Here is a 57671-nt window from a genome sequence, read left to right on the forward strand (position 1 = left end):
CATGCGAACTTTGTCGACAACGTGGCCTTCGACGTCTTTGGTGCAGCCTTTGTTGCCGAAGATGGCGATGAAACCGGTATCTGGTGGCGGAACGTGGCGATCAAGACCGAAGGTATCGGATATGGTCACGCCCAAACGAAGTCGGGCGAAGACGTCAACCGCGACGATGTCGGCCGCACCGGCGATGGGTTCTTCTTCAGTGGCCGAATGGTCGAAGCCAGCGAGAATATCGCTGCGAACACGACCCATGGGTTTGTCTGGATGACCCGAACGGCGACGAAGAATCCGGTTGCCGATCACACGGATCAGCCCGGCGCCTTCTATGGCTCCGAGACCGCACGAAGCAACGACCAGGTGCCGATCCAAGGTTTCAGCGACAATGAGGCCTTCGGTACGCAAGTCGGGCTCATCGTTGTCAAGCGTCAGATCCAGCAGAATCACGATGTGCGCACCGTGATGGACGGCTTCGTGAACTGGGAAACGACCGAAGGTGTGCAGTTGACCTATACATCCCACTACACGCTGAAGAATTTCGACCTGATCGGCACAGACAGCGATCAGTTGATTTCCAAGGCGGGAACCGGGTTCGAATTTGGTCCGCACGTGTTTGACCTCGTGCTCAACGGCCTCAGGGTGACGAACTTCGAAACGGGCCTTGATCTGGATCAGCGCGTCAAGAACGCATGGACCGGTGACGATATCGATCACGTTCTGATCGACGTCGATGCCAGCGGCAATGACACCGAAATCGAAGGTTTCAACAAGAACTGGCATACGATCCTGTCGTCTGACGATCTGGTTGAGGGCCGGCTGCAGTTCCAGATGACCGGCGACACCACGATCAGCCTCAACGAAGGTGTAACTTTCGATGGCACCAAGACGGACTCGATTGGCAGCCGGGATCGGCAGTTCGAATCCGATGTTCAGGATATCAGCTTCACCAAGAACATCCTGACGATCCTTCTGGCAGACGGGTATTATGAAACCGAAGATGGTCGGAACATCATGCTGCTCGAAGACCTGATCGCTGATCGCGCAACCGGTGAATTGCTCAAGATCGCGCATGTCATCACCCTCGACATTTCGGATGACCGGTTGCAACGTCTAGGCGTGAGTTCGAACGGGCTGATTGACCTGGACAGTCTCGCACCCGATGCCGAGGACGATCATGTGTCAGTCAACAACGAATCGAGCATCATGATCGACGTGCTGGCCAATGACGCCGACCCCGATGGCGATGTTCTGTCGATCGACGGGTTCACCAATCCGTATAAAGGTGATCTTGTGTTCCAGGACGACGGGACCTTCATCTACACGCCATTTGACGGCTACGAGGGTACCGACACGTTCGATTACTGGACAACGGATGGCAACGGCCACTTCACCCGTGCCACGGTTTCGGTCGACGTGTTCGACATGGTCTGATCTTCCAGGTAGATCTTGAAAGAGAACCAAGCGCCGCCCCGATTGGGGCGGCGTTTTGCATTTTGGGGGCCAAGACTTGGACTGAGCTTCAAAGGACTGCTATCGGACAAGCGCTTATGTATGGGTCAGGCAAATAGTGGCGCAGTTCTAAGGGACTCAAACAGGGCGAGATCAAACAAACCCAGACCAAACCTTGTGAGTTTTCCGGGTGTATTTTGGGTTACGGCAGTCAATCGGGTGCTGAAGCATCTTTCCTAAACAGTTTGAGCGGAGAGCAACGCAATATGTGTGGTAAACCAAGCAGACGACGGAAAGCAGCCTAAACTCAGAGAAGCACAACTACCTCCAATAGAGCTCGTTGGATAAAAGTAAAAATAATACAGAACTAGAACAAATTTTTCACGTTTTTGCCTGAATGTGTAGCTGTACAAACAGCAGGAGATACAACCTTGATTAGGTTTCTTAGTGGCGAGCAGCTTTCATGGTACCCCAATTTGAAGAGAGCCATGCATATTGACAGAGCAACACAGTTCTCAGTGCGTCTTCGCTGGGACGTAACTGTTGATCGAAACGGCGAAGAACACGATGAATATGACTCTCTGGATCCACTCTATGTAATAATAGAAAACTACGAAGGAAAACACGAAGGGTCTTTGAGGTTGCTTCCGACAACGGGAAGAACCATGGTGAACGAGCACTTTCTTGAACTGACAAATGGAGTCAAAATCAGTAGTCCTCACATCTGGGAATGCACAAGATTTTGTATTTCACCAACCGCGGATCGACGAACAGCAGCACGGTTGCTAGCGTCTGGAGCTTTTCTGATGAAGGAATGCTGTATCGATCATTTTGTTGGTGTTTTTGACGACAAGATGGAGCGGGTTTATCGCGCACTTGGAAGCTCGCCCACTGTATTGGGGAGGCGTCAAACAAAAAATGGAAAAATCGGAGTCGGGTTATGGGAATTTAACGAGCCCGAGTATCAGAAAATGCTACAAAGCGCAAAAGTGAGTGAGCCCGAACTGGCCTTTAGTTTCGAGAACAACGGTCTCGTGACGCATAACGTCGCTTTACCAGATACACAACCTCCTGCCGTTGCCAGACTTTAACAAGTAGCGATCGCCTTGACCTCGCTTCTTGATGTAGAAGGTTCCGGAATAGAATCCGTCGGGGATTCTTTCTGCATGTAGTTAATCGCTCAAAGTCAAGGCGGCGTTCAAGAGTTCGCGCTGTTAAGCTATGACTTGGCTGAGTCCGTACCTGCGGCAAACCTACGCCGTTGGCATCCCGGCTTCCTGTTCATTGATCAATCCGATGATCTGCGCTTCCGTGAAACGGCTCTTTCGCATCTGTTTGCTCCTTCATCAGGTTGAGCAAACTCTACATCAGAACGGGGGAAGTTTAGGGGGCAGGTCAAAGCCTTTGAACTCCCTTCGACTAATTGGCAATTTGATTGGTGCCAGGCCAGCGCGGCTGACATGGGGTCGGCTGGGGTTGCAAATAGCGCGCCATGCCCCAATCATACGAAGAGCATGGCGCAGATCGGGCGCAAATGCTCGTTCCGGCATTCCTCGCGAATGCGCCAACTGACTCTCGACGAATGCACTCTTCATTCACTTTTCCAGCGCTAAACAATCTGATCCGACGCTTTTGTGGCGACACCATCTCAAAATGTCATAAAAAACGAAATCGGATACGTTATCGCCAACAACACTTTCTAACTCTGTTGCGAAAACCCTGGGCCTTCGCACCCTCGGTACTTACTTTGACAATCAAATCCGGCCTCATCGTGCCCTCAACATGCTCCCGCCGGTTCCTGAAACCTTATTAGAGAAACCCCAAATTAGTGGTATTGAAACTGGGGGCTAGACAATGTCAAAAAAACCACTTTACACGAAATTCTCCTTACTCTGAAATTCATCAATTGTCTTATACGGCAACTCTAAAGCGTCCAGCGCATCCTTTTCCTTCTCGTATAGCTCAACGCTAATCCCATCATCGAGCTCTGCAAGTTGCTGATACATATGCCCTAAGCCGAATATGAAATCATTTGGACAATAAACCACTGTTCTAGTATTCACATTAGCCTGAGGGGATTGAGAATTAACACTTCTTAGCAGAAACCTCATTTCGTGAAAATCCAGATCGAAATCTAACATACCAGATGTGTCGATCAATTCAGGCCGACCAGGGCGGTAGTGACCACACCCAATGTATGCATGAAAGACCTCAAGGTACTCCGGTACAGTAATCTGGCCGAGCCATTTAGCGTAAAGCAAATCTCGTTCGAGGCATATCTTGAAGGAAATTGGCATGAAAATCTCAGTTTTGGCAGGCAGACACAAATTCTTTCTGGATGTGCTACCAAACTATACCCGACGAGCGATTTAATCAGCAAGAAGAATACTTTGCGAGGTTTTTCCGTTTTCGGATGGCTTACGGCAATTCGGTTCGGTCTGTAGCACGTATCGATGTCAGTCACAGTATAATCTATGTTGCGCTTTGTGCATACATTGAGAGGCATTCGTTTTCCGTCGTCATAGATTTTGGGCCGAGAACTCATTGGATTGAAAGAGGCTCTGGCTGATCTGGCTTGATTGGCCTTGCAAAGCGTTTTCGGTTATCGCCCTCTGGCACCGGAAACCATCATCCCGACGGAACACAGGCCGATCATGCACTAACAATCACATTGGCCCCCTCAGATGGGGCCACTCTGTTTTGTATTGTTCTTGCCTCTGGAAAAGGAACTGGACCTGTCACGCTTTTGTGCCGCCCCAAGTGCTCGTTTAAGCCACTTTCCGTTCAAAGGCGACCGGGCTTTTCCAGCCCAGTGCTGAGCGCCGTCGGCACGGATTGTAGAAGCCGTAGATGCATTGACCGAACTCCAAACATCTCTATCAGGACATCTTACTGATCCAGGTAGATTTGGGATACCCTTTGCGACTTCCTTACAGAAGGAAACTCATTGCCCAAGTCTTTCGCCAAAGCCAATCTCGCTTTTGCTATGAGGTTTTCTGCCTCCGCAAGTTCGTAATTGTCTGCGAATTCTTCGAGGTCATTCAACAACACAAGCGCGTCTTTGTAACTCGTCATACTCTAGCATCCCTTGGAGTTTTGGTCTGTGACGTCCACCACAGACACAGCTTTAGGGACAATTGTTAACAAAACCTGAACGCGCACTTTAACAACATTGAAAAGGGTGAGCCTGTCAGAGTATTCGTTGCGCGCGTTTGCGCGTGGCGCGCTTGATGTCCTTGACGATCTTCTCGCCAGGGCTCTTCGTTGTCTTTCTCATCGTCCACTCCTGAGTGGCTACGATGAGCAACAAACCCTCTCTTAGCAAATCGCCCTATTTGGACCCATAAGCGCTGACGTCAGACAGTTCTTACCAGCAGTTGTAGAGTATCCAAAATTCACTCCTAATTTTCCTAATTCTCTAATGAGCGACGGAATTACATTCTTAATGAAGTGCTAATGATTTCTTAACACGACCCCCAAACCGGATTAACTAGGCGTTATCCCGCCTAAACCAAGCAAGCCGTTGGCTGCCTTGTCGGACTTTTGAGTTGCTGGCTAAAGTCCCATGAAACGGAATTGTCAGCCTCTGGAAAAACCAGGATGTTTCAGTCCTCTTAGTGAACTATTAACCTTAAGTGACCTATTGCTAGCCCTTTAGGCAAGTCTGGCGAGGCGTCATGGAAAAATATGAACTTCTTATTAGAACAATGCATGCAGCAGGGACTGCTCGTGACAAAGGATTGGAGAACATCGCAGAAGCACTTGATATTTGGGTCAAAAGGATATCGGCAATGATCGACGAAGAGATACGATCAAACCACAAAACTTCCCGCGACGGTGTGGCAAGAAGGCTTCCCCGTCGTCTAAGTAAAAGAAAGTGCTAGTTTGCACGTCTTCTGCGGTTCCGAGAACTCTACTTCCAAGTTTGATTTTTGCCTCGTTTTCGCCCACATGCAGGTCAAGTTTTCTCATCGCACCAAATGCACTTAGAAAGCAGCTCACTGGGCCATGGTTCCTGACCGGAACCATTGGGCGCAGGCACAGGGGGTGAATAAAACTGATTGGGACGCCCTTACCTCAGCATGCAGCTTTCTGCTCCTAACGCTAGCTCACTGCTAATTTGACCGCTCGCACCGGAACGTCAGCCTTAGCGCAAACGACCTTTTCATCTGTTGAGGTTTCAAGCCAGACCATCACGTAAAAACGAGAGAGGATCAAACGAAAAACCATCTAAACGGGACGCCTGCTTCACCGAAAATCCGCCGCAGATGACATGAACCAGATAAGCCAGACCCTCTCTTAACTCACGCCGCCATCTTACCCAAAACCACCGGCGACGGACTAGCTCTAGAACTGCCTACTCAAATTCTTGCAGAGTTTCGGGACAATCAAGTGAAACTTCGTTCCAGCATTCAAGCTCTACAGGTCTGAAAGCCGAATTGCTGCTGCGCTGGTTCAAATGTAAAATTCGGGCATTCTTAGATTTGGACCTAATCGAAAACCATCGTTTGAATAGTTGCCACTTAGTAAAGCCGTAATACCTCCCCGGCTACTCGAGAGGTCTCGCATCCTTAATGTAACCATGGCAAAATATATGACGCGGGGTCACTGCAATTCCCCTATAGATTGTGCTCAAGATCAGCTAGTTGGTACGGGAGATTTCGTGGGGAGCAATTCTGATGACCGATCACAAATGGATGATTGATGTACTGGAAGACCTGGAGACGTATGCTGCAAACAATGAGTTAGATTCATTAAAGTGCTTGTTAGGCGAGGCGCGTTTAAAAGCCGAAATCGAATTCAGAGTGTTCAACAGCACGAAAAGACAAGTGCGAAGCTCTTCAACTGCTGCAAAGCTAAATTGAGGCTCAGATCGTGAATTGAAAGCGTATCAGGAACGCCTATCGAGCGGATCTATCTGTGCCAGGACCTCGCGGCCCAATAGGGTGACTATTACTTTTGGACCGCCTTTCATCCCTTCAATTAGTCGAAGCGACAACAAAGAGCGGAAAGCGTCGGTGAACTCTTCAGGAGCGATCACGTTCTCACGTCCTAAGAACGTAAGAAGGTACACTTCGTCACCTGTCAGGCCTTTTGCAATGATATCTGCTGCTCTCTGAGTACTCACGTGCAAATTCTTCGTCGAGAACCTGTTGGCGTAAATACGTGTGATTACCTAGGCTCGGTACGCAAGTGCGCCTAGCGCTCTTAAGCGCGGTTCCTTACATCAGATGACCGCCTTGAGTCGGAGGTCGACAAGATCAGTTGTCAAAACAAGCTAGCTATTAACAGCGCAAAACTTCGAAGCAGCATAGCGACGGACATTATTACAGCACTCAAAACCGCTAACCTCGGCTAGCTTTTCAAGAGTGGAAGGTTTGCGATAGTCGTTTGTAGGAAACAAAGTTAACCCTCGTTAGCGATTTCAAGGAAGTTCCGGCCGGCTTAACAAAATTTGAGCGGGATAACGCCGAGTTTATCTATCGTGGTTCTAGGTCAACGGTTCATTAGCATTCTATTAATAATGTTGACTCATTAAAGTTAAAGAAATTGCAAAAGCAGGAGTAAAACATGGACACGAATGAGCTGCTCGTACGAACCATGAATGCCGCCAAAGAGGCCCGCGAAAGAGGTTTTGACAATACTGCCAGTGCTCTTGATGAAATAGTGGAAAGCTTGCTGGAATTATTGAATTCAAGAACCCAATCAGTGGGTGAAAAGCGAGCAAACATCGGTCTGGGCTTCCTCCATCTTCACTAAGAGCGGTTTTGGATGTTCTCTATCGCGAAGCGGAAATTTATCTCCTGTTAATCATAATCCCCAAGGTTGTGTTGTGCGGTGGGAATCACTCATGAACACGCCTTAGGGATGCAAAAGAATGACGAACTACAAAGATGCACTTGTTCTGATGAACGACCTCGAAGAATTCGCCGAAACTCACAGATTCCCCGAAGCCGAAAACCTGATTGCAAAGGCCAGGATGGCTTTGGAGAAAGACATAGGCGGCATGTTCCCTCCTGTTCGAAAATCACCTAGGACATCGCGGATTTATTTAATCCAGTAAAGCAAAGAAAGCATTCCAGCCGAAACCTGTTACTCCTTCGACATCTTCCGAGCCATTACTTCCGCCGCTTCGCGCAGTGGATCATCTGCCAGATGGGCATATCGTTGCGTGGTTGATGGGTTTGTATGTCCGAGCAGTCGACCGACAATGGGAAGACTCAATCCGCTTGAGACCAAATGAGACGCATGAGTGTGGCGGTTGTCATGAATACGGTAGTCCGCAAGCTCTGCTGTTTTTGTAACCGAGCGCCAAAACGCCTTCAGGTCTCTGTAGGGCTGATCTGGAGAACGTCCAGGAAATAGAAATCTGCTGTACGAGAACGACTCTGCGTGCATCCTTGTGAGCAACTCAATTGAAGCACGTGACAATGGCAGATGTTCGGTGCGCTTCTGCTTTGTGTGATGCGACGGTTTTATCCAGACTCCACGATCGAGAGCAAAATCTTCCCAAGTGGAAGATAGAACTTCTCCGATCCGCGCCCCTGTCAGCAACTGCAATCGAATCGCATTTGCAGCAATCTGGTTTGGGTGATCTGACAAGGCCTTCATCAGCCTGTTCAGTTCGTCATCGGACAGCCAACGTTGACGCTTTTCTTCTGCAAATTTCTCCACTCCCCGGGCCGGGTTGTCTTTGCGCATACCCCATCGAATCGAGAGCTCAAATGTTTTGGACAGTAAAGCCAGCGTTCGGTTAGCCTGGTATGGAGTTTGAGCCATTCTGTTGTGCAATCGCTGAACATCTTTGTAGGTAACCTCGAAAACACGGAGGTGCCCCAAATGCGGAATGACATAACGATCCAACATTGAGCGATCGTTTCGAACGCTCGCAGGACGCTTCTTAGGAACGGCATGTTCTGCCAAGTACTGCTCCGCTAGGTCCGCTACAGACGGAGACTGGCGAAGGAACTGAGCATCCGCAACCGGGTCACCGCCTCGCACAACATCAGCAAGCATTCCGCGCGCAATTTCCCGAGCATCGTTGAGCGACATGGTTGGTCCATATTGACCAATCGTCTTGCGCTTAGATCGTCCAGTCTGTCGATTGCGGTACTGCACGACGAAGCTTTTCACTCCGGTTGATTTAACCCGCAACCCAAATCTCGGCAAACCCCGATCCCAATAGATCACATCTCGGTTTCCGGGCTGAGTTCGATCTATTCTGGTTTTCGTGAGCTGCGTTTTGGGCATGATCAAATTATGCATCTATCGACTAGGTAAGCAATAAGTAAGCAAATTTTGGAGAGCTTACACGAAATTTATCGAAGCAAAAGAAGCATCAAACAATTAAATTATATATTATATAAGAAGAAAATAGAGGTACGCTGCAGTACAAAGAAGTAACACTGTAAGACTTCTAATCAGCAGGCTGAGGGTTCGAGTCCTTCCGGGATCGCCAACAAATACAACGCTTTGCCTAGTCGGAATGCGCGTCAATATCCTTGGCTTGTTGATAGTTTCCGGATCGCAAGCGGAAGGTGTCTTCGATGATCGAGGCGAGAGCGGCAACGCTGACGAGGAAGCCCGAGATCGGCACGATCGCGATAGCGTATTTCTTGGGCATGTAGTTCGGCTTGAAGACAAGACCGCCATCCTCCCACGCGAAGTACCACATCTCCCAGTATTTGCCGCCCATGGTGGCCACTGCCTCCAGGCCATAGACAATCATCACGATGCCGAGGCCGAAAATGACCAGCGACCAGAATTGCTGGATCGCAAAAGCAGCCTTCAGTGGCAGCCAGGAATAGATCAGGTCAAGCGCGATGTGATCGCGGTCGCGCACCGTCAGGGCAAGGGCGAAGAAGACCAGCCAGATATTGCTCAGCACGGTCAGGAGGTCGCCCCAAACCGGCGGATTCTCAAAGACGTAACGCATCACAACCGAATAGACCGTGAAGGCCACCATCAGCAGGAGCAGCACGGCGCAGAACGCAGTCAGGGTGCGCTTGACCATGCGGTCGATGAAGATGACAGCGCCGCGCATCAGTTCGAAAACCCGAAGGCGCGCGGCAGGAACATGGTGATGTCCGGCACCACGATCAGAACGAAAAGCAGGGCAAAGAGGGCCAGCAGATAGGGCAGCATGGCAAGGGCGACCTTTTCAAGCCGCACCTCGGCAATCGCCCCGGCGGTAAAGAAGGCGACGCCCACCGGCGGGGTGACCGACCCGATCAGGAAGCCCACGACCACGACAAGGGCTGCCTGCACATCCGGGTATCCGGCCTTGACCATCACGTCCACGAGGACCGGCCCGACAACGATGATGTTTGCAGCGGAGTCCATCACCATGCCGAGCAGGCAGATGAAAAGGACAAGCACGAGGGCGAAAACAAGCGGGCTGTAGGTATAGCTGAGCAACCAGGTCTCGAGTTGGCTGATCGCCCCGAGCGAGGTCAAAAGCCAGCTAAACGGCCCCGACGCCGCGATGATGATGAACACCATGGCCGAGTTGCGGAAGGCCCGCACAAAGGCGCTTTTGCAGTTGGTCCAGGTGATCGTGCGGTAGATGAAAAGCCCCACGAAAAGCGCGATGGTGGCAGTGAGCGCGCCCGCCTCGACAACGCCCGCGATGCCAAAGACCACGGAACCGACCAGCACGATGGGAATGAGGAGCGCGAAGGAGGATTTATAGCCGACAATGGCGATGGCCTTGAGGCTGAACGGTTCCTCGCTGCGTTCGAAATTGTTCCGCCGCGCGATGATATAGTTGATGATCATGAGCAGCACGCCGATCATGATCCCCGGCACGATGCCACCGGCGAAGAGCGCCCCGACCGAAATGCCCCCGGCATTAGCCAGCACGATCATCATGATCGAGGGTGGTATGATGCCGCCGATAGTCGAGCTTACGGCAGTGATCGCCGCCGCGAAGGCCGCGGGGTATCCTGACCGTTTCATCGCCGGAACCAGAAGCGAGCCAACCGTTGCCGTATCGGCCACGACCGAGCCGTTCATGCCCGCGAAGAACATGCTGACCAGGACATTGGCCTGCGCCATGGAACCCCGCATCCGCCCGATCAGGCGCTGGCTCAACTCGACGAGGCGGTCGGTGATGGTGGCACTGGTCATCAATTCGCCGGTGAGCATGAAGAAGGGGATCGCCGTCAGGGGAACCGAGTCGATCGCGCTGAACATCTGGCTCGGGATCAGGATCATCGGCGCGGCATCGGTTATCAGGATATAGGCCACCGGGATCAGGATCATGGTGAACCCGACCGGTGCGCCCAGCATGATCAGCACCACCAGAATGACCAGAAGCAAAACGCTTTCCATAAGGGGTTCGTCCTATTCGTCTTTCAGGCGGGCCGCTTCGTTTCCGATATGGCAGGTGGCGCAGCAGGACCCCGCGCCACCTCTGTTAAATTCAAGAATATCGCCAGGCTTCAGAGCGCGCCAGCTTCCTCAAGCTGCGCGATGAAACCGGTCATGCCCTGTTCCTCAAGCACGCGGCGGGCGGTGTCGGGATCATAGGTGCCTTTGGCGTTCAACCAGGCATCAATTGCCCCTGCGCGCCACTGCACCAGCTCTTCCTCGGTCGGCACATACCATTCCTCGATCTCGGCCTTGATCGCGGTTTCGCCGGCCTCGACCCAGGCGCGGTCAAGTTCCTGAACCTTTTGGCCGAATGCCTGCGCGGCGGTGTGCAGCCATTCCTTCTCCTGATCGGTCAGGGCGTCATATTGGCGCTTGTCCATCGAAAGCTGATTGCCGGACCACGATCCGCCGATTTCGGTGAAGTACTTCGCCACCTCGTGCAGCTTGGCGACATGCTGCCAGGGCGTGGCCACGTACTGGCCCGACACGACACCTGTTTGCAGCCCCTGGTAAAGCTGCGACCAGTCATAGGGCACTGGGACCGCGCCCCAGTTCTTGACCAGCGTGTATTCAATCGGGCTCTTGGTCACGCGCCATTTGATGCCCTCCATGTCCGACGGCACATGCACGGGGCCATGGGCGTTGCCCAGTTGACGGAAACCGCCGCTGGAATAGACGGTCAGGCAGACATGTCCGGCCTCTTCCGCGGCAATGTCACACTGTTTCTTGGCCAGCCATTCCGACGAGATGCGGTCCGCATCCTCGATACTCTTGAAGATGTAAGGCAGGTCGAAAATGGCGAGGGACGTGCCGAAATTGCCGAAATTTGCGGTCGAACTGGTCCAGAGCGCGATCAGGCCCTGATTGGCCTGCTCGCCACAAGATTGCTCGCTGCAGAGCGACTTGCGGTAATGCGGCTCGATCGTGAGTTGACCGCCCGACACTTCCTCAAGGGTCGGGATCAGGGCCTGGTCAATGGCATCGCCGATCGGCATGCCCAGAAAGCCTACCGTCCCGAGTTTGAGCACCTTTTCGGCCGCGGCGGGGTGCGCGAAAAGCGCCGTCGCCGATGCGATACAAAGAGCCGTGCATATGGATTTCATCCTCATTGATCTCATCTCCCGTTTATTATGTTTTGCTTGGCATCATCTTTCACCGCGCCCTGTGCCGATGAAAGTGACAGATGACTCGAAAGAAGGGGACAGATAGGGTTGCATCTGACACCCCGTACCGGAACGCGGTAGGCTGGCAAGGAGATGAGCCGTGCCCCGAGGAGGCTTCTGTTGAGTTCGACCACGCCGCGATTCCTGGCACTGCCCGAAAGCTCCAACCTCAGCTTGCGCGATCAGATCTGTGAAGTGGTGAGCGCCGCGATCATGTCCCAATCGCTCGCCTATGACCGGCCGCTGCCATCGTGCCGGGACTTGGCAGAACAGTTCGGCGTGTCGCGCAACACGGTCTTTGCGGCCTATAACCGGCTGATAGATCTTGATTTTCTGGTCTCACGCGACCGGTCCGGCTATTTCGTCAACCCGCAGATGGCGCAGGTGCAGAAACCGCCGAAGGACAAAGATCTGGCAGCCCGAGACGCGATCCCCTGCCCCGTCAGTTTTCCGCAAAATGACCTGATGCCCGTGGTCAATCCGCTGGACTGGAACGCCTATCCCTATCCCTTCATCTATAATCAGATCGACCCTGACCTCTTTCCCGTCGACGGTTGGCGCGAATGCACCCGGCAGGCGCTCGGACGCAAGAAAATGCCCGCCTGGGCTAGCGACTCCGTCGAGAGCGATAGCCCGCACCTCGTGCAGCAACTGCGCCAACGGCTGCTGAACACCCGCGGCATTTATGCCGAAGACGACGAAATCCTGATAACGTTGGGGTCGCAAAACGCGCTCTTTATCCTTGGTACGATCTTTGCCCCGTCCCGAAGGCCCATCGCGCTTGAAGACCCCGGTTTTTTCGGCGCCCGCAACGCCTTTCGCATGGCCGGGTCCGAGCTGGTCGGTGTACCGATTGACGACAATGGCATCATCCCCTCGGCGATCCCGACCGCGTGCCAGCTGGTTTTCACAACGCCCAGCCATCAATTTCCGACCATGGTGACCATGAGCCCGCAACGCCGGGAGGAGTTGCTCGAGACCGCTGTGAAAAACGATTTCCTGATCATCGAGGACGATTACGAGGCCGAGATGAACTACGTCGCCAAATCGTCGCCGTCGATGATGTCGATGGATCGGACCGGTCGTGTGATCTATGTCGGCAGCCTGTCAAAGACCGTATCGCCAGGTATTCGCCTGGGCTTCATCGTCGCGCATCGCGACATCATCCGCGAGGCGCGCATCGCCAGGGGTGTGATGATGCGCCACCCGCCGACCATCGTACAGGAAATCGTCGCACTTTTCTTTCAACTCGGACATTACGACGCGCATCTGCGCAACATCGAGCGGCGGTATCAGAAACGCTGGCATGCCATGGACGAGGCGCTGTCGAAACATCTGGGAATGCTGCAACGCACCCGGTCGGTGGGGGGCACGTCATTCTGGCTGACCGGTCCGGAGGGTTTCGATGCATCGGACCTGAAGGAGAAGTTGAGGCCCAAGGGGGTGCTGATTGATCGGGGGCAGGATTATTACCTGAACTATAATGACAAACGCAGTTTCCGGCTCGGCTTCGCCTATGTCCCCGTCTCCAAACTTGAAAAAGGGGTCAAGGTGATCGCCGAAGAAGTTCGTTCATTGCTGTAGGTTGCAACTTCGCGGACGAACCGGACATCCAATAACGAGCCGCGCGATGGCCAGACCGCGGGGTGGCGATCAACCGTTTTCAGATGCACTTTATCTTTGCCAAGTCCGAAAGACCCCAATTCGGTGCGCAACCCCTCCAAATCGCCAGCCCGTGCGGACGGTCTGGCGATCGCGCGGCGGCCTCCGGCCTTGATTCCGTGCGGGGTTTGAATTCGAACGTCCGCTTTGGGCTCAAAGCGGTCATCTGACGCAAATAGTTGGTCAATTTCGCACTAAATGGCGGCTAAGCGGACAAAGCAGTCTTTCGGCCATCAATGAAACAGAGGGCATCGCCCGACTGCGGGTGGGCGCACCCAGGTGGTTCATCGCACTTTATGGTGACGTATACCTCCCACAATCGTTCGGATTGAAACGGCGACGAAGCGCCCGCCCATGGGGCGGTCGGGCGCTGCCCGGCGGTGCTGCGCACCTCGATTCCGAGCTGGAGCAATGTCCGCTTTGAGCTCGAAGCGAACTTAGACCGTTCTGCGAACAAATTTGAACCTATAGTGGACATAGCCGTCACTCTTAAATTGAAAATATGCCGAGCATTGACGACGCGCGCGGTGGCGATCCGACGTTTGTAGCCGGCTCTTTATCCCTGCCGCACCGAAAACCATCAAAGTATTGCAAAGACCTAACCCAATCGCCGCCGCGTGGAGGCGCGTCGTCGATGCGCGGCGGGCTTCGCCCTTGATTCCGCGCCTGGTTCAAACTCGAACGTCCGCATTGGGGCTGATTCAGGCATCCATAGGCCAGTTCAATTTCCATCTGTCCTTTCGAAATGCCACGCCTGTCTCTCGTGATCCCGTCTTAATTGCAGTTATCTGAACGCCGAGACAACCCGCACCGCGACGTCCAGCATCAAACTCAGGGAACCGGCCATTTGAAGGACCGTATCGACACCAACCCGAATGTGACGCCGTTCAGTGTCCACATCACCGATGACGAGCTGGACCGGATCCTGAGCCGGGTCGCCGACTATCCCTGGCACGAGATGCCCGATGATGGTGGTTGGGACTACGGGACCAACATGGCCTATATGAAAGAACTTTGCGCCTACTGGGTCGATGGCTTTGACTGGCGCGCGCAGGAAGCCCGGATAAATGCGTTCTCGCATTTCAAGGCGCCTGTGCAGGGCATTGACATGCACTTCATCCATGAAGAAGGCAGCGGCCCAAACCCGATGCCGCTGATGATCAGCCACGGTTGGCCCGGGTCGGTTGCCGAGTTTTTTGACCTCATCGAACCCCTGGCCCATCCCGAACGCTTTGGCGGCGACGCAAATGACGCCTTCACGGTCATCGCCCCCTCCCTGCCCGGTTTCGGATTTTCCGGGCGGCCGCCGCGCCCCTATGGGCCGCGAAAAATGGCGTCGGTCATTAACTCCCTGATGACCGACGCCCTGGGCTTTAACGGCTACCTGGCGCAGGGCGGGGATTGGGGCGGCGCGATCTGCTCATGGCTGGGTTTCGATCACGCCCCTCACTGCGCGGCCATCCACATCAATGTGCTGACCATGCGCCACCCGGACGGCCCGCAGACACCCGATGAGGTGGCCTGGGCGGCCCAATTCGACCGCGATCAGATCATGCAGAACGGCTATCGCACGCAGCAGGCAACCCGCCCCCAGACCTTGAGCTATGCGATGATGGACAGCCCCGTCGGCATCGCCGCCTGGCTGATCGAGAAGTTCCATGATTGGTCGGATGTCCCGGTGGGCGGCATCGAAGAGGCGCATTCCAAGGATGATCTTCTGACCAACATCATGATCTACATTACCACGCGGACCTTCAACACCGCCTCGTGGATCTACTATGGCCGCCGCGAGGAAGGCGGGCGCATCCTGTCGCCCGAGGGCCGCCGCGTCGAAGTGCCGACCGGTTGCGCGGTCTTTCCGGCAGAAATGCTGAACTGGCCGCCGCGGAGTTACGCGGAGCGGATCTACAACGTCCAGCAGTGGACGGAGATGCCGCGGGGCGGCCATTTCGCGGCGATGGAAGAACCCGAGATGCTGCTTGACGACATCCGCCGCTTTGCCCGAATGCTGCGGTCCTGATCTCCGAAAACGAATGGCCGGATGGCTTCACCGGCGACCAACTCCGGCGCTGGCATGCCTATGCCGGCATCGGTTCCGCGCCGAAGTTTTGCGCATGGGCCGAGACGAGACAGTCCAGAAAGGTCTTCAGGCGCCGGCCGGAAGAGGCGCTTTTACGCACGATCGCCGACATGGTGGGCGCGTAATTGGCGACGTCATTCGTCAACTCCCGGATCAATCCCTTTTCGACGAAGGGCCATGCCGTATGTGTCGGCAGGAACCCCAGGTAGCGGCCTGAAAGAATGAGCAGGGTCAGTGCCTCTTCGTTTTGCACGAAGGCACTTTTGCGCAGGCGCAGCTTCTGGTGGACCGCCATGTTCGGGGAATTGAAACTCAACCCGACGTAGTTGAACTGCCGAAGCTCACGCAGATCATGGGGGTCGGCTGCGTTTTCGAAAAGCTCATGCTCTCGACCGCAATAAAGCCGCATGTCCTCCTTGTAGAGATCGCTGTAGGACAACATCGGCGACTTGCGGTGCAGCGGCACGATCCCGAGGTTGAATTTGCCGTTGATAACCCCCTCTTCGATGACGTTGGGCGGCTCCATCGAAATATCCAGCGTGACACCCGGTGCGGTATCATGAAAAAGGCGAACGGCTTCGAAAACACGGGCCTCGGGGTTGGTCGATGAATGGTCCAGGCAGGCGATCCTGAGCTTCCCGGTCAGGTCGGAATGCGCCTCGTCCAGCTTCTCCTGGAACTGATCCAGTGAAAAGAAAAGCTCGTCCGCTGCATTGAGGACATGTTCGCCATCCGATGTCAGCGAAAACCCGGCGGGACCGCGGTGACAGAGCTTCAGTCCGATTCGCGTTTCAAGGTCGGAGATATGCTTGCTGATCGTCGAGCGACCGATGTTCAATTCGAATTCAGCGGCCGTAAATCCACCACAGGCCACCACCGTCTTGAAGATATCCAGCAGCCTTATATCAACGTCGGACACGCGGTTTATCGCGGTTTTCTTCGCCATCAAATGTTTCCAATTTGTCAAACCTTACGTCGATAACTTTGTATTACCTGCACGTATTTTGCAATCTATAACCCGCCCATTGGCACATGGGGCTATGACATAGAAAACTTTGCCCTATGCTTGACCGACATGTCTGACAACGGGAGAAAACCTCATGACATATTTGAAGTCGTTCACAACCCTTGCGGCAGCTGCGTCACTCGCAGCGCTGTCATTTGCCGCTCCGGCAATGGCGAAAAATTTCAAGATCGCGGTCGGCGACAGTGGTGGATCGAGCCAGGAAGCGACCGGTCTGGGCTTCGTCAAAGCCCTTGAAGAGTTGTCGGGCGGCAAGCACACCGCGACGCTCTTTTTGAACGGCCAGTTGGGCTCGGAGCAGGATACCGTCAACGACGCGGCCATCGGCACGCTGGACATGTCGCTGCTGGCGATCAACAACATCACACCATTCTCGCCGACGGTTGGCGTTTTCACCCTGCCTTACGTGATCCTGAGCCTTGAAGACGCGGAAACGCTGACCCAGGGCCCCATCGGTCAGGAGCTGACCGAGAACACCATCAACGACGCGGGCGTTCGCATCATCGCCTGGACCTATACCGGTTTCCGCCGTCTGACCAACTCCAAGAAGCCCGTCACGTCGGTTGCCGATCTTGAAGGTCTCGTGATCCGCGTTCCCAAGAACGAGATCATGATCGACACCTACAAGGCCTGGGGCATCAGCCCGACACCGATGGCCTGGTCCGAGACCTTTGCCGGTCTGCAAACCAAGGTTGTGGACGGTCAGGACAACCCCTACACCACGATCAACGCGATGAAGTTCTACGAGGTGCAGAAATACGTCACCAACATCCGTTACATCTTCTCGATTGAGCCGCTGATCATCTCGGAGCAGGTGTTCCAGGAGCTGTCGGAAGAGGATCAGAACATCGTGCTTGAAGCCGGTAAGGCCGCAACCCAGGCATCGGCCCAGTTCCTGCGCGACAAGGAAGCCGAGATCAAGCAGATCCTGCTCGACAAAGGCATGGAGATCATGGACCCCGAGAACAACGAACAGGAGTTCATCGACCTGGCAACCGCAGCCGTCTGGCCGAAATTCTATGACAGCATTGGCGGCGTTGAAAAGCTGAACGAAGTGCTGGCGGCCATCGGTCGCGACCCAGTCTCGGAATAATCAAAAATAACGAAAGGCGCCCCCCGGGGCGCCTTTTGCAAAAATAGGCTTCTGCATAAGACAGAGAGGGGCAAATGACAAAATTCTGGGGAATACTCAACAACATAGAAAGCTACATATGCCGCACGTTACTTGCGGTATTTGTGTGCCTGCTTTTCCTGCAGGTGGTCGTGCGGACACTCTTCAACTTCTCGTTTTCCTGGGTCGAAGAGGCGTCTGTCTACATGTTCGTCTGGTTCGTGTTCTTCGGGGCGAGCTATGCCGCCAAGATGGGTGCGCATAACCGGGTGACGTTCCAGTTCAAGTTCCTGCCGCCCCGGGCGATCAAGTTCATCGAGGCGTTTGCCGATCTCTTCTGGGTGTTCTTCAACGTCTACTTCGTCTACCTGGCGATCGACTTCATCTTCAACAAGATGAACCGGTTCCAGTCTTCGCAGACAATGGGCTTCCACCTGAGCTGGGTCTATATCGTCCTGCCGATTGCCTTCACGCTGATGACCATTCGCGTGCTTCAGGTGAACTACAGGAAGATCATCCTCGACGAAGACATGCGCGACCCGGACGCGATCGACCTGGATGAAGTCCGGGCCGAGACCGAGGCGGCAGAAGCCATCCACCAGGAAGAAATCAGAGCCGAAATTGAAACGGCCACCAAAGACGAGCAGGGGGACAAGTAATGGAATCCGAAATCATTCTCATCCTGTTCGGCGGCTTCCTTCTGCTGCTGTTCATCGGGGCGCCGATCACGGTGGCCCTGGGCGTCTCGACGCTGATCTCGTTCATCTATCTGGACGAAAACCCGATCAAATTCGTGCAGATCGCCTTCACCTCCGTGGGCTCCTTCCCGCTGATGGCCCTGCCCGCCTTCATCCTTGCGGGGGCCTTGATGGAGGCCTCGGGGCTTTCCCGAAGGCTTATCAACGTCGCCGAAAGTTTTGCCGGTCCGTTTACCGGCGGGATGTCGGCGGCGACGGTCTTTGCCTGTCTGTTCTTTGGCGCGATCTCGGGCTCCGGCCCGGCCACGACGGCTGCCGTCGGCATGCTGATGATCCCGGCGATGATCGACCGCGGCTATAGCCGTAACTTCTCCTCGGCCATCACAGCCTCCTCGGGCGGGCTGGGCATCGTCATTCCGCCCTCGATCCCGCTCATCATCTTCGGCATCGCCGCCCTTGGCATGCCGCCCCCCCCGGAGGCCGTGGAACAGCATGGCGTCTTCCAGACCGTGTCGATCCCGAAACTGTTTATCGCGGGCTTCATGCCGGCCTTCCTGATCGCGGGCAGCCTGCTCATCATGAACTACATCCTGGCCAAGAAAAACGGCTACAAGGGCAGCGCCGAGGGCTGGTCCGCCCGCCATATCTGGTGCGAGATGTATCGCGGTTTCTGGGCGCTGATGGCACCGGTCGTGATCCTGGGTGGCATCTATTCGGGCTTCTTCACGCCGACCGAGGCCGCCATCGTCGCGATCTTCTACACGCTGGTCGTGGGCGCGTTCATCTACCGCGAACTGACATGGGAAAAGCTCTTTACCTCGCTTGAGACCACCACATGGCTCACCGGTCGGGTGCTTCTCATCATGTTCACGGCGACGGTGTTCGGCAGGCTTCTGGTCGAAAACCAGATCCCGGCGATCATCGCGGACGGGATGCTGTCGGTCACCGACAACATCTATGTGATCTGGACGCTGGTCATCTTCTTCCTGCTCTTCGTGGGCATGTTCATGGAGACGCTGGCCACCATCCTGATCCTGGTGCCGGTGATGCTGCCCGTAGCCTATTCCGTGGGGATCGACCCGATCCACTTCGGTGTCGTCATGGTCTGTTGTCTCGGTATCGGGTTCCAGACGCCGCCATTGGGCGAGAACCTCTTTATCGCTTCAGGTATCTCGAACATCTCGATCGAGTCGATATCGCTGGCGGCCCTGCCGTTCGCCTTCATCAACACGATTGCGATCTTCATCATCGCCTTCGTGCCGGAGATATCCCTGTGGCTTCCACGGTTCTTCGGCTACTAGGACGCGAACAGAAAGGATCTGAAATATGTTACCTGTACTCAAAGACATCCTGTTCGCGACCGACCTGTCGGCCAATGCCGACAACGCGCTGCGCCATGCCCTCGGGCTGGCCAAGCAGACGGGGGCCAAGGTGCATGTCCTGCATGTGACCGAACCCCTGTCGCAGGACGCGATCGTCACCCTGCGCATGTTCATGCAGGATGACGCCTCCCGCGAGAAGGCGATCAAGGATCGCCATGCCTCGGTCAAGGAGCTTCTGAAGGCCAATCAACAGGCGTTCGTGAAGACCCTTTCCGGGGACGACAAGGCGGCCTATGAACTCGTGACTTCCGTCGAACTGGTCGATGGGCATGCGGCCGAAACCATCCTCAAACGCGCAAAAGAGCTCGACTGCGGTCTGATCGTCATGGGCACCCATGAACAGGGCACAGGGCACACGTTCATCGGGACCGTGGTGAAACGTGTGCTGCGGCGCTCAAGCATTCCGACGATGGTTGTGCCACATCTGGCATAGATGCCCGTTTCTCCCTGACCTCAAGGGCGGCCTTCGGGCCGCCCTTTTTTATGCCGATTGCCGTGCTTTCCGGCAGAGGGCGATGCCCGGACACGCCGATCATTCACGCCCAGTTGATTTCCGCCCCTAAGCTGACGATCAACTTTTCGGGACCACGGGGCCGTTTTCAGGCCTCTTTTGCCCCCTGATCGTCATCAAAACATCGCAAAACGAGCGGATTGTTTCCTCAACCTGCCGACTTGTGCGGAAAGCCGCTCAATGTTGACAGAGGGACCGTTGCTCCATTAACTTGTGCTTTGTTATTGCTCTACTCTTTTAGCGATCAGAGCGACCAAGCCATTTAGAAACGAACACAAGGCCAAACGAATTTACCAGGCCAGAGGTTAGCTACTGACGACTTAGCGACAACAACGAACGACGTAACGATTATCTTAACAAATGCCCGGAGCAGCCCCGCTCCAATCTTCACGTGGAAAGACAGGTGGACGTAAAATGTACAGTGCAAGAATGGTAAATTCCCTCGCCGAACCCGTCACGAATGTGGCCTCCCTCGCTGGCATCAGCGTCAGTGAAATGCTCCCCGCGCAGGAATGCATCCTGCCCGGTATTGGCGGCGTCCTGACAAACCGAACCGGCGATTTCGACCTCAAGGGGCGTGATGCCTGGATCTTCATCAGCATCAAGAACCGGGGGTTCAACCGCCCGTATATCGACCGTTTCATCGACATGTGTGACAGGCTCGAGTTGAATGGCCATGTCTGCGCGGTGGATGATCCCTATCGCTACAACAGCATGGCAGAACTCAAGCGCGATGACCTTCCCGAGGAAGAAGCCGCCAAGATCGAACGCCTGTCGACCGACATCACCCGCATGGTGCAGAAGGCGATCAACGGCAAACGGACAAGCCGCGTGGACATCGTGAAATGGAGCGATCTCGAAAGCGCCACGCCCGCGATCTACCGCGAGGAACTGACCCGCGCGTTCCATGGCGGCGGGCAGATCCGCGATATCCTTTATGACCACGTAAGCTCGGTCAAACCGATCGAGACCGAGCGCGATTTCGAACGCTTTGCCGAGTTTTTCCTGTGCGAGGTGCCGGTGTTGATCAACGCCTATTACAGCAACGGCCCGACCATCGACATCTATCCGGGGCCGCAACCGAAGTTCTTCTGGCAGATCGAGATGGGGCTTTTCGCCGATGAACTCCCTGAACTGACGGCACTCACGCAGGCGGGGCGTTCGATGCTCTACCTGGACACCCATGACCGGAGCAAAACCAAGAAATGACACTTGTAGCGGAACGGACCGACAACGTGTCCGAGATCTCGGCCGAGGAGGTTCTGGCCAGCCATTTCACGTTGGTGGCCAAACCCGGTGCGATTGATCCGATCCTCCTGGACGGGGCCGACGGCTGGACATCGCCCAACCCGCACCCGGCACTCAGCCTCATGCGCTGGACCACCACGGATCGCGATGCCGCCGCGGCGGCCCTTGATGAGGTGGTGGAGCGGTTCCGCAGCGAAGGCCGCGGGTTTGACTGGATGACCGGCCCGCGCTGCGCCGAGGCTGGCCTCGTTTCGCTGCTCGAAGAACGCGGGTTCATCCCGCCGCCTCTGCAGGTCGCCGCAATGGTCAAGCGGATCGAGCCGGGCCACCCCCCGCAAGACCCCGATGGTGTGGACATTCGCAAGGTCGAAGACCTCACCGATGCACGTATCTGGGGCGTCATGGCGACAGGGTTCGATATCCCCGCCGATGTGGCGGGCATTTTCCATGATGCCTACGCGATGCCATCGGACCTGCAACGGACCGACATCTATGCGGCCACTGTCGATGGCGGCGATGCGCCGGTTGCGGTCGGTTACCTGTCCTATATCGGCGATGGTCCCACGGTGCTGCTGCGCGTGTCTTGCACGTTGGAAGGCAACCGCGGGCGCGGCATCTACACCGGCGTGGTGAACCGGCGCCTGCATGACGCGGCCCGGCAGGGACGCACGCAGTGTTTCGTGCACGCCTACTCCGAAGAATCGCGCCGCTGCCTGGAACATCTGGGCTTCCACAGTGTCGGTACGCTTCAGCTTCATCGGTGGCGGCCATGAGTGTGCACGTCCGGGTCATCACCCCGATCATCTCCACCGGTCTGGTGCAGGCCTCCGATTTCGAGGGCATTCTCGACCCCGACGACACGCTTGATTTCACCGAGCTTGACGAAGGTCCGGCCTCGGTCGAAAGCGGGTATGACGCGGCGCTTGCCGTCCCCGATACGATCGCCAAGATCCGCGCTGCCGAGGCCGAGGGTGTCGATGCCGTCGTGATCGACTGCATGGGCGATCCCGGGCTTGTACCCGGACGCGAATGCGTCAAGATCCCCGTCCTTGGCCCCTGCCAGATGGCGATGAGCATCGCGTCGACCCTTGGCCACCGCTATAGCGTCCTGTCGATCTCGCGGGCGACCCATGCGTCGTTCCTGCGGCGGGCGCGGGAATATGGCGTTGCAGACAAGTATGCGTCGACCCGGTCCATCGATATCCGGGTGGCAAACCTGCGCGCGCAATCCGACCTCAGACGCGAACGCCTTCTTGTCGCAGCCAAGGCCGCCATCGAAGAGGACGGCGCGGATACGCTCATCATCGGCTGTACGCAGATGTTCGGCGCCGCCCGGCAGTTGGAGCAGGACCTGGCGGCCGAAGGGCTCGACATCCCGGTTATCGACCCGGTGCCGCTGACCGTGAAACTGGCGAAAACGTTCGTCGAGATTGGCCTCAGCCATTCCAAATACGCCTTTGCCACCCCTGCCCGGCTTCGCGCCGAAGAACGTCCGGCACCGCCATTGACGGCGGTCGGGTCCAACGGCTGAACACCCGTGTGGCTGGTGGAGCGCACAGATGTATGACGTGCAGGAAAACGTGGCTATGAACCTGCCTGATGCGGAAGTTGTCGAGGCAAGGCCGCGGAAATTCGATTTCGGCGCCATGGTTCTCGACGCGCTGGAAAACGATCCCGATCGCTGTGCTTACCGGTTCGACGGAAGTGAACTGACCCGCGGGCAGTTGCGCGACGCGGCCTTGGCGCTTGCGGAGCAGTTGCGGGATGCAGGCTTGCAACCAGGGGCGCCGGTTGCGGTCGAAATCGAACACTCGCTGGAGCTGGCCATTGCGCTCTGCGGCCTCATGGCCGCCGGTGCCTGTATCGTGCCAATTGACCCCGCTGTCGGGACCGAGCGCCGCGATGCGATCCTCGCCGATATCCGCCCGGCTTTCGTCCTGACGCGGTCCATGTCGCCCGACGACAGCCACGGGATCAACATCGACCGCCCCGCTGGCGCGGGCGACCAAGTTGACTGCGATCCGGACCTCGCCTTCATCGTCTATACCTCCGGGACCAGCGGCGGCCCGAAAGGCGTGATGATCACCCACGAAAACTATGTGCGCCGCATGCAGCATATCGTGCCAAGCGTGACCACCAAGGAAGATGACCTCGACCTCGCCTGGACGCCGTCGAGCTTCATTACCATGGTGGATGAGCTGTTTCTGCCGCTTCTATGCGGCGTGCCGAGCGTGATCGCCAAACCCGAAATCCGCACTGATCCCCGCGCCTTCAAGGCTTTGGTGCAGCGCGAAGGCGTGACGACGTTCCGCATCACGCCGAGCCTCCTGAACGTGGTCTTGCGGTCAGGCGGCGCAGGCGAAGCCCTGGCCAAGATACGCACGTTGATCTGTAGCGGAGAGGCAATGCCCGCCGACCTGCAGCGGTCGGTTCATCGGCAGCTTTCGGCCAATGTCCTTGGGTTTTACGGCGCAACTGAGGCGCCAGCCGCCGCCAAGACGGTTTTTGATCAAGACACAAAGCCGGTCGACACCACGATCTGCAGCCGCCAGCCCTTTGTGTTGCTGCGTGTCGTGGACCCGGACGGCACCGAGGTTGCGGTCGGCGAGACCGGCGAAATATGGGTCGGGGGCTGTGCCGTTGCGCGGGGGTATTATCGCCGGCCCGAATTGACGGCCGAGAAGTTCGTGACGCGCGACGGGGAGAACTGGTATCGGACCGGCGATCTTGCGCGCCGCCTGGAAGACAATCAGGTAGAAATCCTGGGGCGCTCCGATCTCAGCGAAGTCAACATTCACGGGGTCCGCGTGAGCCTGCCCGAAATTGCAGACACCTTGCGCGGCCTCGAAAGTATCAGCGAGGCCTGGGTAAGCGTGGTCGCCCCCGGCACCGGACGCGATCCGGTTCTGGTCGGCCATTGCGTGCCCTCAAGCGGCCTCTCCTTTGATGCGGAGGCCACCCGCGCGGAGATCACTACCAAGCTGCCGACGCTCGCTGTGCCCCGCGCGCTGCTGGCGCATGATGACTTCCCGCTGACCGCCAACGGCAAGCTCGATGTGCAAAAACTCCTGCGACACGCCACGGATCATGTCGAGGCGCAGGCCACCCGGAATGCCGAACCCCAGCAGGTCAAGGGATCGGCCACAGAAATCGCCGTCCTCAACTGTTTCGAGCAGGCTTTGGGCCGGCGGCAATTGTCGATCAACGAGAGCTTTTTTGATGCGGGCGGCACATCGCTCGAGGCCGTGACCCTCGCGGGTTTCCTGTCGGATCATTTCAACACCGATATCGGCTTTGAGGAAATCTGGCTGAACCCGTCGATCCGGGAGCTGTCGGATTTCATCGAAAGCCGCGGTGGACAAAGCCCGGCGCGCACGTTTTTCCATGTTGAGGGGGTGAGCGGGCCAAACCTCATCGCCATCGGTTTCGGCATCGGGCATCTCGCCGGTCTGTGGCCGCGGCACCGGCTCTTCATCAGCCCCGGCATCGCCGGTGATCCGCGTATCTCGCTGCGCAAGCGGCTGGATGATTACGTGGCCGAATATATCGAGGGCCTGCGCCGGATCCAGCCGACCGGGCCTTATCAACTCATCGGTTTTTCGTTTCACGGGCTGCTCGCCTATGAAATCGCCCGCAGGCTACATGCCGACGGCGAGGAGGTCACCGGGATCGCGCTGATTGAACCTGTGACGCCGAAAGCAGGCGGGCGCAGGCGGTCCTATGTCGCGGCGGCAGCCAAGGTCACGTTGCGCAATATCGCCGCCCGCCACCTTGGCGTCACGCGCAACATGCTGCGCCTGGCGCGGGACAGCATTGTCAAGGCCCGGGTACGTCCCCGGTCGGGGCAACGTAATGCCTATGGGCATGTGGTCGTGGCCGCCGAACGGCTTGAGCCGCTCGACCTGCCTGTTGACCTGATCTATTGCGACAGCTTTGAGACCGAGGCGCTGGACGCCTGGAAAGAAGTCGCCGGCGAAAACCTGCGCTTGCGTTGGGTGTCGGCAGAGAACCATCAAAGCCTGATCCAGCCGGACGCCATTGCCCAGTGGAAAGATGTGATCGACACGTGGCGTCATTGAACGGCGCACCGCGCGGTGTGCCCCAGCAAAACCCCGGGGATTTTGTTTGCGGACCGATGCGTCAGATCGAGCGGGTGATGCCGCCGTCCACGCGGATGTTCTGGCCGGTGATATAGGCTGCACCCGGTGAGGCAAGGAAAGCAACGACCGATGCGACCTCTTCGTAGGAGTTCCCATACCGGCCGAGAGGAACCCGTGCCCGGAACTCCTCTTTTTCCGGAAGGCTGTCGATAAAACCCGGCAGCACGTTGTTGATCCGCACGTTATCGGCGGCATAGGCATCCGCGACGAGCTTGGCGTAGGCCGCAAGCCCGGCGCGCATGACACCTGATGTGGGAAAGACCGGATCGGGTTCGAAGGCGGCAAAGGTCGAAATGTTGATGATACTACCCGATTTCTGCGAGACCATGATCGGCGCCACCAGCCGGGTTGGCCGCACCGCGTTCAGAAAATAGATATCCAAGCCTTTGTGCCAGTCTTCATCGGTCAGCTCGAGTACCGGCGCGCGCGGGCCATGACCCGCACTGTTGACCAGCACATCCACCCTGCCCCATTCGTCCATCGCGGCGTCTACGAGCCGCTTGAGATCATCGTTGGACTGGTTCGATCCGGTGACCCCGATACCACCCAGATCCTTTGCAAGCGCCTCGCCCTTGCCCGAAGAGGACAGGATCGCAACCTTGTACCCATCGGCGGCCAGACGACGCGCCGCATCTGCACCCATGCCGCTGCCGCCAGCAGTCACGATTGCAACTTTTTCCTGTGCCATGGTGTATCTCCTTGCAGGTCGAATGACATCTGTATCCAGACTGCCCCAAGGACACGAAGTTGACTAATCAGGAATGCTGCTTCAATCATGTAGAAATTCTACTGTATAAAGGCGGTGAAAATTTGCGCCAGCTCCCCCCACTAAACGCATTGCGAGCCTTTGAAGCGGCGGGACGACACCTGAACTTCCGATTGGCCGCCGAGGAGCTTTCAGTCACCCAAGGTGCAGTAGCCCAGCATGTTCGCGCCCTCGAAGCATTGCTAGGCGTAAAGCTCTTTCATCGCCTGGCGCGTGGCCTATCCCTGACCAATGAGGGGCGAAGTTACCTACCGCCAATCCGCCGGGCTTTTGATATGATGTCCGAGGCCACCGACACCCTAACGCCCGGCGACGCGGTTGCGACGATAAGCACAACGCCCACATTCGCCACCCGCTGGATCGTCCCTCGATTGGGCGATTTCGCCGAAGCTCACCCCGACATCCGCATCCGGCTTGACGCTTCGAATACGCTGGCCAACTTCCAGAACGACGGCATCGACATCGCAATTCGGCAAGGTCGCGCACCTTTCGGTCCTGGCCTTGCGGCCGACCTCCTGTTTTCATCCGAGTTGATCGTGGCTTGTCATCCCGATCTGGCGTCGGGCAAAAATGCGATCAGGCATCCCCGCGATCTGCACCGCCATGTTCTCCTCGAAGACACCCATGGGCAATGGCCGCTTTTTCTTGAGGAGACCACTGGAGGCCGGCAACAACCGTCCGGGAAAGCAATGCGGTTCAGCCTGACATCCATGGCCATAGATGCAGCCATTGCGGGACAAGGTGTGGTCCTCACTAACCGGATTTTTATCGAAGACGACCTGCGGGAAAACCGTCTCTGCCAGCCTTTCGCGCAGACCTTGGAAGACGGCACCGGTTTCTACATCGTTGCACCACGCAACCAGCGCAACCCAAGGCTTGTTGACCGGTTGCGGGGATGGCTGATCGAACAGGCGCAGGGGTAAGGCAGACAGAAGTTATCTTACTGTGTCGGACATTGCCCAAATCACGACATGAGCGACAGGAACCATCTTTTCGGCAGAAAGCGTCCCGCTCTGAAAAACCAGGAAAACATCGTCGGAAACGATGTTTGGAACCGATCTTTGCGCATGGCCGCAATTGTCAGGCTGGCGGCTTTGTCCGGGGTCACGATGAAGGGCATATTGAAGTCGTTCTTCTCGGTCAGCCGGGTCTTGATGAAGCCCGGATTGACCAGTTGCACCTTCACATTGGTCTTGCGCAGGTCCGCGTAGAGATTTTCGCCCGCATGCATCAATGCCGCCTTGCTGGACCCATAGCCCGTGGCCCCCGGCAACCCCGTGAACCCGGCGAGCGAGCCAATCAGAACCAGGTGCCCATAATCGCGGCGGGCGAATTCCGGGGCCAGATGACCCAGGACCCGCATCGCGCCCATGTAATTTGTCTCGCAAATACGCTCGATCGTCTCGGGTTCCCACTCTTGCGCGGCAAGTGGTTCATAGGCGCCGACCGAATAGATCATGCCATCGACCGGTCCCGCCTCGGCCACTGCGCGCGCCACGTCCGTGCGGTCGGTGACATCCATCGGCACAACCTTGGCATCGCGCAACCCCGCCGCGAGATCCGTAAGGCGGCTTTCGGTACGCGCGGACAAGACCAGGCGCGCGTTCAACCCATCCAACTGCTCCGCCAGGGCCCGGCCCAACCCTTCGCTGGCGCCGACGATCCAGTATGTCTTGCCTTCGAACATCTCACGCTCCCTTCGGGCGGATCGAGGCGATGAGTTCGGCCACTTTCACGCCGAATTTGCGCATCTCGGAGCGGTTGAGAATACTGCCGTTCTCCATCAGGTACATCCAATCGACCACATCAAGGACATGCCCGCCGCCCGCATCGCTCAGCTTGATGCGATAGGTCAAACGTACGGTCGCTCCGATCTGGACCCCCTGCCCTTCGCCGATGATATCGCTCGCCGTGGCGGTGAAATGGCCACCCTCACCCATGGTCAAAAACCATTTGCGTTGCTGGGTGGCGCCGGTGGCATAGGTGAAATCTTCGGCCAATGTGCCGCTCTCACCGTCCCACGCGCCACGGAAATCGGCGGTGAAGCGTGACACCACCTGCCCGCGGGGGCCATAGATGATCCCTTCCGAAATCATGTCACCCGACAGGTGCTTTCGAATGTCGAACTGGGGGGCGGTGTCGGCATAAAACGCCGGTTTCTGGTGTCGAAAGGCAAATCCGGGCCGCCAGACAAAGAGAACCAGCAGCGCAAGCAGAATGAGACACAGGGCCGTCATGGTGTCACCTCCTCCCGTGGCAGTTTCAGCACCATGCCAATCGCCAGGAGTTTGAGCAGGCAGGGCAGGATCGCATAGGCGAATGTCAGCGTAGTCAGCGCCTGGGCGGAATTGTCGCCGCCCGGGGTAAATCCGCTCAGTTCAAGGGCTGGCAGAAGCAGCAGGGCGGCCAGTGCCAGCGATGATTTCGCAGCAAAGGACCAGACGCCGAATGCCTGCCCCGCCTGCAGGCCCGCCTGCGCGAGCCGCGTGGCAAAGAGCGCCGGCAGAATGACCATATCCGCGCCAAGGGCGGCTCCCGACGCAAGGCAGATCGCCGCGAACCCCCAGGCCGCACCCGCCGGCAGAAGCGATGCGCCGATGAAAGCGATGATCGCCAGGATCATCGCAGGCGCCAGGACCTGCCGCGCGCCATGGGCTGTCACCAGCCGCGACCAGAACGGCACCGACAGGCCAGCCGCTAGAAAGAACAGGATCAGAAATGGCCCCGACAGGTCAGGGAGCATCAGCGCATCCTCGACAAAGAACAGGAAGAGCGTCGAGGTGATGGCCACCGGCAGGCTGTTGACGAAGGCCAGGAGCAAAAGTTGCATCCCGCCGGAACTCTTGAGAGCGTCGAAAGTCAGGGGCGCCTCGGGGCGGGCGGCCTGCCGCCAGAGACCGCGGGTCTGGAACGCGACGAACACCGCCCCCAGGGCCAGGACATACCCAAAGGCCACGTATCCCGATCCCCCGGTGAGGCTGCCCAGGGCCACCGGCGCAATCGCGGCCAGGATGATGCCGGTTATCATCCCCGCCTCCCGGAAGGTCGCAAGACGGTACATGTCGCGCGATGCTCCGCTTCCGGCGATGGCGGCGCTTTGGCCGTAAAACAGGATGCTGCCCAGGCTGTAGGCGGAAAAGACCAGGACGAGGGAGAGGACAAGCCAGATTTCGGTCGACACCAGTGGTGGAATGGAAAAGAGCATGACAAAGCCCCCCGCCATCCCCAATGCCGAAGCCCAGGCAAATGCCGGTCCGGCCTCTCTCCAGCGGTCAATTGCTCGGCCAATCAGGGGGTCTTGCAGGAAATCCAGCAGGCGGATGCCGATCAGGATCACGCCCACAGTCGACAGGCTCAGGCCCAGTTCGGTCGTCGCAAAACGCGGCAGGTGGATATAGAGCGGCAACCCGGCCGCGGCGAGAAGCATCGCAAAGAGACTGACATTCAGGTACCGCATCATCCGCCCCTGAGTTGGCGCGAAAGTGCCGGAGAGCGGCTGTTGTCCGAAAGCCAGATATTCAGGAACCGCTCGCCCAGGTTCTCGTGGCTGACCCGGCAGGTTCTGGCACCGTTGAAAAAGAGCTGCACCTCGTCGGCGGAGGTGGTCGTCGCAACAAATTGATCCCCCTCGGCGACATCGCGGAAACATGGCACGAGCTTTTGCCCGATCACGCCATGATCGGCACGCGACCCTTCGAGGCGTTCAAGCTCTGACACGGTCGCATCCACGAGGCTCTGACGTGAGATGTTGCGCGCATAGACCAATTCCAGCCCGACCGGATTGGCCCAGGACAGCGCCCCGCCGCCGGGCGTAAAGAGCCGTGCGGTGTAAAGCGGCAAGCCAAGCCACCTGAACGTCGCCTCACCGCGCAGTTGCGCGCCGCCAAAGACCTTGTCAACCACCGCCGCCCCGTCCAGCGCGCGCAGCGGTGTCGCGGCCAGAAGCAAAACAGCGATGAGGGCCAGTTTACGCATGGGCAAGCTCCACCTGGACGACGTTCGATTGTCCGGTGGCGAAGGCCGCCGCGCAGATGCCGAGGTAGTAGCGCCAGGTGCGCAGGAAACCGTCGTCGAACCCCAGGGCATTGATCCGGCTCTGCCGCTCGTCAAGACGTCCGGCCCAGGCCCGACAGGTCCGGGCATAATCCTGTCCAAACGCGAAATTGTCGCGCACTTTCAACCCGGCTTCGCGGGCATGCCAGGTGATGATGGCATCGGACAAAAGCATGCCACCGGGGAAGGTATATTGTCGGATGAAATCCGAGCAGTTGCGGTAGATGTCGAAGTTTGCATCCGGCACGGTGATGGCCTGCACCACCGCGCGCCCGCCCTCGGCCAGCCGCGATTTCAGCGTCGCGAAATAGGTGGGCCAATAGCGTTCGCCAACGGCTTCTATCATTTCGATCGACACGATGCTGTCGTAGGTCCCGGTCGCCCGGCGGTAGTCCTGCAATTGAATGTCCGCGCGCCCGTCGAGCCGTGCATCGGCATAGCCCTTCTGGCTGGGTGAGATGGTCAGACCGGTGACATGACGGCCCTGATCGGCGGCGCGCTCAGCAAACCCGCCCCAACCGCAACCGATCTCAAGAATGCGCTCCCCCTTGTCCAACCGGTTGAGAATACGGTCATATTTCCGATCCTGCGCACGACCCAGATCATCGTCACCCTCGGCATAGAGCGCCGAGGAATACGTCATGCCCGGATCGAGCCAGAGCTGATAGAACTCGTTGCCAACATCGTAATGCGCCCGGATGTTGCGCGATGAGCCCCGCAGCGAATTGGCCCGCATGATCCGGTCGATCATGCGAAACTTCAGGTTGCTCCAGAAATTCGGGAAGGCGTAGGATTGCAGGTGATCCATGTTGCGGATCGCCACGGTCGTGAATGTCTCGATGCAGGGCGTGTCCCAGAGACCCGCCACATAGGTTTCGCCCAGCCCGATATCGCCGCGCGCGGCAACGGTTGAAACCACCGACCAGTCATGAATTTCCATCTCGGCATGGGGTTCGCCCGTGCCGAATTCATGCACCTCACCTTCGGGCGTTCGGATTGTTACGCGGCCTTGGCGGATACCGGCGCAGCTCTCCAGAAAATCGTGTTTCAGGCGTTTGGTGAGTGAGAACATTAACTTACCTCGTGTTCCGGGGGTGTTGGGCGGGAACGGTAATCGGCGCCCTTTAGTTTCAGGCGCAGCGCCTGCCAATGAATAAGCGTGATGGTCCGCAGCGCCCCGGTCGGGCGACGGATCAACGCGCCGAGGATGGAGCGGTTCGACAGCGGTTTACGTTTGCCGGTGAGGGTGGCGATCACCCCGTCGCTGCCGTTTTTGAAACCGATACGGATGGCGATTTTTTCGGGCGTGATATCGAAATTGAACTGATAGTCACCGGCCACATCCTGAAATGGCGAGACATGCATGAGTTTCTTGGCGCTCATGCTGTCGCCACGGGCGATCGGCGCGAACTCCGGCAGGTGACAGAGATAACTGTGACGGTCGCCCCAGGGGTTGTTGACCTCGGCAATCACCGCCCGCAGGTCGGCGCCATCGAAAGCCATCCAGAAACTGACCGGGTTGAAGATATAACCCGCGAAGGAGGGCTGCGTCAGCAACATCACACGGCACCGCGCGGGCAAACCGGCGCGATCAAAGACCTGCCGCGCCCAATCGAGGCCACGGCCCGCGCCGGTCGGGCCGCCATGGTTCCTGTCATGCACCGCCGTTAGGTTGAACCTGTTGCGCGAAAAAAGCATGGGGCCGGCATCTTCCTCGGGGTCGATGAGCACGTAATCGACCCCGTAGGTGAACGCATTGCCGATGCCCCCACGCCGGGCGTGGGTGGTCGATCCGGCGATATGTTCCGGCCAGGACGTCATACGAATTGGCGGTTGAGATGTTTGGCGATGCGCAGCGCGCTGGCAAAGCCGTCTTCGTGGAACCCGTTGCGCAGGTAGGCACCCGCGAACCAGGTGCGGTTCTGCCCCTGGATCAGCTTCAGCCTCTCCTGCGCACGCAGCGCCGCGGTGTCAAATACCGGGTGGCGGAAGGTCTTGGCGTCATACACAAATTCGTCGCGAATGGGCTCCAGCGGGTTGAGCGTGACGAAAAGCGGGTCATCCTCGGGGATGTTCTGCAGCTTGTTCATCCAATAGCTCACACTCACCGGCGAGGTCAGCGGATCACCCGATGCGCGGCACACCCAACTGGCCCAGCAAGCGCGGCGGCGGGGCATCTGCGCCGGATCGTGGTGCAGCACCATCTCGTTGTCCTGATAGGTCATGTCCGACAGGATCGCATCCTCGTGCCGCGTGGGGTCGGACAAAAGGCGCAGCGCCTGATCGGAATGGCAGGCCATGATCACATGGTCGAAATGCTCTGTTGCGTGTTTTTCCGTCTGGATCCGGATGCCGGTGTCGACGCGGTCAACGGATCGGACGGGTGTTCCGGGGCGCAGATCGCATCCCTGCTCCGCAAGGTGCCTGGTCAGACGTGAGACATACTCCACGCTGCCGCCCTTGACGGTCCACCACTGGTGCTGCCCCCAGACACCCAGAAGCGCGTGGTTGCGGAAGAAACGCAGCAACGACTTGGCCGGAAAGTTCTGAATTTGCTCGGGCGGCGTGGACCAGATCGCACCGCAGAACGGCATGAGGTAAAACCGCTGGAACCAATTGCCGAGGTCCAGTTCACGTACAAGCTCGCCAATCGTCGTGCTGTCATCCTGCGCCAGCGCCTCGGCATTGGCGTTAAAGCGCAGAATGTCGCGCACCATCCGCAGGAAGGCAGGGTTTGCGAGATTGAGCGGTTGCGCCAGAAGCGCCTTGAGGCTGGTCAGCGCGTATTCCACGCGGCCCCCGTCAACGCTGACGCCGAAACTCATGTTCGAATGCTCCACTGGCACGTCGAGGTCATGGAACATCCGGGTCAGGTTGGGATAGGTCACATGGTTGAAAACGATGAAGCCCGTATCGACGGGTTGATCCCCGTTTCGACCGGCAATCACGGTTCGGGCATGCCCGCCCAGGCGCGGCTCGGCCTCGAAAAGGGTTACTTTATGGTGCGGCGATAACAGGTAGGCAGCGGCCAGACCGGAAATCCCCCCACCAACTATTGCAATCTTCTGGCCATCGGTCCGCAGGGCATCAAACGACATACTGTTCCTCACGTATTTACAGTCGTTTACGCCCTGCCTCTGAAGCTGGATCAAAAATAATGATCCACTGCCCGACAGGCTGCGTAACCCCCACATGTCGAACGTGATGCAACAGAATATCGTGGAACCCCGGACACCCGCCGGTTATCATGCTCTTGTGGCATCATCCAAAGATGTAGTTGGGCGAAACTTGAGCGAAATACCTTCTCAGACGTTGTCTGATCAGACAGTTTGGATGCTGGCCGTGCGCGATGAGCGCGACAGGCAGGCTTTCGCACAATTGTTTGACTTTTTCGCGCCCCGCCTCAAGGGGTTCATCATGCGCTCCGGGGTGACCTCGGCCGAGGCCGAGGACATCGTGCAGGATGTCATGCTGTCCGTTTGGCGCAAGGCGTCTTCGTTCGATCCGCATCGGGCGCAGGTTTCAAGCTGGGTTTACCAGATTGCCCGAAACCGCCAGGTGGACGTCCTGCGCAAGACGCGCCGGCCCGTCCCCGAGGAATTGAAACAGGAGACGACGACGGATGTTGATTCCGTCCAGATCATCGCCCTGGAGCAGGAAGCCTCCAAACTGCGTGACGCGCTGGCAACGCTCAGCGACGATCAGCGCGAGATGGTCGAAAAAGCATATCTGGGCGAGCTCAGCCACAGCGAAATTCAGGCTGAAACCGGGCTCCCCTTGGGAACAATCAAATCGCGCATCCGTCTTGGGTTAGAGCGGCTGCGTCACGAGCTAAAAGGTACAAGGCAATCATGACGGATATTGTCCATCATATACCCGACCACTTGTTGTTGAGCTACGCATCGGGATCGCTCCCGCAGCCCTTTGCCCTGGTTGTCGCGGCGCATGTGTCGATGTGCGACGAATGCCGCGCGCGGCTGGAGGCGCATGAAAGCGTCGGCGGTATGGTCCTGGAAGATAGCGACCAGATCATCGTTTCCGACGATGCCAAATCGCGTCTGATGGCGCGGCTTGACGATGCGATGGAGACACAGCCGATCTATGATCGCTCGGGCATCTTCCCCGCGCCCGTCATGCAGGCGTTGAACGGGTTGCCGCCCAAGTGGAAATCACTCGGCATGGGCGCGCGGCAATCCATCCTCGACGAAAGCGCCGAAGGCAGTGTCCGGCTTTTGTATATCCCGCCGGGACAGGCCGTGCCGGACCACGGCCATAACGGGCTTGAGTTGACGATGGTCCTGCAGGGAGCGTTCAGCGACGAAACCGGGCGTTATGGTGCCGGGGATGTCGAGGTAGCCGATGCGGATCTGGAACACACGCCGATGGCCGAAGAGGGCGAGCCGTGCATCTGCCTTGCGGCGACGGATGCGTCTTTGCGGTTCAACGCGTGGGTGCCACGCATGTTGCAGCCCTTCTTCCGCATCTGACGCAGAACCGGGTTCGGCGCTCAGCCCCGCGTCGCGTTGAGATACCATTTGATGACCGCCCGGCGCTCGTCCTCTTCCATGAAAGAGACGTTGGCGGGCGGCATAGCGTCGCTCACCCCTGAGTGCAGGTAAATCATCGGGGCGAAACGTGCGACATCCGCCTCTGTCTCCAAAAACACCATCTTGGGCGCCCGGTGGATACCATCGTAAAACGGCTCGCGCGCGTGACACATGGCGCAGCGACCTGGGATGATCCCGGCCACTTCTTCGAACCCATCGGCCTTGGCAAACCGTTCCTCGGCGGGGGTCAGGGCGCGTGCCTCGGACGCCTCGTAACTTTCGTGTTTCAAGGGCGCCGTACTGAGCCACATCACCGCGATGAAAAGCAGAGTGGTCACAAGCCAGGTCCACCATTTCATGCCCCCGCCCGCATGCATCGTGTTGAAGAAATGCCGGATGGTGACCCCCATCAGGAAAATCAGCGCAGCGATGATCCAGTTGTATTCCGTGGCAAAGGCCAGCGGGTAGTGGTTCGAGAGCATCAGGAAGATCACCGGCAGGGTGAGATAGTTGTTATGGGTCGAGCGTAACTTGGCGATCCGCCCGTATTTCGGGTCCGGTGTACGGCCTTCCTGTAAATCCTTCACCACGATGCGCTGGTTCGGCATGATGATGAAGAAAACGTTCGCGGTCATGATCGTGGCGGTGAACGCACCCAGATGCAGCATTGTCGCGCGCCCGGTGAAGATCTGGTTATAGCTCCAGCCCATCGCCACCAACAGTACGAAGAGCAGCACCATCAGCAGTGTCGGCTTTTCTCCGAGGCCCGATTTGCAGAGGACGTCATAGATCAGCCAGCCGATCGACAGGGACGCCGCCGAGATCACGATGCCCTGCCAGAGCGCCAGATCAGCCTTGCCCTTGTCGATCAGGTAAAGTTCTCCCCCCACCCAATAGACGATCATCAAAAGCGCCGCGCCGCTGAGCCAGGTCGCGTAGCTCTCCCATTTGAACCAGATCAGGTGGTCGGGCATGTTTTCCGGCGCCACCAGGTATTTCTGGATGTGGTAGAACCCGCCGCCATGGACCTGCCATTCTTCGCCATAGGCCCCCGCAGGCAGATGCGGCACCTTGCGCAAACCCAGATCAAGCGCCACGAAATAGAAGGACGACCCGATCCAGGCGATCGCGGTGATCACATGCAGCCACCGGACCGCAAATCCCATCCAATCCCACATGATCGCAAAATCGTGCATGTCCGCTCTCCGTCAAAAGCCATTCCCGAGGGGTATCGCATCTTTGCCCATTATTCTGAATTCGGGAAAAAAGCCTAGCTCCTTCAAGTCAAAACTAATAATAATCGGCCATGGCCTATCTCGACAACGTAAAGACATTCGTACGGGTGTATGAACTTGGCAATATGTCAGCGGCCGCACGGGACCAACGGATCTCTGCAGCGGTCGCATCGGCTCGGATCGCCGCGTTGGAAGAGCACCTGAATGTCCGCCTGTTCCAGCGCACCACGCGGATGCTGAACCCCACCGAACAGGGTGTCATGTTCTATCGCGGTGCCTGCAAGATCCTCGAAGCGGTGGACGAAGCCGAGGCCGAGATCACATCGGTCACCCAGACGCCGCGCGGGTCGCTGCATGTGGCGGCACCGCTTGGCATGGGGCAGCGCCTGATCGCGCCGGCGGTGCCGGAATTCAAGGCGCTCTATCCGCTCATCAACATCCGCCTGCGCCTGTCCGATCGCAAGCTGGACCTCGCCGGCGAAGGTCTCGATGCGGCGTTTTTCCTGGGCGTGCCCGAGGATTCGTCGCTTCGCATCCGCAAGATCGCCGATTGCGAACGTGTGCTTTGTGCGGCGCCGGACTACATCGCCCGCAAGGGCACGCCCAACTCCAGCAATGACCTGAAAACCGACCTGCATGATTGCCTGAACCTGCGCTATGCGGGCGCGCCGGAGTTTCAATGGCCGTTGCAGTCACCCGACGGTGTCCGACGCGTGGCCGTGTCGGGGCCGTTCGAGTCCGATCACGGCGATGTCCTCACCCAATGGGCGCTGGAGGGGCACGGGATCGTCCTGAAACCGCTCTTCGAGGTGGCCGAACACCTGAATGCAGGCCGGTTGGTCCGCGTGCTGGAAGAGGAACCGCCGGTGCCGATCCAGATGGCCTGCCTCTATGCCCATCGCCGCCGTCAGGACCCCAAAACGCGGCTGCTGATCGACTTCATGGTAGAGCACATCAAGGCCTCCCTCCCGGCGGCGGGGTGACCGACCCATAAAAGCCCCATGGAAACCTTTGCGGATGTGGCATCAGATTCCACGCGCGGAATCAAGGCGCGCAGCGCCGCCGCGCGATCGCCAGACCGCCCGCAAGGGCTGGCGATTTTGCAGGCATGTCAACCAGTCCCAGCTGGGATGACTGGGCTACCATAAAGTGCACCCCACCAGCGATTCGTCGCCATCCCGCGGTCTGGCGATCGCGCGGCCTCTCATCGATTTGGGACTATCGGAGTCGTCAGTCTAACTGCCGCGATAAGTGCTGTAGCCGAAGGGTGAGAGCAGCAGGGGAACGTGGTAGTGGGCGGCTTCCGACATGCCGAACCGCAGCGGGACAACGTCGAGAAATCGCGGGGTCTCTTCCGCCACGCCGGTCGCGTCGAGGTAATCGCCCGCGTGAAAGACCAGCTCATAGATGCCGGTCTGAAACTCGGCCTCGGGCAGGATCTGCTCATCGGTCCGGCCATCATCGTTCGTCTGCAGGGTCCGCAGATGTTCGCGGCCATCGCCCGTGATCCGGTAGAGTTCGATCACCAGCCCCTCCGCCGGGCAACCCCGCGCGGTGTCCAGAACATGCGTCGTCAGATATCCAGCCATGTCATGCCCTCTTGTTGAAGCGTCCAGGTGGGACCGTTTCTGCCGCGTCCGGCCCGCAAGGAACATCGGTTTCTTTCCAATAACTCTTTCAAGTAATTTTAGAAAGCCAATCGCATTGTTTTGTTCTAGAACCAAATGGAACCGATACGCCGGAGGCCCCGATGAACCGCTACCCCCGTGACATGCGCGGATATGGGCAGAACGCCCCCGACCCTCAATGGCCGGGCGGGGCCAGGATCGCCGTGCAATTCGTGCTGAACTACGAAGAGGGGGGTGAAAACTCCCTGCTCCACGGCGATGCGGCGTCCGAGGCGTTTCTGTCGGACATCCCCGGCGCGGCACCCAGGCCCGGTCGGCGGCACTGGAACATGGAATCCCTTTATGAATACGGCGCGCGTGCCGGGTTCTGGCGGCTGCATCGCCTGTTTACCGGGGCGGGCATTCCGTTGACGATCTACGGCGTAGCCACGGCGCTCGCGCGCAGCCCGGAACAGGTGCAGGCGATGAAGGACGCGGGTTGGGAGATCGCCAGCCACGGGTTGAAATGGATCGAACACAAGGACATGGCGGAGGCCGAAGAACGCGCCGCCATTGCCGAGGCCGTGCGGCTTCATACTGAGGTCGTGGGCGCGCGCCCGCGCGGGTGGTATACCGGTCGGTGCAGCGAAAATACCGTGCGGCTGGTGGCCGAGGAAGGCGGTTTCGACTACGTCTCCGACACCTATGACGACGATCTGCCCAGTTGGATCAAGGTGGGCGAGCGGGATCAGTTGACCATCCCCTACACGCTCGAAGCCAATGACATGCGGTTTGCGGGCAGCCCTGGCTGGGTCACCGGCGAGCATTTCTTTCAATACCTGAAGGATGCTTTCGATACGCTCTATGCCGAGGGCGAAGCAGGGCATGCCAAGATGATGTCAGTCGGGCTGCATTGCCGCCTCATCGGGCGGCCCGGAAAGATCGCTGGGCTCATTCGATTTATCGATTATATTCAAGGCTTTGACGGTGTCTGGTGCCCGCGCCGCATTGATATCGCCGACCATTGGGCCGCGACCCATCCCCCGGCCCGCTCTGCCCGGCCGAGCGGTATGGAGAGGGACGATTTCGTCGCCACCTTCGGCGGTATCTTCGAGCACTCGCCATGGATTGCCGAACGGGCTTTCGACCTCGAACTTGGCCCCGCCCATGATTGCGCCGCCGGTGTGCATAACGCGCTCTGCCGGATGTTCCGCTCCGCCAGCCACGATGAACGCCTGGGCGTCCTGACCGCCCATCCGGACCTCGCTGGCAAGCTTGCCGCGGCGGGGAAACTGACGGCGGAAAGCACGTCGGAACAGGCCGGGGCCGGTCTTGACCTCCTGACCGATGCGGAGCGTGAGACCTTCCAGAAGCTGAACAGCGACTATGTCGCCAAACACGGGTTCCCCTTTATCATCGCCGTGCGCGACCACGACAAAGCCTCGATCCGCGCCGCATTCGAGCGGCGGATTGGCAACGACACAGAGGACGAGTTCGAAGAGGCCTGCAAGCAGGTTGAGCGCATCGCGCAGTTGCGCCTGCAGGACATGCTGCCATGAGCCGGTCATTGACCGCGGCACCCCTGGCTGCCGAAGCATTCGCACCCTATGGCGATGTGATCGAGGCGCGCGGCACCCCCACCAAGATGATCAACCAAGGCATGTGCGGGCGGTATCACGACCTTGCCCAACTGGATTTTACCGATGGCCGCGCCGGGATCAGCCTGTTCGACGCCAAGGCCCGGCACCTGCCCCATGTGGTCGATATGGTCGAACGCCATCCGGCGGGGAGCCAGGCGTTCATGCCCATCTCGCAGGTCAGGTTCCTCGTCATCGTGGCCGATGATGAAGGCGGCATGCCGGTCAACCCCCAAGCCTTCGTGACCGCGCCGGGGCAATCCATCAATCTGCACCGCGGCGTGTGGCACGGTGTGCTGGCCCCGATCGGGAGCCCGGGGCAGTTTGTCGTGGTGGACCGGATCGGCGACGGGCCGAACCTGCAAGAACACTGGTTTGACGAACCTTACATCGTCGAGGCGATCACCATGTAGGCCATCCCTGCAGGCGCGCCGCCGATTTTCAACTATGGTGGAGGAGGAACCTATGGCTGAACACTCAATCGGAACCCCGGCGCAATTGCGCGATCCAGATTACTTTCCGGGGCTGGGCCGGGCCATACCGCTTGGCATCCAACATGTCCTGGCGATGTTCGTCTCGAACGTCACACCGGCGATCATCGTGGCCGGGGCGGCCGGGTTCGGCTTTGGATCGAATTCGCCGGATTTCCCTGAACTGCTCTACCTGATCCAGATGTCGATGCTCTTTGCCGGTGTCGCGACCCTGCTGCAGACGGTTACGATGGGTCCTGTCGGGGCGTCGCTGCCCATCGTGCAGGGCACTTCTTTCGCCTTCATCCCGATCATGGTTCCGCTGGTGGCGGGCAAAGGTGTCGACGCGCTCTCGGCACTTTTCGCCGGGGTGATCATCGGCGGGGTATTTCACGCCGCCCTCGGCCTTGTCATTGGCCGGATCCGGTTCGCCCTGCCACCGCTGGTCACGGGCCTCGTGGTGACGATGATCGGGGTTTACCTCATCAAGGTCGGCATCCAATACGCCGCAGGTGGCGTGCCGGCAAAGCTCTCCGGAGCGGCGGAATACGGCTCCTTGCTGAACTGGTCGGCGGCACTGGTGGTGATCCTGGTCACGCTTGGGCTGAAATTCTATGCAAAGGGCATGTTGTCGGTCTCGGCGGTCCTGCTGGGCCTGATTGCCGGCTATGTCTATGCGCTTCTGGTTGGCATGCTCAGCTTTGATGCGATTGGCGCCTCCTGGGGTAACGCCGCCGCCTTCGCCCTGCCCCAACCCTTCAAATACGGGTTCGAATTCTCGGCCGCCGCGATCATCGGGTTCTGCCTGATGTCTTTCGTCTCTGCCGTTGAAACGGTGGGGGACGTCTCGGGCATCACTAAGGGGGGCGCGGGCCGCGAGGCGACTGACACGGAAATCCAGGGCGCGACCTATGCCGACGGTCTGGGCTCCGCGCTGGCCGGATGTTTCGGCGCGTTTCCCAACACGTCCTTTAGCCAGAACGTCGGCTTGATTGCCATGACAGGCGTGATGAGCCGCCATGTCGTAACCTGCGGGGCGATCTTCCTGATCGTCTGCGGTTTGATCCCGAAAGTTGGTGGCGTCATCCGCACCGTCCCCATCGAGGTTCTGGGCGGTGGCGTGATCGTCATGTTCGGAATGGTCGTGGCCGCCGGCATTTCCATGTTGTCCGATGTGGATTGGAACCGCCGCAACATGGTGATCTTCGCCATCTCGCTCAGCATCGGTCTGGGCCTGCAATTCGAGCCGGACGCGGTGCAGTACCTGCCCGAGACCTCGCGTATCCTGATGACCTCGGGGCTGTTGCCTGCCGCTTTCCTCGCGATCACCCTCAACCTTATTCTGCCCGAAGAGCTTTCGGCAGAAGCCACCGAAGAGGTTTCCGGCGGCATGGCCGGGCACGGCAAGGGGTCGCTACCCAAACCCCACGATGGCTAAACAAAAGAACCGGCGCCTTGCAGTAAGGCGCCGGTCATCACGTCATCATCCATACCATCAAAAAAGGGCGGCTTGCGGGCCGCCCCTCTTCTTGGTCTTCATGCCTCCCGCACCGGGGTGGGTTCTTCCATCGGCAGGTTCTTGTTCTCCAGTTCATCCTTGTGGAAGATCGGGTAGATGAACAGGAAGGCTGCCGCGATGAGGTATCCACCGCTGATTGCGCCGAGCTCCGGCCAATGCAGGCTCGCCCCGTGAATGATCCCAAACATAGCCATCACGGATGCCGCAAGGGCAAACCCACCGGCGTTGCGGAAATCCCCGTCGATGATGCTGGCCACGATCGCGCCCCAGATCAGCCCGGTCAGGATCGCACCCTGCGACAGGGCCAGATGCCCGCTGTAATGCGCACCTTGTTGGAGCATCGCGGCGGTCAGTGCCGGATCACCCAGGGCAGGAATTCCTTCGACACCCGCGGCACCGAGGGCGCCCATCAGAGAGCCCCATTTGACCATCAGGAAGGCCGAGACATGCGGCATCATGGCGATGGTCACCGCCGCCATATGGTCGGTCTTGACCGAATGGGCCGTGTTAGTGATGAGGCTCAGCGCCACGAAGACCAGCACTGGTGCCGCCGCTGCCACCGGGATCAAGTTGTTGAGGAAGGCCAGAAGCCCGAAGAAGGCCGCAAGCGGGATCACGATGCCGACCCCCACGACATAACCCGCATGCGCCCCCATGCGCTTGTAGGCCGGGTGGCCGATATAGGCGGTGGTCGGGAAGGGCGAGCCAAAGATCGCGCCGATCATCGTACCTGCGCCATCGGTTACCTGACACAAGGCGACCGGGTAGTGATCGCCCGCGGCCTCGGCGCTTTCGACATTGTTCATCGTTTCGATGAAGTTGTAGATCTGCACCGGCACCAGCACGAGGAAGAGTTCAGGGTTGGCAAACAGGTGCTGTATCCCCGCGATCAGGTCACCGACATAGGGCAAGGGCGGATAGAAGCCGACACCCTCGAAGCTGACCGAAGCCTGCCCGATCAGCAGGGCAACAATGGTGCCCACCCCAAGCGCCAGAAGGCCCGCCGGGATGTTGTAGGGCAGCCGGAACCGACCCACGAGACCCCAGAGGATGATGATCATCGACGCGAACCCCACGAAGGGGTTTTCGAAAATCGTGGCCAGTGGGACGGTGCCAATGAAGACAAGCGCAATCCCGCAAAGCGTGCCAAGCATGCCCGCCCGGGGCGTGACCCGCTTGAGGAACGGGCCGATAATGGCGCCGAGGCCCGCGACAATGCCGCCCATGAACCCCGCACCAATGCCCACCTGCCAGGCCAGCATCGCGTCCTGCGTCGACCAGTAGATCGGGCCGATAACGCCGAAAAGGTAAACGAACATCACCGGTGTCGAGATCCCGTAAGGCAGGGCCGTGACATCGCGCCCTTCCCGTTCGGCCACGCGCTTGGCAAGCAATGTATAGACGACGACACCGGCCAGGATGGCCACTGCCGCACCTGGCACGATCCGGCCGAAAACGATCTCGGCGGGCATCTGGAAAACGAACTGGCAAATGCCCGACAGGACGATCAGATTGATCAGGTTGTCGGTAAACAATGCCCAGAATGCGCTGAAGTCATTGCGCGCAAAAATTCTGTAGGAATAACTTCCTCCCTGCTGCATGGCAGGCCTCCTCTTTTGTATGTGGCCGGGCCCGGTGATCTCCTCTTCACCGGTCGGGTCCGGCCGGCTCCCTACCTTGCTGTGTGCAAGGTTTCCGCCGCCTCGGGGGCGGTATTCCTCCGTGTCTGCGTCAGTGCGGCCATGATTTCGGCCGCGACAAAGGCCGCGATAATCTCGGGCCGCTTGTCGGCGCTGCCACCGGCCCCGATCGGACAGGTCAACGCATCGGTTTCCTGCCCGCCGCCATGATCGCGGCACCAGCTTTCGAACCTCGCGCGTTTGGTCGCCGACCCGATCATCCCGACATAGGCCGCATCACCGCGCGCCAAGGCCGCGGCGGTCAGCAGGAAATCAAGCGCGTGATCGTGGGTCAGCACGACAAATGCGCTGCCCGCGGGCGCAGATGTGATCTCGGCCTCGGGCAGGGCCGTATGGCGTTTGTCGACGGGTGCCTTGCAGAGCGCCATCTCCTCGGCCCGCGTATCCACGAGCAGTGTGCGCACCGGCATCTGAGCCAGAAGCCCGGCCAGTGCACGTCCGACATGACCTGCACCCATGACATAGACATGGGGCAAGGCGCGGGTTTCGGCCTCGGCCCGGGCCAGAGCACCCTGCCGGTCCGCCGCGCTCATAAGGGCAATCTCGACCTCGACCCGTCCGCCGCAGCATTGGCCGATCTCCGGGCCAAGCGGCACATCCTTGACGGCATGGGCGATCCCCTTCGCCAGCATCATCCGCGCCTCGTCGATCATCATGTATTCCAACTGTCCGCCGCCGATCGTCCCATAGGTTTCGCCAGGCGCCACGAACATCTCGGTCCCGGCCTCACGGGGGGATGAGCCGCGCGCCTTGGTCAGCCTGACCGATGCCACCTCCGAATGACGGTCGACGAATGCCACAAGGGTCATGCCGCCCTCCCCGCTTTCAACCGCTCCACCGCCATCAAGACCCGTTCGGGCGTGGCCGGTGCATCCAGTCGCGGACATTCGCGGTAATCGGCAACGCTGGCGACGGCCATCGACAGTGCCTCGAACACCGAAATACCGAGCATGAACGGCGGCTCCCCCACGGCCTTGGAGCGTTTGATCGTCATCTCGCGGTTTTCCGACCAGTCGGCCAGATTGACGTTGAATTCGCGGGGCCGGTCCGAGGCCAGCGGGATCTTGTAAGTCGAAGGAGCGTGTGTCCGGAGGCGTCCGGCATCGTCCCACCAAAGCTCTTCGGTGGTAAGCCACCCCATGCCCTGAATGAACGCCCCTTCGACCTGACCCTTGTCCAGAACCGGGTTCAGTGAACGGCCCACGTCATGCAGGATATCAGTGCGCAGCACCCGGTACTCGCCGGTCAGCGTGTCGATCTCGACCTCGGAACAGGCGGCGCCATAGGCGTAGTAATAGAACGGACGGCCCTTGCCGGTGGCGCGATCCCAATGGATCTTGGGCGTCTTGTAGAACCCCGCCGCCGACAGGTGGACGCGCGCCATGTAGGCCTCTTTGATGAAGGCGTCGAAACTGATGACCTCGTCCCGGATCTGTACGCGGTTGGGGCGAAACTGGACCTCCTCGGGTTCTGCCTGCCAGCGTTCCGTGGCGAAATCCACCAGCCGCGCCTTGATCTGCTCCGCCGCATCAAGCGCCGCCATCCCGTTCAGGTCCGAGCCCGAGGAGGCCGCCGTGGCCGAGGTGTTTGGCACCTTTTCGGTGGTTGTCCTGGTGATCTTGATCCGGTCCACATCGACCTGGAATGTCTCGGCCACGACCTGCGCGACCTTGGTGTTGAGGCCTTGCCCCATCTCGGTCCCGCCGTGGTTCAGGTGGATCGAGCCATCGTTATAGACATGCACCAGCGCGCCCGCCTGATTGTACCAGGTGGCGGTGAAAGAGATGCCGAACTTGACGGGCGTCAGGGCGATGCCGCGGCGGATGATGCCGCCCTTGGCATTATGCGCGAGCACCGCTTCGCGGCGCGATTGATAGTCGGCGCTCGCCTCAAGCTCCTCGACAATCCGGGGCATGATGTTGTCCTCGACCGTCTGGTGATAGGGCGTCACATCGCGCCCCTCTCCATAGAAATTGGCCTTCCGTATATCCAAAGTGTCCTTGCCCAGCGCATAGGCGATCTCTTCCACCATCCGTTCGGCGGCAATCACGCCCTGTGGCCCACCAAAGCCGCGAAAGGCAGTGTTGGACACGGTGTTGGTCTTCATCGGATGGCTTTCCAGCCGCACATGCGGGTAGAAATAGGCGTTGTCGGCGTGAAAGAGCGCCCGGTCAGTCACCGGCCCCGAGAGGTCCGAGGAATAGCCGCAGCGCGCGGCGAACTGACCATCAACGGCCTCGATCCGGCCCTCATCGTCAAAGCCCACATCATAGTCGATTACGAAGTCATGGCGCTTGCCGGTGGCGGTCATATCCTGATCCCGGTCCGGGCGGATCTTGACGGCGCGGTTCCATTTCTTGGCGGCAATCGCAGCCACCGCGCAGAAAAGGTTCATCTGGCTTTCCTTGCCGCCAAACCCGCCGCCCATGCGCCGCACATTCACGGTGACCGCGTTGGACGGCACGCCCAGCACATGGGCCACCATATGCTGCGCCTCGCTTGGGTGCTGGGTCGAGCAATGCACGATCACATCATCATCCTCGCCGGGCACCGCAAAGGCGATATGGCCCTCTAGATACATGTGATCCTGCCCGCCCACGACCATCCGCCCGCCGATCCGGTGCTTGGCCTTTTCCAGTGCCGCAGAGGCATCGCCACGCGACAGGGTCAGCGGATCAGTAATATGCGGATACCCGGCCTCCTGTGCCGCCACGGGATCAAGCGCATGGGGCAGCGGGTCGTAATCGACCTTGGCCCGTTCCGCCGCGCGCCGCGCCGCGTCGCGGGTTTCGGCAATCACCGCAAAGAGCGGCTGGCCGTTGAACTCCACCTTGTCGGTCGGGAAAACCGGCTCGTCATTGCGACCGGTCGGGCTGATATCATTGTGGCCGGGAATATCCTCGGCAGTGAGCACGTCGATGACACCCGGCGCGTTGCGCACGGGATCGAGGTCGATTTTGCGAATGCGCGCATGGGTCTCGGTCGCAACGCCCAGATAGGCGTGCAACGTACCAACCGGCTCGGCGATATCGTCGGTATAGGTCGCCCGCCCGGTCACGTGTTTGAACGCGCTTTCATGTTGCAGGTCGGTGTGAACCGCGCCGTGGATCGTGGCCTGATCTTTCATCGCTCCCTCCCTCACGCGCTCAACCGGACCGGGGCATCTTCGCCCGCAGCCTGCTCAAGGTAAAACCGGCGCAACAGGTTCTGCGCCGTCCGCATGCGGTAATCCGATGACGCGCGCCAGTCGCTTAACGGTGAGAAATCACTGGCAAGCGCCCCGGCCGCCGCTTCAAATGCGGCCTCACCCCAGGGATGCCCCACCAACGCCGCCTCGGCCTGCGCCGCGCGTTTCGGGGTTGCAGCCATACCACCGAAGGCGATGATCGCGCGGGTGATCTGCTCCTGCTCGGTCACAACACTAATCCCCACCGCTACCGAAGAGATATCCTCGTCCCGGCGTTTCGAGATCTTGTAGGCCGCATCGCATTGTCCCGTCCTGGGGAGCGGAATGCGGATGGTTTCGACGAATTCACCGTCGGCACGGTCTTGCTTTCCATAATCCACGAAGAAGTCTTCCAGGGGCAATGTGCGGCGGGCATCCCCACGGCGCAGCGTCACCTCAGCCTCCATCGCGATCAGGACGGGCGGCGTGTCCCCGATGGGCGAGCCGTTGGCGATATTGCCGCCGATGGTCCCCATGTTGCGCACCTGCCATCCGGCGATGCGGTCCCAGTATTCGGTCAGATGCGGAAAATGCGCGGCAATCAACGGAGCGAACTCGGAATAGGTCACACCAGCGCCGATGGTGATATCCGTTTCGGTCACGTCGATGGATTTCAGCCCGTCCAGATGACCGATAAAGATCGCAGGTCCGATGGGGCGCAGGAACTTGGTGACCCAAAGCCCCACATCGGTGGCCCCGGCCACGATCGTGGCGTCGGGATGGTCCAGGAGCGCCTGCGCAAAATCATCGACATCCGCGGGCAGGATCGCCTGGTCATCCGCGGGGCCGGTGATGACCCGTCGGCCATCCCGCAACGATTTCAAATGCTTGGTATTAGTTTCCCGCTCTCGCGACAGGTAATCCGCCGATGGTGTCCCGTGGCGGCCTACCGCCAGAGCGGCGGCAATGATCGGCTCATACCCTGTGCACCGGCAGAGATTGCCCTGAAGCGCCGTTTCGACCTGCGCGACCGTCGGCTCGGGCTGTGCCATCCAGAGCGCGTAGAGCGCCATGACAAAGCCCGGTGTGCAGAAGCCGCATTGGCTGCCGTGATGCTCGACCATCGCCCGCTGCACCGGATGCAAACGACCGTCAGGACCCGAAAGATGCTCGATGGTGACGACATGACAGCCATCCAGCGAGGCCAGGAACCGGATGCAGGCATTCACGATTTCATAGCGCAGCGCCCCGTCATGCAGCCGCCCCACCAGAACCGTGCAGGCGCCGCAATCACCCTCGGCGCAGCCCTCCTTTGTCCCGGTCAGGCGCTGCTCCAGCCGGAGAAAATCCAGCAAGGTCTGCGATGCGCCAACATCCGGCACGGCAACCTCCCGGTCATTGAGGACTAATCGGATCTCCCGGCGCGGTTCCATCCCGGCCCCTCCTGCGTGTGCGATACAGGAGACAGAATACCGCAATTAACTATCAATGAATACGCTTGGTGTCGGTAAATACTTTCTACGAAATGTTGAAAATAAGGCGTGATTTGTGCTTGAATACAAGCGAGGTCGAGAACAGGAGTTCAAGGGGGAGAAACATGGCCTATGTCGAAAGCCTCCGCGTGTTTACGCGCGTTCTGGAGCTGGGCAGTATCACCTCCGGCGGGCGGGACCTTCGGTTGACCCCCGCGGTGGCCAGCAAACGCATCAAGGAGTTGGAAAAACGCCTTGGGGTGCGGCTTTTCAACCGTACCACGCGATCCATCACGCCCACCGAAGTCGGCCGGGTTTTCTATGACGAAGCCAAGAAAGTGCTTGAGACGCTTGATGATGCGGAGGCGGCGGTTGCCAATTATTCCGACCGGCCCCGGGGGGTGATCCGCGTCACGGCCCCGCTCAGCGTTGGACGGCGCATCATCGCGCCCCTGGTGCCGCGCTTCGTCGAGGCTTTCCCCGACACGCAGGTGCAGATGCGCCTGTCGGACCGGGCGGTGGACCTTCTGAACGAGCGGTTGGACGTGGCGTTTTTCGTGGGCACGCCGAAGGATTCGAACCTCAAGCTCAGGAAATTCGTGGAATGTGACCGGGTTCTCTGCGCCGCGCCGGAATATCTCTCACGGGCCGGAGTGCCTGGGTCACCCGATGACCTCTTGAGCCCGTCGCAGAACTGCCTGCTGCTACGCTACCCGCGCTCGCCCGAGTATTTCTGGGTGCTGAAAACCGCGGACGGTACGCGAAAACTGAATGTCGCGGGCAGGTTTGACGCCGACGACTCGGATGTGCTGACCGAATGGGCGCTTGGGGGGCATGGCATCGTGAACAAGCCCCGGTTCGACGTGGCCCACCACCTCCGCGCGGGTCGGTTGGTCGAAGTTCTGCCGGGGTCGCCACCGGTGCCGTCGATGTTCGGCTGCCTCTATCCGCACCGCAAACTGCAAGACCCCAAGATCCGCCATTTCGTCGATTTCATGGCCACGGAAAGCCGCAAATTGCTGGATACCGCCTAGAAATCGACCTCGATGGCGATCCCCTGCTCGACCGCGCGTTTCACAACCGCATCGGCCACGGCCAGGTCCTGCAAGCCCACGCCGGTGCCGTCAAAAAGCGTGATTTCATCGTCCGACCCGCGCCCCGGATGGGTGCCGTTGATCACCGCGCCGATCTCATTGATCTGGCCTTCGGATATCAATCCGGCGGCAATGGCGTGCTGGCATTCGCCGATGCTGATGGACTGCGCGACCTCGTCGGTGAAGACCGTCGCGCGCGCAACCAGCGCCGCCTCGACCTCCTGCTTGCCCTTGGTGTCGGTGCCCATGCAGGCGATATGCGTGCCACCTGTGACATGCGCATCCATTAAGATCGGATCAAAGCTCGACGTGATCGAGATAATGACATCGGCTTCTGCGCCCAGCCGGTCCAATTCGACCCGCTCAAACGGCAATCCGGCCTCTGTTGCCACCTCTTCCAGACGGCTCAACATTTCGGGGTGGTAGTTCCAGCCGATCACCTTTTCGAAGTTGCGCTGCTCAAGCGCCGCGCGCAATTGGAAGGCCGATTGATGGCCCGCGCCGATCATGCCGATCACCCGCGACGTTTGCGGCGCCAAATGCGCGATCGACACCGAAGACGCCGCCGCAGTCCTGAGCGCGGTCAGCAGGTTGCCGCCCACAACCGCCCGGCATTTGCCGGTATCGGCATCAAAAAGAAACACGGTGGACTGGTGATTGGTCAGGCTCTTGGCCTCATTCCCGGGCCAGTAGCCGCCTGATTTCAAACCCAAATTCAGCGCATCGCGGTCAAACCCGGATTTGAACCCGTAAAGCGCCTCGGCATGGCCAATGGCCTCGCGGATCACCGGGAAGTTATAAGCCGAGCGTTTCGACATGGACGCAAAAACCTGCTCGACCGCATCGAAACTGTCCTTGCGTGTGACCAGATCGGCAATGGCGCTTTCGGGGACGATATACATGTTCACCTCTATCGGGAAAAAAGCGGCGGGGCGCACCCCGCCAGTCTCAGGAAGAAATCAATAGGCCTTGCCACGGGCCGAGATCGGCCAGAGGGTTTCGACCTTGCCGTCGCGCACGCCCACATACCAGTCATGCACGTTGCAGGTCGGGTCGCAGTGGCCGGGGACGAGGTGTAGCTTGTCATTGACCTTGAGCACGCCCGCGGGGTCCGCGACCACCCCATGTTCATCCGAGCATTTCAGGTATTCGACGTCGTCGCGGCCATGGATCGTGGGCAACCCGCTATCAACCGATTGCGCCTTGAGCCCGGCATCGACGATGGCCTTGTCGGCTTTCGAATGGCTCATCACCGTGGTCAGGATAAAGAGCGCGTTTTCCCATTCCCCCTCGTCGATCCGGTTGCCCTTCTCATCGAGAATACGGCCGTAATCGGCATCCATGAAAGCGTAAGAGCCACATTGAAGCTCGTTGTAAACACCTGAATTTCCTTCGAAATAATAAGAACCAGTGCCACCGCCACCGACGATATCACACTCAAGCCTCCGCGCCTTGAGCGCATCCACAGCCGCGCGCACCTGGGCGATGGCGATGTCGAGCTTGGCCTTGCGGTCCTCATAGCTGTCGAGATGTTGCATCGCGCCCTGGTAGGCCTGGATGCCTGCGAATTTGAGGCCTTCTGCCGCGTCGATCAGCCCCGCGATCTCAACGACCGCCTCCGTGGTCGTCACGCCGCAACGTCCCGCGCCGCAGTCGATTTCGACCAGGCATTCAATCTCGGTCCCGTGCTTTTGCGCGGCCGCCGACAGGTGGGCCACATTGGCCGGATCATCAACGCAGACAAGCGTCCGCGCGCCCAGCTTCGGCAACCGCGCCAGACGGTCGATCTTGAGCGGGTCGGTCACCTGGTTCGAGACCAGCACATCCTTGATGCCGCCCCGGGCAAACACCTCGGCCTCGGACACTTTCTGACAGCAGACGCCGCAGCTTCCGCCAAGCCGTTCCTGCAACAGGGCCACATCGACCGATTTATGCATCTTGCCATGCACCCTGTGGCGCATCCCATGCGCCTTGGCCCAATCGCCCATCTTCCGGATATTCCGCTCCAGCGCGTCAAGATCAAGGACCAGCGCCGGCGTCTGAATATCCGCGGCGTCCATGCCCGGCAGCGCGGGGACATCAAAGCCCACCTCGAGTTTGGAGATATCGGTTTGTGCGTTCATCTGTTTGTCCTCCTGCGGCTCAACTGTTCATCCATGGCAGCCGGTCGAGATCGACATTGCCGCCGGTTATCACCACGCCCACGCGCTTGCCCGCGAACATGCCCTTGTTCTTGAGAATGGTCGCCAGCGGCACCGCCGATGACGGCTCCATCACCACGCGCAGGTGTTTCCAGGTGAGTTTCATCGCCGCGATGATCTCGGGATCGGACGCGGTCAAGATGTCGTGCACGTGGCGCGACACGAAATGCCAGGTCAGGTCCTTCAACGGCACCAGAAGCCCGTCGGCGATGGTCTTCGGCGCGTCATCGGCGATGATGTGGCCCGCCCTGAAACTGCGATACGCATCATCGGCCTGCTCCGGCTCCGCCGCGATGATTTTGGTCTCCGGCGCGGCGTGGGAAAGGGTGAGGCAGGTGCCCGAAATCATGCCGCCGCCGCCAATGGGCGCGATGACGTAATCCAACCCGTCCGCTTGCTCCATCAGTTCTTTCGCACAGGTCCCCTGACCCGCGATCACGCGCGGATCGTTATAGGGGTGTACGAAATTGCCACCGGTTTCCGCCTGCACCTGCGCGAATGTCTCCTCGCGGCTGGTGGTTGACGGCTCGCATTCGGTGATCGTCCCCCCATAACGGCGCACGGTGTCTTTCTTGGCCTGAGGGGCGGTGCGGGGCATCACCACGTTGCACGGGATGCCACGCAACATCGCCGCGTAGCTGAGGCAGGAGGCGTGATTGCCCGACGAATGCGTTGCCACGCCGTTGCGCGCCTGTGCATCGTCCAGCCCGAACACCGCGTTGGTCGCCCCGCGCACCTTGAAGGCGCCGGGTTCCTGAAAGTTCTCGCATTTGAAGAACAGCTCTGCGCCGGTCAGATCGTTGAGGTAATCCGAGGTCCGCACCGGTGTGTGCCGGATATGCGGCTTGATCCGCTCATGCGCGGCCAGCATGTCGTCATAGGTCGGGATATCCATCGGCATGTCCTTCATCACGCCGCCGCCTGCATCGCTTGGGTGGTCGTCTGCCGATAATGATCCTGCGCCGCTGCAACGCCTGAGCCCAGTTCGATCCCGAGCCCGAGATCCACCATAACCATCTCGGCCGTCGCGATCCCCGAAAGCGCCAGTACATCGGTCAACTGCCCCAGATGGCCGATGCGGAACACCTTGCCCGCGACATCACCGAGGCCCACACCGAAGGCGGTGCCGTACTTCTGATCCGCGAGGGTCACGATATCGGTGGCGTTGAAGCCCTCCGGCGTGCGGATGGCACTGACCGTGTCGGAATACCATTCCGGGCGTTCGGCGCAGAGTTCAAGCCCCCAGGCGCGGGTTGCGGCACGTACCCCTTCAGCGATGCGGACGTGACGGGCGAAGACATTATCCAGCCCCTCGTCCAGCAGCATTTCGGTTGCCAGTTTCAGCCCGTTCAGCAGGCCGACCGCGGGCGTGTAGGGATAGGCATTGGCGGCGTATCCCTTGGCCATGTCGCGAATGTCGAAAAACGTGCGCGGCAAGCCTGCCGTCTCAACCGCGGCCATTGCGCGGGGCGAAAAGGCCACGATGGCAAGGCCCGCGGGCAGCATGAACCCCTTCTGACTGCCGGTGACGGCAATATCAACACCCCATTCGTCCATGCGGAAATCCATCGAGGCGATCGACGACACCCCATCGACAAAGAGAAGCGCGGGGTGGCCCGCCGCATCCATCGCGCGACGGATCGCGGCAATGTCGGATTTGACGCCGGTTGCGGTCTCGTTATGGGTGGCCAGAACAACCTTGATCTTGTGCTCCTTGTCCGCCGTCAGGATCTCTTCATAGCGATCCGCCGGAATACCCTGCCCCCAGGGTGTCTCGACCACCTCCACGTTCAGGCCGTGACGCTGGCACATGTCGATCCAGCGGTGCGAAAACATCCCGTTGCGGGCGGCGAGCACCGTTTCGCCTGCGCTCAGCGTATTGGTCAGCGCCGTCTCCCACCCGCCGGTGCCGGTGGACGGAAAGACGAAAATCTCAGCCGTTTTGCTTTTCAGGATCTTCTTCACGCCCGACAGCGCGGGGTGCAGGATCTCACCGAAAATCGGCGAGCGGTGATCGACCGTCGGCATATAGGTCGCCAGACGAAGTTCCTCGGGCATGTTGGTCGGGCCGGGGATGAAAACAGGGTTTTGGAAGCTCATTTCGATGCCCTCCTTTTGGCGCGTTTCCAGAACCTTACGGGCAGGAGAGCAAGAAGGAAATTTTTTTGAAAAGGTTTTTCATTTTTTGGAATTATTCATTTTATTATTATTATTCATGTGTTTATGTTTTTTCACTAGTCAAAATATATTTTCACAAATAGAAGAGAAGCGACGGGAGGACATCAAATGGCGCAACAACCGAGAAAGAAGGGCCGCCCCAAGGCGTTCTATGCAAAGCCCGAACAATCGACGATCCAGTCGCTGGACCGGGCCATTGACGTGCTGGATCTTCTGGCGGCCCATGCCGGGCTGACCCTCACCGAGATTGCCAATGAGCTGGCGCAGTCACCGGCCACGATGCACCGGGTTCTCTCGACGCTCGAGGCGCGCGACATGGTCGAGATGGATGGACAGAGCCAGACCTGGCATATCGGGGCGGCCGCCTATCGCATCGGGTCGGCCTTCCTGCACCGCAGTGGTGTCGTCGAGCGCAGCCGCCCCGCCATGCGCCGACTGATGGAACAGACCGGAGAGACCTCGAACCTCGGCATCGAGATGAATGGCAATGTCATGTTCATCGGCCAGGTCGAGACCAACGAGACGATCCGCGCCTTCTTTCCGCCGGGAACGATTTCGCCCATGCATGCCTCGGGGATCGGCAAGGCGCTGCTGAGCCGCTACAGCGATGACCGGTTCGACCGGGTGGTCTCGGGCCGCGACCTGGAAGGCTTTACCGACAAGACGGTGACCGATCCCGAACGGCTCCGGGACGATCTGCGGCAAGCCCGCGATCGGGGCTGGGCCTTCGACGACGAGGAGAAGGCCACCGGGATGCGCTGCGTGGCAGCACCCATCCTCAACACCTATGGCGAGGCGATTGCCGGGATCTCGGTCTCGGGGCCAACCAGCCGGATGCCGCAGGAGCGGATCGAAGAGATCGCCGCCCTGGTCGCCGCCGCCGCGCGCGAGGTATCACGCGGTCTTGGCGCCCCGCAGGGCGACAGCGACTGATCGCCGTTAGGCCAAAGGCGCCGGGGGCCTGAAGCGTTTCAACAAGATCTGAGGTCTCGCGGTTTTCCCGACGCCGTTCAGTGAAAATCCCGCGACTTCGGGATGATCCGTACATCGCGCGGATGCCGGTGGGTGCTGTGGGGGATTGGCTTGCGCACCTCATCGGCATGGGCAAGCGGCACCTGCATCTCGTCCCCCGAAAGCCGGTTCAGCGCATCGCTGCGGTCAGTCAGGTGGTTGACGACCACATGGATGACATCCGCATCCCGCTGCACGATGCCCCGCACATCCAGCAGGCGCGCCTGCATGATCGGTTTGCGATAGGCGGTCATCACCTTGGACCAGATCACCAGGTTGGCAACACCGGTTTCATCTTCGAGCGTGATGAAACAGACGCCCTTGGCACTGCCCGGGCGCTGCCGGACCAGCACGAGCCCGGCAATGGAAATCGCCTGCCCATTGCGCATCCCGTTCAGGTCACGGGCGGAACGATACCCTTGCCGGGCCATGCTGGCGCGCAGGAAAGACAGCGGATGCGCCTTGAGCGATAAACGCAGGGTCTGATAATCGGCCACCACATGTTCGCACACGGGCATCTGCGGCAGGATGAAGGGGGTTTCAGCACCCTCCTCACGCGCCCCGGCAAAAAGCGGCAGGTCCGGGGCATCGCGTAACGCGCGCGTGTCCCAGAGCGCCTGCCGCCGGTCGAGGCCGATCGAGCGGAACGCATCCGCCGCCGCCAGCTTGTGCATCGTGCCGGCATCCACCCGTGCCCGCATCTTGAGGTCCTGCACATCGCTGAAAGGCGCCTCGCGCTGTTGCAAAAGCCGTGCGGCCACGGCCTCCGGCATGCCATCCACCTGCCGAAACCCCAGGCGAACGGCGAAATCCCCACGCCCCGTGGGCTCCAGCGTGTTGTCCCACTCGCTGTAATTGATATCGGGCGCGCGGATCTCGACCCCGTGTTCGCGGGCGTCACGGACGATCTGCGCGGGCGCGTAAAACCCCATGGGCTGCGCGTTGAGCAAGGCGGCACAGAATACATCCGGGTAATGGCATTTGATCCAGCTTGAGATATAGACCAGCAGCGCGAAACTGGCCGCATGGCTTTCCGGGAAGCCATAATCGCCGAACCCCTTGATCTGATTGAAACAACGCGCGGCAAATTCCGGGTCGTACCCCCGGCCAATCATCCGGCTGACCATCTTGTCTTCCAATGCGCCGATGGTGCCACGGGACCGGAACGTGGCCATGGCCTTGCGCAGCTCATTGGCCTCCTGGGGCGAGAATTCCGCCGCGACCATGGCAATTTTCATCGCCTGTTCCTGAAAGATCGGCACGCCGTTGGTGCGTTGCAGGATATTCCTGAGCTCGTCCGGGTCATGGTCAGCCCCGGGTGAGGGGTATTCGACCGGCTCCGCCCCGCTGCGGCGGCGCAGGTAGGGATGCACCATGTCGCCCTGAATGGGGCCGGGCCGCACAATGGCGACCTGTATGACCAGGTCATAGAATTCGCGCGGTTTCAGGCGGGGCAGCATGTTCATCTGCGCGCGGCTTTCGACCTGGAACGTGCCAAGGCTGTCGCCGGTGCAGAGCATGTCGTAAACCGCCGGGTCCTCTTTTGGTACGCTGGCCAGGTCGAACCGCTTGCCGTGATGCGCCGCGATCAGGTCAAAGGCCTTGCGGATGCAGGTGAGCATGCCCAGGGCCAGCACATCCACCTTGAGGATGCGCAGCTCGTCAATATCGTCCTTGTCCCATTCGATGAAACTGCGATCTGCCATCGCGGCATTGCCGATGGGAACCGTCCGCGTCAGCGGCGTTTCGGTCAGGATGAACCCGCCCACATGCTGGCTCAGGTGGCGTGGCATGCCGATCATCTGATCGGCCAGCTTGATCGTGCGCGCCATCAGCGGGTCTCGCAGGTCAATCCCGGCCTCCCTTGCCTCCCGCTCTCCCACCTCGCGGCCCCAACTGCCCCAGATTGTCTTGGCCAGCGCCGCGGTGATATCTTCGGACAGGCCCATCACCTTGCCCACTTCGCGGACCGCCATGCGGGGGCGGTAATGGACCACCGTCGCGCAAAGCCCCGCCCGGTCGCGGCCGTATTTGTCATAGATATGCTGAATCACCTCTTCGCGGCGTTCATGTTCGAAATCCACGTCGATATCGGGCGGTTCCTTGCGCTCCTCGGAAATGAAGCGTTCAAACAGAAGGTCGTTCTTGCCCGGATCGACAGCGGTAATGCCCAGCACGTAACAGACGGCGGAATTGGCTGCCGAGCCGCGCCCCTGGCACAATATCGGCGGGCTGGTCTGATGACGGGCGAAGCGGATGATGTCGTAGATGGTCAGGAAATACTGCGCGATCTCGAGCTTGCCGATCAGTGAAAGCTCCTTCCTGAGTGCGGTACGGACCTTGTCCGGCACCCCGTCGGGGTAATGCTCGGCCGCACCTTTCCAGGTCAGCTCACTCAGGTAGTCCTGCGGTGTGCGGCCTTCGGGGATGGTCTCCTGCGGGTATTCATAAGACAGCTCACGCAGATCAAAGCGACAGGCATCCGCCACCTCCCGCGCGGCGCGGATCGCATGGGGCCACTCGGCAAAAAGGCGCATCATCTCTTCCGGCGATTTCAGGTGCCGTTCGCCATTCGCCGCCAGCAGGAAACCGGCCTTGGCGATGGTGGTCTTGTGCCGGATACAGGTCATCACATCCTGCAAGGGCCGCCGGTCGGGCGCGTGGTAGTGGACATCATTGGTGGCCAGGATCGACAAGCCATGCGATTTTGCCAACCGGTCCAGCGCATTGATCCGCGCCCGGTCGTCGCCGTGATAAAGATAGCTTGCCGCGATATGGCGCAGCCCCGGCAAGGCGCGCAGCAACCGGCGCAGCCCCGCGGCAAAGGCGGCCACTTCCGCCCCCGGGATCGCGATCAGGTGTACGCCTTCGCCATGTGCCGCCAGATCGTCCAGCGTGATATGGCACATGCCCTTTTCCTGCCAGTTGCCGGCGGTGTCCCGCATCTTGCCCTTGGAGAGTAATTGGCAAAGCCGGCCATAGGCGGCGCGGTCCCGTGGATAGGCCAGGAATTCCTCGCCGCTGACCAATTGCAACCGGCAGCCGATGACGGGCCGCATCTGCGCTTTCAGCGCCTCGGCATGCAGGCGCACGACCCCGGCCATGGTGTTCAGGTCCGCCACGCCGATGGCATCATAACCCTGCGCCCAGGCGGTGGC

49 protein-coding genes (1 of these 49 running past the window's edge) are annotated in these 57671 nt (G+C 59.2%); 24 read left to right on the forward strand and 25 right to left on the reverse strand.

What is annotated here, in order from left to right:
* Together RBB29_RS18315 and RBB29_RS18320 are read left to right on the forward strand one after the other, a co-directional pair.
* On the forward strand, positions 1-1425 hold a 1425-nt coding region (locus RBB29_RS18315), incomplete at its 5' end, for an Ig-like domain-containing protein (protein WP_306115999.1).
* A gap of 506 nt (positions 1426-1931) precedes the next feature.
* The gene (locus RBB29_RS18320; protein ID WP_306115998.1) at positions 1932-2534 is read left to right on the forward strand and encodes an acyl-homoserine-lactone synthase; all 603 of its coding nucleotides are present in this window, start codon (positions 1932-1934) and stop codon (positions 2532-2534) included.
* Between the two features lie 780 nt (positions 2535-3314).
* Here RBB29_RS18320 and RBB29_RS18330 read toward each other — a convergent pair.
* A complete protein-coding gene (locus tag RBB29_RS18330) occupies positions 3315-3740 on the reverse strand; it encodes a hypothetical protein (protein WP_306115997.1) in 426 nt (141 codons plus the stop codon).
* A gap of 2382 nt (positions 3741-6122) precedes the next feature.
* Between RBB29_RS18330 and RBB29_RS18335 the strand changes: the two genes are divergently transcribed.
* The 3 genes from RBB29_RS18335 to RBB29_RS18345 all read left to right on the forward strand — a co-directional run bounded on the left by RBB29_RS18335 (position 6123) and on the right by RBB29_RS18345 (position 7507).
* Positions 6123-6308 carry a hypothetical protein gene (locus RBB29_RS18335; protein ID WP_306115995.1) on the forward strand — a complete coding sequence of 62 codons (186 nt, stop codon included), beginning with the start codon at positions 6123-6125 and terminating at the stop codon, positions 6306-6308.
* Positions 6309-7014: 706 nt separating this feature from the next.
* Positions 7015-7203 (forward strand): hypothetical protein, encoded by a 189-nt coding sequence (locus tag RBB29_RS18340; RefSeq protein WP_306115994.1) that lies wholly within the window; start codon positions 7015-7017, stop codon positions 7201-7203.
* A 118-nt stretch (positions 7204-7321) separates the two neighbouring features.
* A complete protein-coding gene (locus RBB29_RS18345; protein WP_306115993.1) occupies positions 7322-7507 on the forward strand; it encodes a hypothetical protein in 186 nt (61 codons plus the stop codon).
* Positions 7508-7536: 29 nt separating this feature from the next.
* Here the strand turns inward: RBB29_RS18345 and RBB29_RS18350 are convergent, their stop codons facing one another.
* The 4 genes from RBB29_RS18350 to RBB29_RS18365 all read right to left on the reverse strand — a co-directional run bounded on the left by RBB29_RS18350 (position 7537) and on the right by RBB29_RS18365 (position 11927).
* On the reverse strand, positions 7537-8709 hold the full coding sequence (locus RBB29_RS18350) for a site-specific integrase (RefSeq protein ID WP_306121199.1): 1173 nt from the start codon (positions 8707-8709) through the stop codon (positions 7537-7539).
* A gap of 211 nt (positions 8710-8920) precedes the next feature.
* Positions 8921-9487 carry a TRAP transporter small permease gene (locus tag RBB29_RS18355; protein ID WP_306115992.1) on the reverse strand — a complete coding sequence of 189 codons (567 nt, stop codon included), beginning with the start codon at positions 9485-9487 and terminating at the stop codon, positions 8921-8923.
* Positions 9487-10776 carry a TRAP transporter large permease gene (locus tag RBB29_RS18360; RefSeq protein ID WP_306115991.1) on the reverse strand — a complete coding sequence of 430 codons (1290 nt, stop codon included), beginning with the start codon at positions 10774-10776 and terminating at the stop codon, positions 9487-9489. The genes RBB29_RS18355 and RBB29_RS18360 overlap by 1 nt, the downstream gene beginning before the upstream one ends.
* 110 nt (positions 10777-10886) lie before the next feature.
* Complete coding sequence (locus RBB29_RS18365; RefSeq protein ID WP_306115990.1) at positions 10887-11927, reverse strand: TRAP transporter substrate-binding protein; 1041 nt, start codon at positions 11925-11927, stop codon at positions 10887-10889.
* Positions 11928-12101: 174 nt separating this feature from the next.
* Here RBB29_RS18365 and RBB29_RS18370 point away from each other — a divergent pair, with 174 nt between their 5' ends.
* Together RBB29_RS18370 and RBB29_RS18375 are read left to right on the forward strand one after the other, a co-directional pair.
* Positions 12102-13565, forward strand: a complete 1464-nt coding sequence (locus RBB29_RS18370) for a PLP-dependent aminotransferase family protein (RefSeq protein WP_306115989.1) — start codon at positions 12102-12104, stop codon at positions 13563-13565.
* Positions 13566-14490: 925 nt separating this feature from the next.
* On the forward strand, positions 14491-15663 hold the full coding sequence (locus tag RBB29_RS18375; protein WP_306115988.1) for an epoxide hydrolase family protein: 1173 nt from the start codon (positions 14491-14493) through the stop codon (positions 15661-15663).
* A 58-nt stretch (positions 15664-15721) separates the two neighbouring features.
* On the opposite strand, the gene RBB29_RS18380 is transcribed toward RBB29_RS18375, so the two are convergent.
* Entirely contained in the window at positions 15722-16669 is a 948-nt protein-coding gene (locus tag RBB29_RS18380) for a LysR family transcriptional regulator (RefSeq protein ID WP_306115987.1), read from the reverse strand.
* Between the two features lie 154 nt (positions 16670-16823).
* Here RBB29_RS18380 and RBB29_RS18385 point away from each other — a divergent pair, with 154 nt between their 5' ends.
* The 8 genes from RBB29_RS18385 (at position 16824) to RBB29_RS18420 (ending at position 25776) form a co-directional block, all read left to right on the forward strand.
* Positions 16824-17840, forward strand: a complete 1017-nt coding sequence (locus RBB29_RS18385; protein ID WP_306115986.1) for a TRAP transporter substrate-binding protein — start codon at positions 16824-16826, stop codon at positions 17838-17840.
* A 74-nt stretch (positions 17841-17914) separates the two neighbouring features.
* On the forward strand, positions 17915-18517 hold the full coding sequence (locus RBB29_RS18390) for a TRAP transporter small permease (RefSeq protein WP_306115985.1): 603 nt from the start codon (positions 17915-17917) through the stop codon (positions 18515-18517).
* On the forward strand, positions 18517-19857 hold the full coding sequence (locus RBB29_RS18395; protein ID WP_306115984.1) for a TRAP transporter large permease: 1341 nt from the start codon (positions 18517-18519) through the stop codon (positions 19855-19857). Before RBB29_RS18390 ends, RBB29_RS18395 begins: the two co-directional genes overlap by 1 nt.
* Positions 19858-19882: 25 nt before the next feature.
* Positions 19883-20371 (forward strand): universal stress protein, encoded by a 489-nt coding sequence (locus tag RBB29_RS18400; RefSeq protein WP_306115983.1) that lies wholly within the window; start codon positions 19883-19885, stop codon positions 20369-20371.
* A gap of 492 nt (positions 20372-20863) precedes the next feature.
* Positions 20864-21658 (forward strand): hypothetical protein, encoded by a 795-nt coding sequence (locus tag RBB29_RS18405; RefSeq protein WP_306121200.1) that lies wholly within the window; start codon positions 20864-20866, stop codon positions 21656-21658.
* Complete coding sequence (locus RBB29_RS18410) at positions 21655-22470, forward strand: hypothetical protein (protein ID WP_306115981.1); 816 nt, start codon at positions 21655-21657, stop codon at positions 22468-22470. Before RBB29_RS18405 ends, RBB29_RS18410 begins: the two co-directional genes overlap by 4 nt.
* Complete coding sequence (locus tag RBB29_RS18415) at positions 22467-23228, forward strand: aspartate/glutamate racemase family protein (protein ID WP_306115980.1); 762 nt, start codon at positions 22467-22469, stop codon at positions 23226-23228. Before RBB29_RS18410 ends, RBB29_RS18415 begins: the two co-directional genes overlap by 4 nt.
* A 28-nt stretch (positions 23229-23256) precedes the next feature.
* Entirely contained in the window at positions 23257-25776 is a 2520-nt protein-coding gene (locus RBB29_RS18420) for an AMP-binding protein (RefSeq protein ID WP_306115979.1), read from the forward strand.
* Positions 25777-25837: 61 nt separating this feature from the next.
* Here the strand turns inward: RBB29_RS18420 and RBB29_RS18425 are convergent, their stop codons facing one another.
* On the reverse strand, positions 25838-26545 hold the full coding sequence (locus tag RBB29_RS18425; RefSeq protein WP_306115978.1) for an SDR family oxidoreductase: 708 nt from the start codon (positions 26543-26545) through the stop codon (positions 25838-25840).
* A gap of 59 nt (positions 26546-26604) precedes the next feature.
* On the opposite strand from RBB29_RS18425, the gene gcvA reads away from it, so the two are divergent.
* On the forward strand, positions 26605-27546 hold the full coding sequence (gene gcvA / locus RBB29_RS18430; RefSeq protein WP_306115977.1) for a transcriptional regulator GcvA: 942 nt from the start codon (positions 26605-26607) through the stop codon (positions 27544-27546).
* Positions 27547-27587: 41 nt separating this feature from the next.
* Here gcvA and RBB29_RS18435 read toward each other — a convergent pair whose 3' ends face one another.
* From RBB29_RS18435 to RBB29_RS18465, 7 genes are read right to left on the reverse strand one after another with little or no spacing between them, the layout of a single operon-like run.
* Positions 27588-28310, reverse strand: coding sequence for an SDR family oxidoreductase (locus RBB29_RS18435; RefSeq protein ID WP_306115976.1), 723 nt, complete (start codon positions 28308-28310; stop codon positions 27588-27590).
* A 1-nt stretch (position 28311) separates the two neighbouring features.
* Entirely contained in the window at positions 28312-28860 is a 549-nt protein-coding gene (locus RBB29_RS18440) for a DUF3833 family protein (protein ID WP_306115975.1), read from the reverse strand.
* Positions 28857-30080 carry an MFS transporter gene (locus tag RBB29_RS18445; RefSeq protein WP_306115974.1) on the reverse strand — a complete coding sequence of 408 codons (1224 nt, stop codon included), beginning with the start codon at positions 30078-30080 and terminating at the stop codon, positions 28857-28859. Before RBB29_RS18445 ends, RBB29_RS18440 begins: the two co-directional genes overlap by 4 nt.
* Positions 30080-30598 (reverse strand): chalcone isomerase family protein, encoded by a 519-nt coding sequence (locus tag RBB29_RS18450; RefSeq protein ID WP_306115973.1) that lies wholly within the window; start codon positions 30596-30598, stop codon positions 30080-30082. The genes RBB29_RS18445 and RBB29_RS18450 overlap by 1 nt, the downstream gene beginning before the upstream one ends.
* On the reverse strand, positions 30591-31748 hold the full coding sequence (locus RBB29_RS18455) for a cyclopropane-fatty-acyl-phospholipid synthase family protein (protein WP_306115972.1): 1158 nt from the start codon (positions 31746-31748) through the stop codon (positions 30591-30593). The genes RBB29_RS18450 and RBB29_RS18455 overlap by 8 nt, the downstream gene beginning before the upstream one ends.
* Positions 31748-32497 (reverse strand): DUF1365 domain-containing protein, encoded by a 750-nt coding sequence (locus RBB29_RS18460; protein ID WP_306115971.1) that lies wholly within the window; start codon positions 32495-32497, stop codon positions 31748-31750. The genes RBB29_RS18455 and RBB29_RS18460 overlap by 1 nt, the downstream gene beginning before the upstream one ends.
* On the reverse strand, positions 32494-33774 hold the full coding sequence (locus RBB29_RS18465; RefSeq protein WP_306115970.1) for an NAD(P)/FAD-dependent oxidoreductase: 1281 nt from the start codon (positions 33772-33774) through the stop codon (positions 32494-32496). The genes RBB29_RS18460 and RBB29_RS18465 overlap by 4 nt, the downstream gene beginning before the upstream one ends.
* Before the next feature lie 235 nt (positions 33775-34009).
* Here RBB29_RS18465 and RBB29_RS18470 point away from each other — a divergent pair, with 235 nt between their 5' ends.
* Positions 34010-34531, forward strand: a complete 522-nt coding sequence (locus RBB29_RS18470; RefSeq protein WP_306116003.1) for a sigma-70 family RNA polymerase sigma factor — start codon at positions 34010-34012, stop codon at positions 34529-34531.
* Positions 34528-35163, forward strand: coding sequence for a ChrR family anti-sigma-E factor (locus RBB29_RS18475; protein ID WP_306115969.1), 636 nt, complete (start codon positions 34528-34530; stop codon positions 35161-35163). Before RBB29_RS18470 ends, RBB29_RS18475 begins: the two co-directional genes overlap by 4 nt.
* A gap of 20 nt (positions 35164-35183) precedes the next feature.
* Here RBB29_RS18475 and RBB29_RS18480 read toward each other — a convergent pair whose 3' ends face one another.
* Positions 35184-36419: a urate hydroxylase PuuD gene (locus tag RBB29_RS18480; RefSeq protein WP_306115968.1), complete on the reverse strand. Its 1236-nt coding sequence runs from the start codon at positions 36417-36419 to the stop codon at positions 35184-35186.
* Between the two features lie 110 nt (positions 36420-36529).
* On the opposite strand from RBB29_RS18480, the gene RBB29_RS18485 reads away from it, so the two are divergent.
* Positions 36530-37441, forward strand: a complete 912-nt coding sequence (locus RBB29_RS18485) for a LysR family transcriptional regulator (protein WP_306115967.1) — start codon at positions 36530-36532, stop codon at positions 37439-37441.
* 252 nt (positions 37442-37693) lie between these two features.
* On the opposite strand, the gene uraH is transcribed toward RBB29_RS18485, so the two are convergent.
* Positions 37694-38047: a hydroxyisourate hydrolase gene (uraH, locus tag RBB29_RS18490; RefSeq protein ID WP_306115966.1), complete on the reverse strand. Its 354-nt coding sequence runs from the start codon at positions 38045-38047 to the stop codon at positions 37694-37696.
* A gap of 161 nt (positions 38048-38208) precedes the next feature.
* Here uraH and puuE point away from each other — a divergent pair, with 161 nt between their 5' ends.
* From puuE to RBB29_RS18505, 3 genes are read left to right on the forward strand one after another with little or no spacing between them, the layout of a single operon-like run.
* Entirely contained in the window at positions 38209-39624 is a 1416-nt protein-coding gene (gene puuE, locus RBB29_RS18495; protein WP_306115965.1) for an allantoinase PuuE, read from the forward strand.
* Entirely contained in the window at positions 39621-40115 is a 495-nt protein-coding gene (locus tag RBB29_RS18500) for an ureidoglycolate lyase (protein ID WP_306115964.1), read from the forward strand. The genes puuE and RBB29_RS18500 overlap by 4 nt, the downstream gene beginning before the upstream one ends.
* Before the next feature lie 52 nt (positions 40116-40167).
* Positions 40168-41610, forward strand: coding sequence for a uracil-xanthine permease family protein (locus tag RBB29_RS18505; protein WP_306115963.1), 1443 nt, complete (start codon positions 40168-40170; stop codon positions 41608-41610).
* 98 nt (positions 41611-41708) lie between these two features.
* Here the strand turns inward: RBB29_RS18505 and RBB29_RS18510 are convergent, their stop codons facing one another.
* The 4 genes from RBB29_RS18510 to xdhA all read right to left on the reverse strand — a co-directional run bounded on the left by RBB29_RS18510 (position 41709) and on the right by xdhA (position 47990).
* The gene (locus RBB29_RS18510) at positions 41709-43292 is read right to left on the reverse strand and encodes a xanthine/uracil/vitamin C permease (RefSeq protein WP_306115962.1); all 1584 of its coding nucleotides are present in this window, start codon (positions 43290-43292) and stop codon (positions 41709-41711) included.
* 71 nt (positions 43293-43363) lie between these two features.
* Entirely contained in the window at positions 43364-44200 is an 837-nt protein-coding gene (gene xdhC, locus RBB29_RS18515; protein ID WP_306115961.1) for a xanthine dehydrogenase accessory protein XdhC, read from the reverse strand.
* Positions 44197-46518: a xanthine dehydrogenase molybdopterin binding subunit gene (gene xdhB / locus RBB29_RS18520; protein ID WP_306115960.1), complete on the reverse strand. Its 2322-nt coding sequence runs from the start codon at positions 46516-46518 to the stop codon at positions 44197-44199. Before xdhB ends, xdhC begins: the two co-directional genes overlap by 4 nt.
* An 11-nt stretch (positions 46519-46529) precedes the next feature.
* Positions 46530-47990, reverse strand: coding sequence for a xanthine dehydrogenase small subunit (gene xdhA / locus RBB29_RS18525; protein ID WP_306115959.1), 1461 nt, complete (start codon positions 47988-47990; stop codon positions 46530-46532).
* A gap of 164 nt (positions 47991-48154) precedes the next feature.
* Between xdhA and RBB29_RS18530 the strand changes: the two genes are divergently transcribed.
* A complete protein-coding gene (locus tag RBB29_RS18530; protein WP_306115958.1) occupies positions 48155-49063 on the forward strand; it encodes a LysR family transcriptional regulator in 909 nt (302 codons plus the stop codon).
* Here the strand turns inward: RBB29_RS18530 and bhcD are convergent.
* The 4 genes from bhcD to bhcA are packed head-to-tail and all read right to left on the reverse strand — an operon-like array spanning position 49060 to position 53424.
* Positions 49060-50025, reverse strand: a complete 966-nt coding sequence (gene bhcD / locus RBB29_RS18535) for an iminosuccinate reductase BhcD (RefSeq protein ID WP_306115957.1) — start codon at positions 50023-50025, stop codon at positions 49060-49062. The genes RBB29_RS18530 and bhcD overlap by 4 nt on opposite strands.
* A gap of 57 nt (positions 50026-50082) precedes the next feature.
* Positions 50083-51246, reverse strand: coding sequence for a 3-hydroxy-D-aspartate aldolase BhcC (bhcC, locus tag RBB29_RS18540; protein WP_306115956.1), 1164 nt, complete (start codon positions 51244-51246; stop codon positions 50083-50085).
* Positions 51247-51265: 19 nt separating this feature from the next.
* A complete protein-coding gene (gene bhcB, locus RBB29_RS18545; RefSeq protein WP_306115955.1) occupies positions 51266-52234 on the reverse strand; it encodes a beta-hydroxyaspartate dehydratase BhcB in 969 nt (322 codons plus the stop codon).
* Complete coding sequence (gene bhcA, locus RBB29_RS18550) at positions 52234-53424, reverse strand: L-aspartate--glyoxylate aminotransferase BhcA (protein WP_306115954.1); 1191 nt, start codon at positions 53422-53424, stop codon at positions 52234-52236. The genes bhcB and bhcA overlap by 1 nt, the downstream gene beginning before the upstream one ends.
* Positions 53425-53610: 186 nt before the next feature.
* Between bhcA and bhcR the strand changes: the two genes are divergently transcribed.
* A complete protein-coding gene (bhcR, locus tag RBB29_RS18555) occupies positions 53611-54435 on the forward strand; it encodes an HTH-type transcriptional regulator BhcR (RefSeq protein WP_306115953.1) in 825 nt (274 codons plus the stop codon).
* Between the two features lie 77 nt (positions 54436-54512).
* Here bhcR and RBB29_RS18560 read toward each other — a convergent pair whose 3' ends face one another.
* Positions 54513-57671: the 3' portion of an error-prone DNA polymerase gene (locus RBB29_RS18560; protein WP_306115952.1), read on the reverse strand. The gene runs 144 nt beyond the window's last position; 3159 of the gene's 3303 nt are visible here — the last part of the coding sequence; its start codon lies off the right edge, out of view; its stop codon occupies positions 54513-54515.

The organism is Roseovarius sp. MMSF_3359, assembly GCF_030733385.1.
Taxonomy (GTDB): domain Bacteria; phylum Pseudomonadota; class Alphaproteobacteria; order Rhodobacterales; family Rhodobacteraceae; genus Roseovarius.

Bases quoted from the DNA above. Each gene is read 5' to 3' on its own strand.
- RBB29_RS18320 (WP_306115998.1), top strand. From the start codon at position 1,932: ATGCATATTGACAGAGCAACACAGTTCTCAGTGCGTCTTCGCTGGGAC.
- RBB29_RS18330 (WP_306115997.1), bottom strand. From the start codon at position 3,740: ATGCCAATTTCCTTCAAGATATGCCTCGAACGAGATTTGCTTTACGCT.
- RBB29_RS18335 (WP_306115995.1), top strand. From the start codon at position 6,123: ATGACCGATCACAAATGGATGATTGATGTACTGGAAGACCTGGAGACG.
- RBB29_RS18340 (WP_306115994.1), top strand. From the start codon at position 7,015: ATGGACACGAATGAGCTGCTCGTACGAACCATGAATGCCGCCAAAGAG.
- RBB29_RS18345 (WP_306115993.1), top strand. From the start codon at position 7,322: ATGACGAACTACAAAGATGCACTTGTTCTGATGAACGACCTCGAAGAA.
- RBB29_RS18350 (WP_306121199.1), bottom strand. From the start codon at position 8,709: ATGCATAATTTGATCATGCCCAAAACGCAGCTCACGAAAACCAGAATA.
- RBB29_RS18355 (WP_306115992.1), bottom strand. From the start codon at position 9,487: ATGCGCGGCGCTGTCATCTTCATCGACCGCATGGTCAAGCGCACCCTG.
- RBB29_RS18360 (WP_306115991.1), bottom strand. From the start codon at position 10,776: ATGGAAAGCGTTTTGCTTCTGGTCATTCTGGTGGTGCTGATCATGCTG.
- RBB29_RS18365 (WP_306115990.1), bottom strand. From the start codon at position 11,927: ATGAGGATGAAATCCATATGCACGGCTCTTTGTATCGCATCGGCGACG.
- RBB29_RS18380 (WP_306115987.1), bottom strand. From the start codon at position 16,669: ATGGCGAAGAAAACCGCGATAAACCGCGTGTCCGACGTTGATATAAGG.
- RBB29_RS18385 (WP_306115986.1), top strand. From the start codon at position 16,824: ATGACATATTTGAAGTCGTTCACAACCCTTGCGGCAGCTGCGTCACTC.
- RBB29_RS18390 (WP_306115985.1), top strand. From the start codon at position 17,915: ATGACAAAATTCTGGGGAATACTCAACAACATAGAAAGCTACATATGC.
- RBB29_RS18395 (WP_306115984.1), top strand. From the start codon at position 18,517: ATGGAATCCGAAATCATTCTCATCCTGTTCGGCGGCTTCCTTCTGCTG.
- RBB29_RS18400 (WP_306115983.1), top strand. From the start codon at position 19,883: ATGTTACCTGTACTCAAAGACATCCTGTTCGCGACCGACCTGTCGGCC.
- RBB29_RS18405 (WP_306121200.1), top strand. From the start codon at position 20,864: ATGTACAGTGCAAGAATGGTAAATTCCCTCGCCGAACCCGTCACGAAT.
- RBB29_RS18410 (WP_306115981.1), top strand. From the start codon at position 21,655: ATGACACTTGTAGCGGAACGGACCGACAACGTGTCCGAGATCTCGGCC.
- RBB29_RS18415 (WP_306115980.1), top strand. From the start codon at position 22,467: ATGAGTGTGCACGTCCGGGTCATCACCCCGATCATCTCCACCGGTCTG.
- RBB29_RS18420 (WP_306115979.1), top strand. From the start codon at position 23,257: ATGTATGACGTGCAGGAAAACGTGGCTATGAACCTGCCTGATGCGGAA.
- RBB29_RS18425 (WP_306115978.1), bottom strand. From the start codon at position 26,545: ATGGCACAGGAAAAAGTTGCAATCGTGACTGCTGGCGGCAGCGGCATG.
- RBB29_RS18435 (WP_306115976.1), bottom strand. From the start codon at position 28,310: ATGTTCGAAGGCAAGACATACTGGATCGTCGGCGCCAGCGAAGGGTTG.
- RBB29_RS18440 (WP_306115975.1), bottom strand. From the start codon at position 28,860: ATGACGGCCCTGTGTCTCATTCTGCTTGCGCTGCTGGTTCTCTTTGTC.
- RBB29_RS18445 (WP_306115974.1), bottom strand. From the start codon at position 30,080: ATGCGGTACCTGAATGTCAGTCTCTTTGCGATGCTTCTCGCCGCGGCC.
- RBB29_RS18450 (WP_306115973.1), bottom strand. From the start codon at position 30,598: ATGCGTAAACTGGCCCTCATCGCTGTTTTGCTTCTGGCCGCGACACCG.
- RBB29_RS18455 (WP_306115972.1), bottom strand. From the start codon at position 31,748: ATGTTCTCACTCACCAAACGCCTGAAACACGATTTTCTGGAGAGCTGC.
- RBB29_RS18460 (WP_306115971.1), bottom strand. From the start codon at position 32,497: ATGACGTCCTGGCCGGAACATATCGCCGGATCGACCACCCACGCCCGG.
- RBB29_RS18465 (WP_306115970.1), bottom strand. From the start codon at position 33,774: ATGTCGTTTGATGCCCTGCGGACCGATGGCCAGAAGATTGCAATAGTT.
- RBB29_RS18470 (WP_306116003.1), top strand. From the start codon at position 34,010: ATGCTGGCCGTGCGCGATGAGCGCGACAGGCAGGCTTTCGCACAATTG.
- RBB29_RS18475 (WP_306115969.1), top strand. From the start codon at position 34,528: ATGACGGATATTGTCCATCATATACCCGACCACTTGTTGTTGAGCTAC.
- RBB29_RS18480 (WP_306115968.1), bottom strand. From the start codon at position 36,419: ATGCACGATTTTGCGATCATGTGGGATTGGATGGGATTTGCGGTCCGG.
- RBB29_RS18485 (WP_306115967.1), top strand. From the start codon at position 36,530: ATGGCCTATCTCGACAACGTAAAGACATTCGTACGGGTGTATGAACTT.
- uraH (WP_306115966.1), bottom strand. From the start codon at position 38,047: ATGGCTGGATATCTGACGACGCATGTTCTGGACACCGCGCGGGGTTGC.
- puuE (WP_306115965.1), top strand. From the start codon at position 38,209: ATGAACCGCTACCCCCGTGACATGCGCGGATATGGGCAGAACGCCCCC.
- RBB29_RS18500 (WP_306115964.1), top strand. From the start codon at position 39,621: ATGAGCCGGTCATTGACCGCGGCACCCCTGGCTGCCGAAGCATTCGCA.
- RBB29_RS18505 (WP_306115963.1), top strand. From the start codon at position 40,168: ATGGCTGAACACTCAATCGGAACCCCGGCGCAATTGCGCGATCCAGAT.
- RBB29_RS18510 (WP_306115962.1), bottom strand. From the start codon at position 43,292: ATGCAGCAGGGAGGAAGTTATTCCTACAGAATTTTTGCGCGCAATGAC.
- xdhC (WP_306115961.1), bottom strand. From the start codon at position 44,200: ATGACCCTTGTGGCATTCGTCGACCGTCATTCGGAGGTGGCATCGGTC.
- xdhB (WP_306115960.1), bottom strand. From the start codon at position 46,518: ATGAAAGATCAGGCCACGATCCACGGCGCGGTTCACACCGACCTGCAA.
- xdhA (WP_306115959.1), bottom strand. From the start codon at position 47,990: ATGGAACCGCGCCGGGAGATCCGATTAGTCCTCAATGACCGGGAGGTT.
- RBB29_RS18530 (WP_306115958.1), top strand. From the start codon at position 48,155: ATGGCCTATGTCGAAAGCCTCCGCGTGTTTACGCGCGTTCTGGAGCTG.
- bhcD (WP_306115957.1), bottom strand. From the start codon at position 50,025: ATGTATATCGTCCCCGAAAGCGCCATTGCCGATCTGGTCACACGCAAG.
- bhcC (WP_306115956.1), bottom strand. From the start codon at position 51,246: ATGAACGCACAAACCGATATCTCCAAACTCGAGGTGGGCTTTGATGTC.
- bhcB (WP_306115955.1), bottom strand. From the start codon at position 52,234: ATGAAGGACATGCCGATGGATATCCCGACCTATGACGACATGCTGGCC.
- bhcA (WP_306115954.1), bottom strand. From the start codon at position 53,424: ATGAGCTTCCAAAACCCTGTTTTCATCCCCGGCCCGACCAACATGCCC.
- bhcR (WP_306115953.1), top strand. From the start codon at position 53,611: ATGGCGCAACAACCGAGAAAGAAGGGCCGCCCCAAGGCGTTCTATGCA.